General features: G+C 52.7%; 59 protein-coding genes and 1 pseudogene (2 of these 60 running past the window's edge). 30 read left to right on the top strand and 30 right to left on the bottom strand.

The features are described 5' to 3' along the window. Positions 1 to 784 carry the 3' end of a TonB-dependent siderophore receptor gene (locus tag WFP70_RS16030; RefSeq protein WP_160867148.1) on the top strand. It extends 1,508 nt beyond the left edge of the window, so only the last 784 of its 2,292 coding nucleotides appear in the window; the start codon falls outside the window, past its left edge; the stop codon is at positions 782 to 784. Positions 785 to 872: 88 nt separating this feature from the next. Further along, on the top strand, positions 873 to 1,772 hold the full coding sequence (locus WFP70_RS16025) for an alpha/beta hydrolase (RefSeq protein WP_160867147.1): 900 nt from the start codon (positions 873 to 875) through the stop codon (positions 1,770 to 1,772). 40 nt (positions 1,773 to 1,812) lie between these two features. Here WFP70_RS16025 and WFP70_RS16020 read toward each other — a convergent pair whose 3' ends face one another. The 5 genes from WFP70_RS16020 to WFP70_RS16000 all read right to left on the bottom strand — a co-directional run bounded on the left by WFP70_RS16020 (position 1,813) and on the right by WFP70_RS16000 (position 7,008). Then, entirely contained in the window at positions 1,813 to 2,922 is a 1,110-nt protein-coding gene (locus WFP70_RS16020; RefSeq protein WP_337023817.1) for a lactonase family protein, read from the bottom strand. 195 nt (positions 2,923 to 3,117) lie between these two features. Further along, on the bottom strand, positions 3,118 to 4,137 hold the full coding sequence (locus WFP70_RS16015; protein WP_337023816.1) for a C45 family peptidase: 1,020 nt from the start codon (positions 4,135 to 4,137) through the stop codon (positions 3,118 to 3,120). Further along, positions 4,134 to 4,697, bottom strand: a complete 564-nt coding sequence (locus WFP70_RS16010; RefSeq protein ID WP_337023815.1) for a carboxymuconolactone decarboxylase family protein — start codon at positions 4,695 to 4,697, stop codon at positions 4,134 to 4,136. The genes WFP70_RS16015 and WFP70_RS16010 overlap by 4 nt, the downstream gene beginning before the upstream one ends. Further along, positions 4,694 to 6,022, bottom strand: coding sequence for an aspartate aminotransferase family protein (locus tag WFP70_RS16005; RefSeq protein ID WP_337023814.1), 1,329 nt, complete (start codon positions 6,020 to 6,022; stop codon positions 4,694 to 4,696). The genes WFP70_RS16010 and WFP70_RS16005 overlap by 4 nt, the downstream gene beginning before the upstream one ends. 128 nt (positions 6,023 to 6,150) lie before the next feature. Further along, positions 6,151 to 7,008 (bottom strand): MurR/RpiR family transcriptional regulator, encoded by an 858-nt coding sequence (locus WFP70_RS16000; protein WP_337023813.1) that lies wholly within the window; start codon positions 7,006 to 7,008, stop codon positions 6,151 to 6,153. 195 nt (positions 7,009 to 7,203) lie between these two features. Here WFP70_RS16000 and WFP70_RS15995 point away from each other — a divergent pair, with 195 nt between their 5' ends. After that, entirely contained in the window at positions 7,204 to 7,842 is a 639-nt protein-coding gene (locus WFP70_RS15995; protein ID WP_160867142.1) for a LysE family translocator, read from the top strand. On the opposite strand, the gene WFP70_RS15990 is transcribed toward WFP70_RS15995, so the two are convergent. Both WFP70_RS15990 and WFP70_RS15985 read right to left on the bottom strand, forming a co-directional pair. Next, the gene (locus WFP70_RS15990) at positions 7,813 to 8,613 is read right to left on the bottom strand and encodes an AraC family transcriptional regulator (protein WP_337023812.1); all 801 of its coding nucleotides are present in this window, start codon (positions 8,611 to 8,613) and stop codon (positions 7,813 to 7,815) included. The genes WFP70_RS15995 and WFP70_RS15990 overlap by 30 nt on opposite strands. Before the next feature lie 160 nt (positions 8,614 to 8,773). Continuing rightward, positions 8,774 to 9,574 (bottom strand): inositol monophosphatase family protein, encoded by an 801-nt coding sequence (locus tag WFP70_RS15985; protein ID WP_337023811.1) that lies wholly within the window; start codon positions 9,572 to 9,574, stop codon positions 8,774 to 8,776. A gap of 494 nt (positions 9,575 to 10,068) precedes the next feature. On the opposite strand from WFP70_RS15985, the gene WFP70_RS15980 reads away from it, so the two are divergent. Next, positions 10,069 to 11,352 (top strand): histidine-type phosphatase, encoded by a 1,284-nt coding sequence (locus tag WFP70_RS15980; protein WP_442956351.1) that lies wholly within the window; start codon positions 10,069 to 10,071, stop codon positions 11,350 to 11,352. On the opposite strand, the gene WFP70_RS15975 is transcribed toward WFP70_RS15980, so the two are convergent. Further along, the gene (locus WFP70_RS15975) at positions 11,290 to 12,246 is read right to left on the bottom strand and encodes a LysR family transcriptional regulator (protein WP_337023810.1); all 957 of its coding nucleotides are present in this window, start codon (positions 12,244 to 12,246) and stop codon (positions 11,290 to 11,292) included. The two genes, WFP70_RS15980 and WFP70_RS15975, sit on opposite strands and share 63 nt — an antisense overlap. A gap of 132 nt (positions 12,247 to 12,378) precedes the next feature. On the opposite strand from WFP70_RS15975, the gene WFP70_RS15970 reads away from it, so the two are divergent. Further along, the gene (locus WFP70_RS15970) at positions 12,379 to 13,059 is read left to right on the top strand and encodes an SDR family NAD(P)-dependent oxidoreductase (RefSeq protein ID WP_337023809.1); all 681 of its coding nucleotides are present in this window, start codon (positions 12,379 to 12,381) and stop codon (positions 13,057 to 13,059) included. A gap of 97 nt (positions 13,060 to 13,156) precedes the next feature. On the opposite strand, the gene WFP70_RS15965 is transcribed toward WFP70_RS15970, so the two are convergent. Then, positions 13,157 to 14,080 carry a LysR family transcriptional regulator gene (locus WFP70_RS15965; RefSeq protein ID WP_337023808.1) on the bottom strand — a complete coding sequence of 308 codons (924 nt, stop codon included), beginning with the start codon at positions 14,078 to 14,080 and terminating at the stop codon, positions 13,157 to 13,159. Positions 14,081 to 14,182: 102 nt separating this feature from the next. Between WFP70_RS15965 and WFP70_RS15960 the strand changes: the two genes are divergently transcribed. After that, positions 14,183 to 15,004, top strand: a complete 822-nt coding sequence (locus tag WFP70_RS15960; RefSeq protein WP_337023807.1) for an MBL fold metallo-hydrolase — start codon at positions 14,183 to 14,185, stop codon at positions 15,002 to 15,004. Positions 15,005 to 15,008: 4 nt separating this feature from the next. Beyond that, the gene (locus tag WFP70_RS15955) at positions 15,009 to 16,352 is read left to right on the top strand and encodes an amidase (protein ID WP_337023806.1); all 1,344 of its coding nucleotides are present in this window, start codon (positions 15,009 to 15,011) and stop codon (positions 16,350 to 16,352) included. 26 nt (positions 16,353 to 16,378) lie between these two features. Here the strand turns inward: WFP70_RS15955 and WFP70_RS15950 are convergent, their stop codons facing one another. The 4 genes from WFP70_RS15950 to WFP70_RS15935 form a co-directional block, all read right to left on the bottom strand. Continuing rightward, positions 16,379 to 16,786 (bottom strand): DUF2000 family protein, encoded by a 408-nt coding sequence (locus tag WFP70_RS15950; protein WP_045833270.1) that lies wholly within the window; start codon positions 16,784 to 16,786, stop codon positions 16,379 to 16,381. Positions 16,787 to 16,820: 34 nt separating this feature from the next. After that, on the bottom strand, positions 16,821 to 17,678 hold the full coding sequence (locus WFP70_RS15945) for an AraC family transcriptional regulator (protein WP_337023805.1): 858 nt from the start codon (positions 17,676 to 17,678) through the stop codon (positions 16,821 to 16,823). Between the two features lie 28 nt (positions 17,679 to 17,706). Then, positions 17,707 to 18,993 carry an SLC13 family permease gene (locus WFP70_RS15940; RefSeq protein ID WP_337023830.1) on the bottom strand — a complete coding sequence of 429 codons (1,287 nt, stop codon included), beginning with the start codon at positions 18,991 to 18,993 and terminating at the stop codon, positions 17,707 to 17,709. A 102-nt stretch (positions 18,994 to 19,095) separates the two neighbouring features. Beyond that, entirely contained in the window at positions 19,096 to 19,995 is a 900-nt protein-coding gene (locus tag WFP70_RS15935; protein WP_337023804.1) for a LysR substrate-binding domain-containing protein, read from the bottom strand. A gap of 98 nt (positions 19,996 to 20,093) precedes the next feature. Here WFP70_RS15935 and WFP70_RS15930 point away from each other — a divergent pair, with 98 nt between their 5' ends. Then, positions 20,094 to 20,864: a HalD/BesD family halogenase gene (locus WFP70_RS15930; RefSeq protein WP_058960287.1), complete on the top strand. Its 771-nt coding sequence runs from the start codon at positions 20,094 to 20,096 to the stop codon at positions 20,862 to 20,864. On the opposite strand, the gene WFP70_RS15925 is transcribed toward WFP70_RS15930, so the two are convergent. Further along, positions 20,849 to 21,937 carry a DUF2817 domain-containing protein gene (locus WFP70_RS15925; RefSeq protein ID WP_337023803.1) on the bottom strand — a complete coding sequence of 363 codons (1,089 nt, stop codon included), beginning with the start codon at positions 21,935 to 21,937 and terminating at the stop codon, positions 20,849 to 20,851. The two genes, WFP70_RS15930 and WFP70_RS15925, sit on opposite strands and share 16 nt — an antisense overlap. 24 nt (positions 21,938 to 21,961) lie before the next feature. Further along, the gene (locus WFP70_RS15920; RefSeq protein WP_337023802.1) at positions 21,962 to 22,732 is read right to left on the bottom strand and encodes a transporter substrate-binding domain-containing protein; all 771 of its coding nucleotides are present in this window, start codon (positions 22,730 to 22,732) and stop codon (positions 21,962 to 21,964) included. A gap of 251 nt (positions 22,733 to 22,983) precedes the next feature. Between WFP70_RS15920 and WFP70_RS15915 the strand changes: the two genes are divergently transcribed. The 3 genes from WFP70_RS15915 to WFP70_RS15905 are packed head-to-tail and all read left to right on the top strand — an operon-like array spanning position 22,984 to position 25,822. Next, positions 22,984 to 23,745: an alpha/beta hydrolase gene (locus WFP70_RS15915; RefSeq protein WP_337023801.1), complete on the top strand. Its 762-nt coding sequence runs from the start codon at positions 22,984 to 22,986 to the stop codon at positions 23,743 to 23,745. 26 nt (positions 23,746 to 23,771) lie between these two features. Continuing rightward, entirely contained in the window at positions 23,772 to 24,446 is a 675-nt protein-coding gene (locus WFP70_RS15910) for a heavy metal response regulator transcription factor (RefSeq protein ID WP_034830307.1), read from the top strand. After that, positions 24,443 to 25,822, top strand: a complete 1,380-nt coding sequence (locus WFP70_RS15905; protein ID WP_337023800.1) for a heavy metal sensor histidine kinase — start codon at positions 24,443 to 24,445, stop codon at positions 25,820 to 25,822. Before WFP70_RS15910 ends, WFP70_RS15905 begins: the two co-directional genes overlap by 4 nt. 64 nt (positions 25,823 to 25,886) lie before the next feature. Here WFP70_RS15905 and nfsB read toward each other — a convergent pair whose 3' ends face one another. Beyond that, the gene (nfsB, locus tag WFP70_RS15900) at positions 25,887 to 26,540 is read right to left on the bottom strand and encodes an oxygen-insensitive NAD(P)H nitroreductase (RefSeq protein WP_337023799.1); all 654 of its coding nucleotides are present in this window, start codon (positions 26,538 to 26,540) and stop codon (positions 25,887 to 25,889) included. Positions 26,541 to 26,627: 87 nt separating this feature from the next. Next, the gene (locus WFP70_RS15895) at positions 26,628 to 27,629 is read right to left on the bottom strand and encodes a zinc-binding alcohol dehydrogenase family protein (protein WP_337023798.1); all 1,002 of its coding nucleotides are present in this window, start codon (positions 27,627 to 27,629) and stop codon (positions 26,628 to 26,630) included. A gap of 143 nt (positions 27,630 to 27,772) precedes the next feature. Here WFP70_RS15895 and WFP70_RS15890 point away from each other — a divergent pair, with 143 nt between their 5' ends. From WFP70_RS15890 to WFP70_RS15855, 8 genes are all read left to right on the top strand, one after another. Next, positions 27,773 to 28,678 carry a LysR family transcriptional regulator gene (locus WFP70_RS15890; protein ID WP_337023797.1) on the top strand — a complete coding sequence of 302 codons (906 nt, stop codon included), beginning with the start codon at positions 27,773 to 27,775 and terminating at the stop codon, positions 28,676 to 28,678. Positions 28,679 to 28,777: 99 nt separating this feature from the next. Next, on the top strand, positions 28,778 to 29,728 hold the full coding sequence (locus WFP70_RS15885) for an aliphatic sulfonate ABC transporter substrate-binding protein (RefSeq protein ID WP_337023796.1): 951 nt from the start codon (positions 28,778 to 28,780) through the stop codon (positions 29,726 to 29,728). Positions 29,729 to 29,878: 150 nt separating this feature from the next. Then, positions 29,879 to 30,067, top strand: coding sequence for a YjfB family protein (locus tag WFP70_RS15880; protein ID WP_097118832.1), 189 nt, complete (start codon positions 29,879 to 29,881; stop codon positions 30,065 to 30,067). Between the two features lie 103 nt (positions 30,068 to 30,170). Next, entirely contained in the window at positions 30,171 to 31,049 is an 879-nt protein-coding gene (locus WFP70_RS15875; protein WP_337023795.1) for a permease, read from the top strand. 121 nt (positions 31,050 to 31,170) lie between these two features. After that, entirely contained in the window at positions 31,171 to 31,590 is a 420-nt protein-coding gene (locus WFP70_RS15870) for a bleomycin resistance protein (protein ID WP_337023794.1), read from the top strand. A 169-nt stretch (positions 31,591 to 31,759) separates the two neighbouring features. Beyond that, positions 31,760 to 32,020: a hypothetical protein gene (locus tag WFP70_RS15865; protein WP_337023793.1), complete on the top strand. Its 261-nt coding sequence runs from the start codon at positions 31,760 to 31,762 to the stop codon at positions 32,018 to 32,020. A gap of 394 nt (positions 32,021 to 32,414) precedes the next feature. Then, entirely contained in the window at positions 32,415 to 32,717 is a 303-nt protein-coding gene (locus WFP70_RS15860) for a contact-dependent growth inhibition system immunity protein (RefSeq protein ID WP_337023792.1), read from the top strand. Positions 32,718 to 32,983: 266 nt separating this feature from the next. After that, the gene (locus WFP70_RS15855) at positions 32,984 to 33,229 is read left to right on the top strand and encodes a hypothetical protein (RefSeq protein WP_337023791.1); all 246 of its coding nucleotides are present in this window, start codon (positions 32,984 to 32,986) and stop codon (positions 33,227 to 33,229) included. 104 nt (positions 33,230 to 33,333) lie between these two features. On the opposite strand, the gene WFP70_RS15850 is transcribed toward WFP70_RS15855, so the two are convergent. The 3 genes from WFP70_RS15850 to WFP70_RS15840 all read right to left on the bottom strand — a co-directional run bounded on the left by WFP70_RS15850 (position 33,334) and on the right by WFP70_RS15840 (position 35,871). Further along, entirely contained in the window at positions 33,334 to 33,765 is a 432-nt protein-coding gene (locus WFP70_RS15850) for a bifunctional diaminohydroxyphosphoribosylaminopyrimidine deaminase/5-amino-6-(5-phosphoribosylamino)uracil reductase RibD (protein WP_337023790.1), read from the bottom strand. A 75-nt stretch (positions 33,766 to 33,840) separates the two neighbouring features. Beyond that, positions 33,841 to 34,359: a GNAT family N-acetyltransferase gene (locus tag WFP70_RS15845; RefSeq protein ID WP_337023789.1), complete on the bottom strand. Its 519-nt coding sequence runs from the start codon at positions 34,357 to 34,359 to the stop codon at positions 33,841 to 33,843. Positions 34,360 to 34,632: 273 nt separating this feature from the next. Then, positions 34,633 to 35,871, bottom strand: a complete 1,239-nt coding sequence (locus WFP70_RS15840) for a hypothetical protein (RefSeq protein WP_337023788.1) — start codon at positions 35,869 to 35,871, stop codon at positions 34,633 to 34,635. 353 nt (positions 35,872 to 36,224) lie between these two features. Here WFP70_RS15840 and WFP70_RS15835 point away from each other — a divergent pair, with 353 nt between their 5' ends. Further along, on the top strand, positions 36,225 to 36,512 hold the full coding sequence (locus tag WFP70_RS15835; protein WP_337023787.1) for a metallophosphoesterase: 288 nt from the start codon (positions 36,225 to 36,227) through the stop codon (positions 36,510 to 36,512). Between the two features lie 333 nt (positions 36,513 to 36,845). Here WFP70_RS15835 and WFP70_RS15830 read toward each other — a convergent pair whose 3' ends face one another. Next, positions 36,846 to 37,853: a hypothetical protein gene (locus WFP70_RS15830; protein ID WP_337023786.1), complete on the bottom strand. Its 1,008-nt coding sequence runs from the start codon at positions 37,851 to 37,853 to the stop codon at positions 36,846 to 36,848. A 290-nt stretch (positions 37,854 to 38,143) separates the two neighbouring features. After that, complete coding sequence (locus WFP70_RS15825) at positions 38,144 to 39,463, bottom strand: LLM class flavin-dependent oxidoreductase (protein ID WP_337023785.1); 1,320 nt, start codon at positions 39,461 to 39,463, stop codon at positions 38,144 to 38,146. 152 nt (positions 39,464 to 39,615) lie between these two features. Here WFP70_RS15825 and WFP70_RS15820 point away from each other — a divergent pair, with 152 nt between their 5' ends. Then, positions 39,616 to 39,741 carry a helix-turn-helix domain-containing protein gene (locus WFP70_RS15820; protein WP_337023784.1) on the top strand — a complete coding sequence of 42 codons (126 nt, stop codon included), beginning with the start codon at positions 39,616 to 39,618 and terminating at the stop codon, positions 39,739 to 39,741. A 366-nt stretch (positions 39,742 to 40,107) separates the two neighbouring features. On the opposite strand, the gene WFP70_RS15815 is transcribed toward WFP70_RS15820, so the two are convergent. From WFP70_RS15815 to WFP70_RS15805, 3 genes are all read right to left on the bottom strand, one after another. After that, complete coding sequence (locus WFP70_RS15815) at positions 40,108 to 40,296, bottom strand: hypothetical protein (RefSeq protein ID WP_034830320.1); 189 nt, start codon at positions 40,294 to 40,296, stop codon at positions 40,108 to 40,110. Positions 40,297 to 40,415: 119 nt separating this feature from the next. Then, on the bottom strand, positions 40,416 to 41,621 hold the full coding sequence (locus tag WFP70_RS15810) for an MFS transporter (RefSeq protein WP_337023783.1): 1,206 nt from the start codon (positions 41,619 to 41,621) through the stop codon (positions 40,416 to 40,418). A 184-nt stretch (positions 41,622 to 41,805) separates the two neighbouring features. Then, positions 41,806 to 42,582 (bottom strand): SDR family NAD(P)-dependent oxidoreductase, encoded by a 777-nt coding sequence (locus WFP70_RS15805; protein WP_337023782.1) that lies wholly within the window; start codon positions 42,580 to 42,582, stop codon positions 41,806 to 41,808. Positions 42,583 to 42,747: 165 nt separating this feature from the next. On the opposite strand from WFP70_RS15805, the gene WFP70_RS15800 reads away from it, so the two are divergent. From WFP70_RS15800 to WFP70_RS15785, 4 genes are all read left to right on the top strand, one after another. Next, the gene (locus tag WFP70_RS15800; RefSeq protein WP_337023781.1) at positions 42,748 to 43,686 is read left to right on the top strand and encodes a LysR substrate-binding domain-containing protein; all 939 of its coding nucleotides are present in this window, start codon (positions 42,748 to 42,750) and stop codon (positions 43,684 to 43,686) included. Between the two features lie 78 nt (positions 43,687 to 43,764). Further along, positions 43,765 to 44,370: a hypothetical protein gene (locus tag WFP70_RS15795; RefSeq protein ID WP_211728634.1), complete on the top strand. Its 606-nt coding sequence runs from the start codon at positions 43,765 to 43,767 to the stop codon at positions 44,368 to 44,370. Further along, positions 44,367 to 44,711 carry a cupin domain-containing protein gene (locus WFP70_RS15790; protein ID WP_337023780.1) on the top strand — a complete coding sequence of 115 codons (345 nt, stop codon included), beginning with the start codon at positions 44,367 to 44,369 and terminating at the stop codon, positions 44,709 to 44,711. The genes WFP70_RS15795 and WFP70_RS15790 overlap by 4 nt, the downstream gene beginning before the upstream one ends. A gap of 42 nt (positions 44,712 to 44,753) precedes the next feature. Continuing rightward, positions 44,754 to 45,371, top strand: coding sequence for a class I SAM-dependent DNA methyltransferase (locus WFP70_RS15785; protein WP_337023779.1), 618 nt, complete (start codon positions 44,754 to 44,756; stop codon positions 45,369 to 45,371). On the opposite strand, the pseudogene WFP70_RS15780 reads toward WFP70_RS15785, so the two are convergent. The 3 genes and pseudogenes from WFP70_RS15780 to WFP70_RS15770 all read right to left on the bottom strand — a co-directional run. Continuing rightward, positions 45,368 to 45,520, bottom strand: a pseudogene (locus WFP70_RS15780) (transcriptional regulator); the annotation flags it as partial. The gene WFP70_RS15785 and the pseudogene WFP70_RS15780 sit on opposite strands and share 4 nt — an antisense overlap. Beyond that, complete coding sequence (locus WFP70_RS15775; protein WP_337023778.1) at positions 45,520 to 47,421, bottom strand: acyltransferase family protein; 1,902 nt, start codon at positions 47,419 to 47,421, stop codon at positions 45,520 to 45,522. The pseudogene WFP70_RS15780 and the gene WFP70_RS15775, both read right to left, overlap by 1 nt. A 290-nt stretch (positions 47,422 to 47,711) precedes the next feature. Further along, positions 47,712 to 48,614: a lipid kinase gene (locus tag WFP70_RS15770; RefSeq protein WP_337023777.1), complete on the bottom strand. Its 903-nt coding sequence runs from the start codon at positions 48,612 to 48,614 to the stop codon at positions 47,712 to 47,714. Between the two features lie 218 nt (positions 48,615 to 48,832). Between WFP70_RS15770 and WFP70_RS15765 the strand changes: the two genes are divergently transcribed. After that, positions 48,833 to 49,582 carry a YoaK family protein gene (locus tag WFP70_RS15765; RefSeq protein ID WP_097118823.1) on the top strand — a complete coding sequence of 250 codons (750 nt, stop codon included), beginning with the start codon at positions 48,833 to 48,835 and terminating at the stop codon, positions 49,580 to 49,582. A gap of 75 nt (positions 49,583 to 49,657) precedes the next feature. Further along, positions 49,658 to 50,287, top strand: coding sequence for a LysE family translocator (locus WFP70_RS15760; protein ID WP_337023776.1), 630 nt, complete (start codon positions 49,658 to 49,660; stop codon positions 50,285 to 50,287). Between the two features lie 38 nt (positions 50,288 to 50,325). On the opposite strand, the gene WFP70_RS15755 is transcribed toward WFP70_RS15760, so the two are convergent. Together WFP70_RS15755 and WFP70_RS15750 are read right to left on the bottom strand one after the other, a co-directional pair. Continuing rightward, complete coding sequence (locus WFP70_RS15755) at positions 50,326 to 50,784, bottom strand: hypothetical protein (protein WP_337023775.1); 459 nt, start codon at positions 50,782 to 50,784, stop codon at positions 50,326 to 50,328. A gap of 185 nt (positions 50,785 to 50,969) precedes the next feature. Beyond that, positions 50,970 to 53,159 (bottom strand): TonB-dependent siderophore receptor, encoded by a 2,190-nt coding sequence (locus WFP70_RS15750; protein WP_337023774.1) that lies wholly within the window; start codon positions 53,157 to 53,159, stop codon positions 50,970 to 50,972. 276 nt (positions 53,160 to 53,435) lie between these two features. Here WFP70_RS15750 and fes point away from each other — a divergent pair, with 276 nt between their 5' ends. The 3 genes in view from fes to WFP70_RS15735 are tightly spaced (at most 53 nt apart) and all read left to right on the top strand, a layout consistent with a single transcriptional unit that may run on beyond the window. Further along, on the top strand, positions 53,436 to 54,791 hold the full coding sequence (gene fes, locus WFP70_RS15745) for an enterochelin esterase (RefSeq protein ID WP_442956350.1): 1,356 nt from the start codon (positions 53,436 to 53,438) through the stop codon (positions 54,789 to 54,791). Further along, positions 54,784 to 55,005, top strand: coding sequence for an MbtH family protein (locus WFP70_RS15740; protein ID WP_034830344.1), 222 nt, complete (start codon positions 54,784 to 54,786; stop codon positions 55,003 to 55,005). The genes fes and WFP70_RS15740 overlap by 8 nt, the downstream gene beginning before the upstream one ends. Positions 55,006 to 55,058: 53 nt before the next feature. Further along, positions 55,059 to 55,968 carry the 5' end (the start) of an amino acid adenylation domain-containing protein gene (locus WFP70_RS15735; RefSeq protein WP_337023772.1) on the top strand. Its footprint extends 7,475 nt past the window's final position, so only the first 910 of its 8,385 coding nucleotides appear in the window; it begins with the start codon at positions 55,059 to 55,061; its stop codon lies beyond the right edge, outside the window.

Below are 55,968 nucleotides of genomic sequence, written 5' to 3'. Positions count from 1 at the left end.
ACGCGCCTGGAAAGCCCCGAATCTCTATCAAACCAACCCCAACTATCTGCTGTTCAGTAAAGGCCAGGGGTGCTATGCCAGTTCCGGTTACTGCTATTTGCAGGGTAATAGTGATTTAAAAGCTGAAACCAGCGTCAACAAAGAGATTGGCATTGAGTATCACCATGACGATATTCAGGCCGGACTGACCTGGTATCGCAATGACTATCACGACAAAATCGAGGGTGGCTATAGCCCGGTTTATAACAACGGCACGTCGGATGTGTACAAGTGGGAGAACGTGCCAAAAGCCGTGGTTCAGGGGCTCGAGGGCACGCTGAACTTCCCGATCACTGACTCGGTGAAAATGAACAATAACTTCACCTACATCATTGATAACGAAAATAAAACCACCGGCGATTATCTGTCGATCATTCCGAAGTACACCATTAACTCAACGCTGGACTGGCAGGCCACCAATGATCTCTCAGTGCAGGGAACGTTAACCTGGTATGGCCGTCAGAAACCGAAGAAGCTGAACTATAAAGGGGAAGCGACATCGGGCAGCGAAACCCGCCAGGTGGCGCCCTACGCTCTGGTGGGCATGAGTGCGACTTATAACGTGACGAAGTATCTGGATGTCACCGCCGGTATCGATAACCTGTTTGATAAACGCCACTTCCGTGAGGGTAATGCGCAGAGCACCGGCAATGCCACCACCGGCGCCTATCTTTGGGGCGCGGGCGCAAACACTTACAACGAATCAGGACGCACCTACTATATGGAACTGGGGATGCATTTCTGATGTGAACCAGCGGCTATCGGATGTGATGGCCGCTTGATTTTGGGGTGCATCATGATGTGCACCTATCAACCAGAGTATCGGGATTTCAATGCTTTATAGATTTTCAGCAATAAACCGTCCCATTGGCCTACTGCTGTTGTTGCTCAGCAGTGTCACCACCAGCGTTTTTGCACGCCCGAATATGACGCCACTCGGCCCGAATATCGCCGACAAAGGCTCCGCTTATTACCACTTCTCCATCAGTGAATATGACTCGGCTGATGGCCAGCGGCATTACAAAGTTTGGACTGCGGTGCCAGATAAAGCGCCTCCGCCATCTGGCTACCCGTTGATCACGATGCTGGATGGCAATGCGGTAATGGACAGGCTGACCGATCCGCTGCTGCAAAAACTCTCGGCAGGCAACCCTCCGGTTCTGGTGGTGGTCGGGTATCAAACCACTTTGCCGTTTGAGGTAAACGCGCGAACTTACGATTACACCCCGCCTGACAAAGAGCATGGCGATGCAGGATACACTTTTAGTCGCGGTCGCAAGGGCGGCGGCAGCAGCGCATTCCGCACCTTGCTAGAGCAACGTATTTTGCCCGCAGCGGAGAAAGGTGTGCATGTCGATCATCAACAACGCGCGCTGTGGGGCCACTCTTACGGCGGATTGTTTGTACTCGACAGCTATCTCTCTTCTCAGCTGTTTACGCGCTATTTCGCTGCCAGTCCATCGGTCGGCCAGGGATTTAACTCTCTGTTGAGTGAGATGCAGACCCGCAAAGCCAGTAATAAGCAGATCACTTTGATGGAAGGGAATGGCGATCGCCGCAGCGATAGCAACACGGCGGAACCTGAAGTATTGCGCGCGGTGCGCACCACTATCGAAGGTATGGCAGAGAACGGCACAGCCGCACGCTATCAACTTTATCCGGGACTGTCCCACGGACAAATGTTTGGTGCATCAATGGAAGAGGCGCTGCTGGAAATGTCACAGGCAAAATAGCGAGGCGAAGTGGGCGCAAAAAATGCGCCCACCGAACGGCTTAATTAAAGAACTTTATATCAGTGGGCGTGGATATTTTTGCTGCATCGCCCGCTGCTTTCAGCTCACCGCTCTTTTCATCGAAATGGAACAGGGAAATATTGTTGGTGAACACGTTAGTGACATAGAGATATTTTCCACTGCCATCAAATGAGAACGCCCGAGGTTCAATGCCGTTGGCTTTATAACTGACCGGCTTGCCTAACTGGCCATCCGCCTCAATTTTAAACACCAACAGCTTATTATCTGAACCACGATTCGCTGCAATCACATATTTACCGTTCGGACTGAGAATAATTCCGCCGCCGCTACGGTATTCAGCACTGTTATTTTCACTGTTCAGCTTCACGGTATTGCTGCGATCCAGGTGATCGTCTTTCACTGTAAATACCGCGATCTCACCAGCCATTTCGGTGGTGACGTAGGCATGTTTGCCATCTGGTGAGAACACCATATGACGCGGGCCAGAACCTTCGGTAAAGGTCACGTCATGTGCGGTATCCGCTTCCAGAGGCTCAGCCTTATTGGCGTGATAACGATAGGCATGGAGCTTGTCACCGCCGAGATCGGCAGCGTACAGATATTTACCGTCGTGGGTAAAGGTGGTCGAGTGTGCGTGACCGCCATCCTGACGCCCTTTCACCGCGCCCGTGCCGTGGTCGAAAGCAAAGTGCTGCACCTGCTCACCCAGTTTACCGTCATGATGAATCGGGAACACCGAGACGCCCGCGCCGCCTTTCGCCACCGAGTAGTTAGCGACAAACAGGAACTTACCGTCCGGGCTGATGGTGGCGTGCGTCGGCTGTTGCCCATGGCTATCCACCGCATTTAGCACTTTCACCTGACCGCTTTTATCAATGGACAGTGCGGTAACGGCCCCGGCGTTTTCTTCATTGGTGGTATAGGCAAAGCGGCCATCCTGGGATTTTACAATCCATGACGGGCTTTTCATTTTGATCACATCAAGTGGTGTTAAAGTGCCATCCGCATTCACCTTGAGGCGATATAAACCTTCGCTAGGATGATCCGGTTTCTGCTCTAATGGGGCATCTGGAATCGACGTCCAGGTACCCACTAAAGCGATTTGTTGATGTTCCGCAGCATTTGCCATAGCGCTCCCCGCCAGTGAAAAAACAGCTAAGGATAATGCCATGGTTATGTTTGATGCTAAACCGCTGAATGCGGCTTTTTTATTTCTATTCATTTTCGTACCCCACCATAATCGGAATGTTTAACGACTATAGTGGGATTAATTTGAATAGCGCCCGGCCAGGGTGACCGGGTTCACAATATAGCAGATTAGTTTTTAGGAAATCGTGCCTTTAAATTCTGGCTCATCACGATTCAAGGTAAATATCTGCCAGTCAACTTGTTTGGCATGCAGCGTAAATACCGCTGTCGCCAGGGTGTTCTCTTCATCCGGATCGTTCGGCGAAAGGCGATAAATGGGCAGCACCGCATCATGCTGGTCAGAGAGAATCGCTTTTGCTGCATCGCCATCCAGCTGCGTTTGCGTCTCCAGCCACTCAATTAACCGCTGCTGGCGTGATCCGGAGCTGGCAGTGATCACCTGTTCCACGCCATCAAGTTGCGGATGAATCAGGTGATTGGCATGGGCGAACACTGCGGTCAGTGGCGTTACGGAGCAACCCGACCCCGTGGCTTCCACACTAAACAGACGGCTATCGCCCATCTGTCCGAGCGTATGGTGGAACGATCCGGCGCGCGGTGATGTGGTCAGGATTGCGATGGCCTCATCCAGCGTGGCCGCATTCAACGCGGCGCGGGCCAGGATTTGACGCGGCACTCCTTCCGGACGATGCAGTGCACGAATATTATTCACCGTATTCACCACGCCCTTCTCGTTTACGGCAACGGTATGACCGCAAATCGACCCCGGATAAGCAAAGCTGGTGAACGCCATCCCACTATCCGGACGGATGCTGACGATGGCACAGTCATCGCGTAATTGCGGAAAACCATCTTCATTGTGCGCGATAGTTAACACGCCATCAGCACGCTGTCCCGCCACGGTGGTACATCCATCCGAGGTTGAACGTACTAAATCGCCACGGCAGTTCCAGGCAAAAACCTCCTCAATCGGCGCCTGTAATCCTGCGGCCAGCCCTTCAAGCTCCTGCCAGATCAGCGGATAGTGCGCCTGGACCAACGCGCGCATGGCCACCGTTTGGTCGGCGTCTTTCATGGCTGTCACTGTCTGCCAGAGTGCGGTGAGCGTCAGCTTTTGATGCCAGGCTTCACGGCCAAATTCACCCAGTTGCTGACCCATTTCGAAGGCGGAACCATGGATTGCGATTTTTTTCATATTGATGCACTTTGCAAAAGAATGTCTGAAGAATCTGGAGCAGGCGTCTGTGCGCCGTTCATGATCATCGAGAGGAAGCTGTAATAACCGTTAATGCCAATCAGATCCACTACGCCCTCTTCGCCCCATAAATCGATGGCTTGTTGCCAGGTGGTGTCAGTGACTTTTTGCTGTTGATGCAGTTGCTGGCAAAAGTGGTAAATCACCCACTCATCCGGCTTTAAGTCATCCGGCAGGCGCTTCTCATTAATGGCCTGCACGGCGGCGGCGGATATGCCCTTTTCCCGGGCGATGGGCGCATGAATCGCCCACTCCACCGGCTGCGACCAGTGACGAGCCGTCATGAGAATCGCCAGTTCCGATAAGCGCTGACCGAGCGCGCTGCGATAGCGCAGGTACTCTCCCATGCGCTGCGCGTGCGCCATCAATTCCGGGCTGCGCAGTAAAGGCTCAAACGGCGGAAGCAATGCACCGCGCGGCCCGTTAATGATCTCTTCTGCCAGTGGACGTTGCTGATCGTCCCACTCGTGCTCCGCCAGCGGCGGCAAACGATTAATCATAATTTACCGGTCTCTTCACGAATCACGGTCGCCAGCGTATCCACCACAAAATCGAGCTGGCTCGGCGTAATAATAAATGGCGGAGCAATCAGGATGTGGTCGCCATACTGCCCGTCAATGGTGCCGCCCATCGGATACACCATCAGGCCACGAGCCATACAGTTGGCTTTAATGCCAGCATGTAGTTTCAGTGCAGGATCGAACGGGGTTTTGCTCTCTTTATCGCGCACCAGTTCCACACCGGCAAATAAGCCGCGCCCACGCGTGTCGCCCACATGCGGCAATGCGCCCAGCACTTCACGCAAGGCATTTTGCAGATACGCGCCCTGCTGCTTCACCGCATCGAGCAGGTTATCGCGTTCAATCACCTGCTGGACGGCCAGTGCCGCTGAAGCCGCCGTAGCGTGGCAAATATAAGTATGACCGTGCTGGAACAGACCACTGCCCGACTGGAGTGCTGAGACGATCTTTTCGCTGGCCAGCACGGCACCAATCGGCTGATACCCGCCACCCAACCCTTTGGCGATGGTAACCAGATCCGGCACCACATCATCTTGTTCAAACGCGTGCAACGTTCCGGTGCGTCCCATACCGCACATCACCTCATCGGCGATATACAGGATGCCGTATTTATCGCACAGTGCGCGCACGCCTCTCAGATAACCCGGCGTCGGCGGAGTCGCGCCGATGGTGGCACCCACTACCGTTTCAGCGCAGAAACCAATAATGGTTTCCGGACCGGCATCAACAATTGCTTGTTCCAGTTCATTGAGCAGACGCGTGGTGTATTGCTGCTGCGTTTCATCAGCACGACGATCGCGGTATTCATTACAGGCTGACACGCGAATCACGTCGATCAGTAATGGGGCAAACTGGCGACGGCGCCACTCATTGCCGCCGACGGCCAATGCACCAAGTGTGTTGCCGTGATAGCTCTGCTTGCGCGCGATAAATTTGGTACGTGACGCCTGCCCGATTTCAACGAAATATTGACGCGCTAATTTCAGCGCGGTTTCCACGGCTTCCGAACCACCGGAAACGAAATAGGCGTAGTTGAGATCGCCAGGCGCCGTGCGCGTCAACTGTTCAGCGAGTTGCTCAACGGTGTCGCTGGTAAAAAAGCTGGTGTGAGCATAGGCCAGTTGGTCGATTTGACGATGCATCGCGGCTAACACATCAGGATGCGCGTGGCCTAAGCAGGAAACGGCAGCACCACCGCAGGCGTCGAGATACTGCTTTCCTTGTTTATCGAAGATGTACGCCCCTTCGGCTCGAGCAGCCACGGCGGGCGTGCTGCGCAAACTGCGGTGAATAATGTGGCTCATACTGGGTACTGCTCCTGAATACGCTACGGTAATTAAGCGCATCTTGCAGGATTCATTTGGATCACGTCAATGCAATAATGATTCAAATGCATTCTATTTTCTTATGACGGATACAAATGAATCATCCCTCAGGATTTGCCAGGCACCACATATGCCCCAGATTCAATCAGATAGCGTTCGGCATTTTCGATTATATGCACAGCATCACGGCCATGGCGCGCCACCAGCATTGCCAGTAAGCACTCTGCCAGCCCCATGCCAGAGACCACTGAGGGGAAGAACGACGGACTGTCGATAGAGAATAACAGGGTGCAGTCGGCGGCCTGCGCCAGCGGGGAAACCGGTGAATCGGTAATCGCGATGATCTTTGCCCCTGCCTGCTGCGCGGCGTGCAGCACATCCAGTGACTCACGTGAATAAGGCGCAAAGCTGGTCAGCAGCACACAATCCTGGGCGGTGAGTTCACGGGTAAACACTTCGATATTACTGGCCAGGCCATCAATCAACGAGACCTGACGGTTGAAGAGCCGGTAAACATAAAACAGCGACCAGGCGATGGGAAAACTGGCTCGAAAGCCGCAGATATAGACGTTATCAGCCGCATCGAGCAGGGTCACAGCTTGTTCCATTTCCGCCTGATTTTCGTTTTGCGTAAAGGCCAGATTTGCCTGATGCGCGCTAAACACCTCATCATACAGCTGCGGCTGTGTTCCTTTGGCGATCAGTTTCTCGGCCTTGGATACGTATGTATCATTGCGCAGGCCAATGTCATCAATGAAGGCATCTTTCAGTTCGCCCCAGCCGTTGTAGCCCAAACGCTGCGCCAGGCGCAGCAGCGTGGCAGGTTTCACACCGGCTTCAACGGCAAACGCGCGCATCGATTGCACCACCAGCTGATTGGCATTTTGCAGAGAGAACTCAGCCGCGCGCTGCAGTTCTGGTGACAGCTCACTGAACTGGCCGACAATTTTTTCCCGAAGATTCATGGCGTTTGGTGGTTGATGGCAGATGGATGCATATAAACATAATTGCGACGGCGAGAAAACCAGACGCAGAGACGATTCATCCTGAAGCGCATGCCGTGGTGCACCGGGCGCTGTGGCGCAATTCTTTCCAATACAGTGTGATTCGTACCGTGGTTTAATGCCGCTCACAGAAAAAATAAGGACAGGCTCGTTGCTATGCTGCAGTTTTCAAATGGTTTTCTGCTGAGTTTATCGCTGTGCCTTGATATTGGGCTGGCCAATATCGCCATGATTACCCTCGCGATGCAGCGCGGCTATTTTCACGGTTTTTGGTTAGGGATTGGCACCTGCATTGGCGACCTGATTTATGCGCTGCTGGCGCTGGCTGGCATGGCGGTGGTGTTGCAGTTTACGGCGGTACGCTGGGTGTTGTGGATTGGCGGTGGATTATTACTACTGTGGTTCGCAGGTAAAATGTTGATCGCTGCACTGCGTAAAGACGCGGCGTTACCCCCAACGGAGCAACAGCCTTATCGTTCGTTACTGCGAGAGTTCAGTCGTGGCGTGGTGCTGGCGATGTCATCTCCCACGGCGATTTTATGGTTTGCCAGCGTGGGCGGTGCACTGATTGCTCGCATGGGGCACGGCAGCGTCAATGCTACTTCCTCTTTCCTCGGTGGGTTCTTTATCGCGGGAGTGGTCTGGACCTGTGTGTTATGCCTGGTGGGCAGCATGGGCGGTAAGCTGTTGGGGCAGCGCCTGTTAAAATACTCCTATCTCGCCTCGGCGCTGATCTTCTGCTACTTCGCCGCCTATGTGATGGTGTCAGGCTATCGGGAGTTTGTATTGGGGTGAGGCAATTTGCTGGGCGTAATGGTGTGGTGTGGTACCCATTACTTTGCGAAAGGCGTTAATGAAGTGGCTTTGATCGTAAAAACCCAGTTGCAGCGCGGCTTCCTGCGGATGTACCCGACGGCGCAACAGTTCCCGCGCCTGCTGTAGCCGCAATTGCATATGGTATTGCAACGGTGGCAACCCGGTGAGCTGGGTGAAACGACGCACCAGATGATATTTACTCAGCCCGGCACGTTGCGCCAGCGCATCCAGTTGCGGTTTCTCGTGCAAGTGTTCACCAAGAAACTGCTTCACCTGTTCGATAATCTGCACTTCCCCCTGCTCGGCACTCTCTTTATCGTCGAGCAGTTCACCACACAGCCACAGCAGCTGTTGTTCCAGCAGTAACTCATCTCCTGTGCGCGCGGCCTGGTCGAATTCAGTGATCGCCTGAAACAACCGCGCGTCATGGAACACCCCTTCGCGCAAAGCGGGCGCAGCGGTGGTGCCAAACATTTCGGATAAGATCACCTGCGGCAAGTGAATGCTGATAAAACTCACCGGATCATTGCTGAATAAGGAGGACTGAATCGCGCTGGGATTATAAATCGTCACCTGCCCGGCAAACACTTCAGAGACTTTGCCATCGAGCCAAATCTCTTCGCGCCCGCTGAGGTTAGCGCAAATTACATATTCATCATGCAGATGACGTGGAAAGCGGCTGCCAGTGGCGTTCACGCGCGAACATTCAATGCCATTGCGGCTAAACCATTCTGATGAGGAGAGTGACACGCGATGACCCGGTAAATATGGTGATGGGTTATAACAGCATCGCCAGGGTCGAATTGCAATGCTGTTGGGGTGTGAAGGCTGATTCGCATCCTTGCCGATTTTGAAAAAAACGATTGCCGGAAGTCGCTGCTGCAACGGCTTCCGGCAGCGAGGATAAGGCTTAAATTCCCGCAATCCGTTTCAAATCAGCTTCTGCGCCAGGCGCCACCGCCAGCACCTGAGCGCCTTTCAGCAAACGTTCGCCTTCGGTATTGAACGGGTGATACCAGCCGCCCGCCTCTTTCACCAGGCAGTAGCCCGCCAGACAATCCCATGCGTGCATATAAGGTTCGTAATAGCCCACTACGCGGCCAGCGGCTACCCACGCCAGCATCAGTGCGCCAGAGCCGATACGGATGAAGTTGCCCCCGGCTTCCAGCAATGAGGCCAGGATTTTACCCACTTCAGCGGGGCTAACGTGGCTGTTAGCGCCAAAGCCAGTGACATGGTTTTGCAGCGTGCGGGTTGGGTCAACCTGCAGACGACGGCCATTTAACGTCGCGCCTTGCCCCAGCGCCGCCACATAGCACTCCTGATAAGTTGGCGCATAGATCACCCCAATCACCGGCACGCCGTCATGCAGTACCGCGACGGAGACGCACCAGTTTGGCATGCCGTTCAAAAACGGGCTGGTGCCATCAATCGGATCGACTACCCAGGTGTATCCCGATGTGCCTTCCTGCAATCCGTACTCTTCCCCCAGGAAACCGTCGTCGGCAAACTGAGCGCGAATCTGCTGGTCGATCATCTGCTCGACTTCGCGGTCAGCACGAGACACCACATCCTGCAGATCATATTTGGTCTCGACCACCAGCGTGTCGCGATGATGGAAATACTCCAGCGCCTTCTCGCCCCCTGCGCGTGCCACTTTCTCTGCCAAAATCAAACGTGCCAGCAGCGCGTCATTCACGGTGTCACTCATTATCTGTCCTTAAATTATCCGGCAATCAGGGCTAATCCCTGAGGTTTAAAATCAATCGCCACGGCAGAAGCCAGCGGCAAGTGCTGCTCCATCTGCGCAATAGCAATAAAGGCCAAAAATTAGCAGTGAATACTAATGTGTCGAAACGCTCTCAAAGCAATATGTCCCTATTCCATGACAATAATTTTAAATGACAAATCGAAAGTGTTTTTATTTAAACGACGGTGAATTCTTATCTGACATCAGCATTAAAGGCTTAGTTTCAGAGATTTGGCATTAATGCTCAGTGTGAAGAGCTGTAAGAAACCAATGGCTGTCACCGAAATGAACGTATGGAAAACAGTCGGATTAGGTTTTAGATTAAACCGATATGCATCTCTGCAGTTCAAATTTAAACTCATTCTTTGTTCGAGAGACTTCGTATTCCTATAACGACCAAAATTCTTAGACCTCTTCCCTCCTGGATAAGGTTAAGTATCCAGAGGTTTTTGAATATGCATACGCTTCGCAAACAGTATGTCGCAGGCCTGTTGATTGCCGGTACGTTGTGGATGAGCGCCTCACCGGCACACGCTGAAGCGCAGTATCAGCTGGAAAAGGTCGTGGAACTAAGCCGACATGGTATTCGCCCACCCACGTCTGGCAACCGTAAAGAGATTGAAGCAGCGACTCAGCGCCCGTGGACCATCTGGACCACACACGATGGCGAGTTGACCGGGCACGGTTATGCCGCCGTGGTGAACAAGGGGCGCTGGGAAGGCGATCATTATCGTCAGTTGGGTTTATTGACGTCAGGCTGCCCACGGGCACAAGAGGTGTATGTTCGCGCCAGCCCGTTGCAACGCACCCGCGCCACTGCCCAGGCGCTGGTGGATGGTGCATTTCCAGGCTGTGGCGTTACGGTGCATCACGTGGCGGGTGAGGATGATCCCCTGTTCCAGACCGAAGCGTTTCCGGCTACCGATACCGATCCCGCACAACAACTTGCCGCCGTGACCGCTACGACGGGGAATCTGGTCGCACGTCAGCAGGCGCTACAACCTGCCGTTCAGGCATTAAAAAGTGCTGTCTGTCAGCCAGGCAGCGATTGCTCGGTCTTTGACAAACCGTGGCAGATCAAGCAGAGCAAGAGCGGCAAGACCTATGTGCAGGGATTGAGTGTTCTTGCCAGCATGGTGGAGACGTTGCGTCTGGGCTGGAGTGAGAACCTGCCGGCAGATCAACTGGCCTGGGCCAATATCACCCACTCTACACAGATAACCGCTGTATTACCGCTGTTAACCGCTAATTACGACCTCAGTAACGACGTGCTGTATACGGCGAAAAAGCGTGGCTCCATTCTGCTGAATGAAATGATTCAGGGTGTTGAACAGGGTGTCAGCCCCGTTTCAGATGCCGTGCCGGATGCTCGCTGGCTGCTGTTTGTCGCACATGACACTAACATCGCGATGGTGCGCACGTTGATGGGCTTCACCTGGACTTTGCCGGGCTACACGCGCGGCAACATTCCCCCCGGCAGTAGCCTGGTGTTTGAACGCTGGCGCGATAAGCAGAGTGGCGAGCGATGGCTGCATGTTTACTTCCAGGCACAAAGCCTCGATGACCTTCGTCATCTGCAGTCTGTCGATCAAGCGCATCCGCTCTTGCGTGAAGAGTGGCGAACGCCTGACTGTCGGGTCACCGAGGTGGGTACGCTTTGTCCAATGGCATCCACCTTAGCAAAATTCGGTCAGCAACTTGATCCTACCGCCATTACGCCGATCAGTTACGCGCCATAACGCAACCTGTTTCACCACGCCGCGCAACCAGCGATGCGCGGCATCATTCTCCAGTCGAGGATGCCACATTTGTGACACTGTCATTTCCGGCGTGGCAAAGGGCAACTCAACCATCGCTAACGCCTGGCTGTGAGCAATCAATGGGTGATGTGCAACCAGCGAACGGGGCACCAGCGCCACCCAATCCGAATCGACCGCCAGCGCCACAGCGGCAGAGAAAGCCGGCACAACAGCAACAACCTTGCGCTGCAATCCGGCTTGCTCGATGGCGTCTTGGATCGGTCCACCCCGTTCTACGCGACGAGACGCCACAATATGGCCAAATCGGGCCAATTGGGTGATGTCCATCTGCTGTGTCAAAGGATGGTCCGCGCGCACCACGCCGACAAAACGATCGCGAAACAGCGCCTGCAAGCGGATTTCAGGCCCCATATTGCCGAGCACGCCAATCTCTATATCAATGCTGCCATCACGCAATTCACGATCACTTTTCTCCGGCTTTGCCACAAAGACCAACTCGACCTTCGGTGCCTGCGCGGTCACAGCAGCAATCAACGCACAGCCAAACGCTTCGACAAAGCCTTCGTTGGTGCGCAACCTAAAACAGCGATTCAGTTGTGCTAAATCCAGCGTTTCAGCATCAGGGCTGAGCACGGCATGTGCTTCCCGCAACGTACGCTGCGTCCGTTCCCGTATCGCTTCTGCATAAGGGGTCAGCACCATCTGGCGGCCGGCCCGTACCAATAACGCATCGCCCGTGACATTGCGCAGGCGACCCAGCGTGCGGCTCATCGCGGATTCGCTCAGGTTCAACTGGCGTGCCGCGCCCACCACGCTGCCCGTGGTGAGCAGCGCGTCGAGTGCCGTGAGTAAATTCAGATCGGTAGTGTTCATGGACACTATCCTGCTGGATGTCGAGCGGCATAACAAGGCGTTTGATGCAGGTTATCACTGCATAGGCTGCGTGTTCCGCCTACCCTCACTCCGCGCTAGACTTTTCTTATCAACTCAGCTGAGGAACACAGGATGAAAACATTATTGATTGGCGCGTCACGCGGGTTGGGATTCGCACTGGCAGAAACCATGCTACAGCGAGGCTATCAGGTTGTGGCCACCGGGCGAGCCCATTCTACCGATAAACTGTCGCAGTTGGCTGCGCGCTATCCGCAACAGCTGACGGTAGAAACGGTGGATATCACTGAACCCGAGCAGGTTCGCGCTCTGCATCAACGCCTGGCGGGCACGGAGTTTGACATGCTGTTCGTCAATGCCGGGGTGAAAAATGACGATCGGGAAACGATAGCCGATGTTTCAACCGAGGAGTTCACCCGTGTGATGGTGACCAACGCGCTCAGCCCATTACGTGTGATCGAGACATTCAAAGATCGGGTCAGCCCCAGCGGCACGATTGCCGTGATGTCCTCCGGTCAGGGCAGTCTGACCAACAACACCAATGGCAACTACGAGGTGTATCGTGGCAGCAAAGCAGCGCTGAATATGTTTATGCGCAGCTTTGCCGCACGCCATCAGGATGCGCGCACCTTGCTGTTAATGGCGCCAGGCTGGGTGCAGACCGATATGGGCGGGCCGGAAGCTCGCCTGACCATCGATGAAAGCATCCCCAATCTGCTCAACACCATGGAGGCGTATGCGGGCCGCACCGGGCTGCATTATCTCGATTACCTCGGCCGCGTCGTGCCGTGGTGAAGTCAAAGGGATGCGCCGGACGCTGCAGCCCGGAGCCTGAAGTCTGAAGTCTGAAGCCTGAAGCCTGAAGCCTGAAGCCTGAAGCCTGAACGCCAGACTATATCTTCCGCTGCAGCAGATTGCGCAATGTCTCCCGCAACCAGCGGTTTGCCGGGTCGTCTTGCTGCGCGTTGTGCCACAACAAAGACAGTTCATAATCCGGCATTTCAACCGGCACGGGCGCTGCTTTTAAGCCATAGCGTTGGCACCACGCGGGAGCCAGCCCCTGCGGTACAGTGGCGAACAGCGGCAACTGCTGGAGTAGCAGCGGTAAGCTGGAAAAGTGCGGCGTGACATAGCGTACACGTCTGGATTTTCCCTGGCGCTGCAGAGCATGGTCAAGGGCACTTTCGCTGGCGCCGCGATAAGACACCAGCGCATGCTGATGACCGACAAACTGAGCCAGAGTAAGGCGTTCCAGTGCAATTTGCTGGCGGCTCCACACAGTGCGAAAACCCGCCGGGCCGATTTTCTCGCGGGTTAAGTCACGACTAACTTCATTCCCAACGGTGATTACCACATCTGCCTGCTGCTGCTCCATTAACGGAATCGCCTGCCAGGGATCGGCAGCGACGACATGAATATCTACACCGGGCGCGGCAGTGGCAAGTTCCGCTAACAAATCAGGCATCAACCAATGTTCCAGCCAATCGCTGATGCCAATGCGAAAACGGCGGTTATCACGCTGTGGATCAAATGCATCGGGCGTGAAGATCACCCGATGCAGCCCCTGCATTAGCGGTGCGAACTGTTGCACTAATTGCTCGGCACGCGGCGTCGGTGTCATGCCGTATGACGTGCGGATAAACAGCGCATCATCGAACATCTCACGCAGCCTTTTCAGGGCGGCACTCACCGCTGGCTGGCCGAGGTATAGGCGATTGGCGGCCTGCGTCACGCTACGCACTTCGTACATCACCATCAACACCACCAGCAGATTGAGATCGATACGTGAGAAATCATTTTCATTGATGCTTTTCATGATTTTAATCGATTTAAATAATGTTATGCGCCTCAGTATAGTGACTTTCAACTTACTGTCACGGACGCTGTTGAACGCGTCCTCTATCAAGTGGAGCACAGCATGAACATTCAGGTAGGCGAGTGCCGGGTTGAAAAAATCACTGAACAGCGCGCCTCTTTTTCGTTTGGTGCGTTGTTTAAGGCACATCGTTCTGAGATGAGTGACGCCTTTGCCGAACAGCCTGCAGAGGTCTCGATTCACAGTTGGCTGGTGCGTACCGCTGATCACACTATTCTGATTGATACCGCAACCGGCAATGGGCGCAACCGCGATAACAAACCGCTATTCCATCAGCTGAATACGCCTTATGCCGACAATCTGGCACGGTCGGGCGTTGATCCTGCTGAAGTGACATTGGTATTGATGACGCATATCCATACCGATCACGTTGGCTGGAACACCCACTGGGTTGACGGCCAGTGGCAGCCGATGTTCCCCAATGCCCGTTATGTCTGCTCAGCGATTGAATTGCAGCACTGCCAGGACGATCCCGCCAGTCAGGAACTGTATCGCGACAGTATTCTGCCGCTGATCGAACGCGGCCAGTTGCAGACCATCGACGTGCAGGATTCCCCGCTGTTCGCCGGCGTGCTGCGCTATATTTCCACACCGGGTCACAGCATCGATCACGCGTCGATTGTGCTGGAAAGCCAGGGCGAGTATGCGATTTTCCCGGGTGATGTGATGCACCATCCTGTGCAGTTTCAACACCCGCACTGGAACTCGCTGTTCTGTGAAGATCTTCCGCTCGCCATGGCATCGCGACAACGCGTTATAGACTGGTGCCAGCAACATCAGGCAATCTGGTTCAGTTCCCATTTTCACAGCAGCTCTTTGGGCCGTGTTGCGCCTGATGGGCAATGGACTCCACTTGAGGATTGACCGGATGCAATACGCTGATTATCTCACCGCGTCGCTGAGCGACTTATCCCTGGCACTGCAACGCGGTGATGTTACCGCGCGCCAGCTGACCGACTTCGCACTGCAGCGCATAAGTGAGGCAGACCAGCCGCGCTACAACGCCATCACCTGGCTGTTTGCGGATGACGCGCGTGCGGCAGCAGAACTGAGTGATACACGCCGTCAACGCGGTGAGGCGTTGGGTCAGCTGGACGGCATCCCGGTGCTGATTAAAGACAATATTGAAGTGCGCGGCTGGCCCACCAGCGCAGGTTCGGTGATGTTGCGCGACGTCATCGCTGATAACGATGCTCCGCTGGTCACCACACTGCGCAATCAAGGCGCGATTTTGATCGGCAAAACTGCGATGCATGAACTGGCAGCGGGCATTACTGGCGCCTCATCGCTGAGCGGCTTTACTCACAATGCCTGGCTGCAAGGACGTTCACCGGGCGGATCGAGCAGCGGCTCTGCAGTTGCCGTTGCCGCCGGTTATGTGCCGCTCGCCATTGGCAGCGACACAGCAGGTTCGGTGCGTATACCCGCCGCGTTTAATGGCCTGTTCGGCTTACGCATGACGCGCGGTGCACTTAGCACCTCCGGTATAGTGCCGCTGTCACCGACGCAGAACATCCCCGGCCCACTGGTGCGCAATGCTGCCGATCTGCGCATCGCCAGCGAAGTGCTCAGCGGCAAGACGTTTGCTACGGAGGGAGAAGTATTACGGGTCGGCATCTGGCAGGAGGGATTTGCCGCTGATGAAGATGAGATTAACCAGGCGGTGCAGGCTGCCGTGGCTGGGTTCGCGCCTGCTACGCTGAGTTGGCCCGAGCTGGAGACGTTGGCGGCAGAGGCCAATATTATCGGCTATGAATTTGCTGAAGCGCTGGCGAAGTATTTAGCCGATAAGCCACAGGCGCAGTTCCATACCCTGCCGGATATCGCTGCATCCGGGCTGTATCATCCTCAGCTCGAAACTGTGTTTAAGACCCGCGCGGTACATCCTGGCACGGCCAGCGAAGGTTATGCACGGGTGCAGCAGCGCCAGCATGATCTTTACCAGCAGTTGGTGGCGATGTTCGACCAGCACAACATTAACCTGCTGGCCTACCCGGTGGTGCGCCGTGCGCCAGTCAAACACGGCGAGATGCAGGAAGGCAGCAATGCGCTGGTTTCCGCGGTGACTGGTGCGCCAGCCATTTCGATTCCCGCAGGCCTCAGTCAAGATGGGTTGCCGATTGGCGTCGAATTGCTGGCGCTGCGTGGCCGGGAAGACTTGTTGCTGCGCGCAGCTGAAGCCATCGAGCTGCGCATATCGCTGAATAAATGAAAGCGTCGCCGCAGGGGCGACCGCGTTTATCCGTGCAGTGACAGCCCTTTAATCGCCTTATCCACCGCTTTCTTTGGCCCACGAATCGCGATGCCGACCAGATTCAGGTTGTCGGCATCTTCAGCCATGAATACCTCGCGGTTGGCGGCATCATGTCCGGTGGCGAACATCGCTTCCACATACGGGATCACCGTCAACTCCCGTTCCAAACCCTGGCGATGCGCCCGTTGTAATCCCGTGACATCACCCGCAAACACCAGCATCGGCTGGCCTGCCATATTGCCGTATTGACGCCCCTTCGCATCCACGTAAGGTTCGCCCATCATGTCAGGCGCGGCAGAAGCAATGCCGGTGGCGAGAAAGGCCACCACATTCAGGCGCTGCCAGGTGGCTAAATCATCACGAACAATCAGGGCGATTTTGGTATCAAACATCTGTCACTACTCTCCGATGGGGTCTAAAACAGCATCATCTAAGAGTCGCGGGGGTGGGATATAGAACGTTTGTGCACTGTCGTTGATAGTAGGCCGGTGTCATGCGGTAGGCGCGTTGGAACCAACGCCCTAAATGGCTCTGATCGGCAAAACCAACCTGAGCGGCAACCTGCACCGGCTCAATGCCCTGCGCCAGCAGCACACGTGCGCTGCGCAACCTCAGTCGTACCAGGTAAGCATGCGGCGACTGGCCGAACGCCTGCTTAAACTGGCGCGTTAGCTTAAAACGATCGATGCCCGCCAGCCGTGACAGCTCATCCAGCCCTATATCCTGCGCCATAAAATCGTGCAGATAGTCGCGTAATAGCTGCATGTGCTGCATCGCTGCGCCTGATTGCGCATTGGGTTTGGTTTCAAGATGGCGGGAAAGCATCGTCATCAGATGATCGAGGCTTTGGTCGCGCGCCAGTCGCCCTTCACTGTGATGCACTGAAAACCACGCCTGCTGGATGGCACTGGCCAGCAGCGCATCATCATTTAACGTGTGGCGAAACGCACCTTCGATGTTGGATACATCGCCCAGACCGCGGCGCTGCATCATCTCTGCCACCCAGCGCTGCGGCAGATAAAGCATGGTGTAGGTGAAACCCTCTTCGTTAGGCGCGTGGCCGTCATGCACCGCGCCCGGCTCAATCAAAATGGCGCGACCCGGCGTGCTGGTGTGCAAAGCACGATGACAATTAAAACGCTGTAAGCCTTGCTGTGTCACGCCCACCAATAATTCGTCGTGATCGTGCGGATCGTAGGCGTGTCCGCGAAAATGCGCGTTGACGCTTTCGATACCGGTTTCGTCATCGCGACGAAAATCGACCCAATCATTATTGGCTGACATAACGGCGTGCTCAGGCAGTGAGGGAAAGTCAGGCATAGCCTAGCAGCCTGAACCAGAGATAATCCAGTGGTAACAGCAGCAGCACGCTGAAGATAAACACCAGCACGCACAGTTGCAGGCCCGCTTTGGCAGGCACATTACCCAGCCCCATCGCCACCACCACTGGCGAAGCCTGATAAGGCAACAGCGGCGTCGCGTAGGCAAACACCTGCATCATGACGACGCTCATCAGAGAAAAGCCGGATGCGTTTGCCAGCTCTTGCGCGATCGGCGTCACCATCGCTGGCACGCCGTTCGCAGTCAGCACAAAGTTGAGCAGCGAGACCAGCGAGTTAAGCACCGCGAAATTACCAAACGAAGCGTGATCCTGCAGAGGCAGCACGCTGAGCAGCAAATTGGCAATCAGTCGGCCAAGTCCTGAATCCACCACCACTGTCGCCACCCCGAGAATACCGGCGATATAGATACAGGTGCGGAAATTAACCCCGCTGGCGAAATCATCTCCTGAAAGAAAGCCTATGCGCGGCAGCAGACAAATACAGGCCGCCGCCAGCCCAACCCATGCGGCAGGCAAGCCGTGCAGGCTATCGGTCATCCACAGCAACAGAGTGATAGCCAACAGGCCCATCAACCGCCATTCGCTGCGGCTGAGCGGCTCAAGTTGATCGCGATGGCGCACGGGCTGAGGTTGCGCGCGGAACAGGAACAGAATAGCGGCTGCGAGTATCATTCCCTTGCCGATCCCCACTACCGGCATATGCAGCAGCCACCAGGGCAGCCACTGGAGATGGATCTGATAAGCGTTTTCCGCAGCGCCGCTCAGCACCAGATTGGGCACGTTAGCCGGTAAGATGCTGGCGGAGAGCTGGAATGTGCCAAAACCCACCGCCAGCGCCAGACCGATGTTGCCACGGCTCCCGGCTTTAATTCCGGCCCGCTCACCTAGCGCCAGCACAACAGGCATTAGCAGTGCGATGCGCCCCATATTGGAAGGCATCACCAATGCCAGCAGATAGGTCAGCACCAGGGTGCCAACGACCATGCGCGGCCAGCTCTGACTGAGTGGCACCACCAGATAGTTAGCCCAGCGCTGTGCAAGCCCGACTTTGCGGATCGCCGCACCGAGCACAAAACCGCTCAATACCAGCCAGAAGGCTGAAGAGGCAAATCCGCTGAAGATGGTGCTGGTCGGGGCGATGTTAAGCAGCGTGGCGGCGGCAAAAAACAGCAGCGCGGTGAGATATTCCGGCAGGCGTGCACTTGCCCACAGCAAAATGGTGATGGCTATGACCAACGTGCTAAGCCAGAAATGCATATCTAAAGTCACTGACTGAACTCCCTGTCTACGATCCGTCACACAAAGCGGATAAGCATAGTGCAATCCACGATGTGCAATGCTGAGTCAGTTAACAGTTTGTTAAATTGCCAGCTGTCCGAGCCAGTTTATTAATGCTTCACTGCCCGGCTGGCTGCGCGAACGCTGCGGCCAGGCAAGAAAATAGGGTTTACTTAATGGCAGGCTTAACGCATCAACCATAACCAAATCCCCTCGCGCCAGCTCAGCGGCAATCAGTCTTTTCTGCCCTAACAGCAAACCCGCCCCTGCCACCGCAGCATCTATCGCCAGGGAGGTGAGATTGAAGCTTAACGCGGGTTGAGGCGCAGGTTCCGCCATCCTTTTCGCCTGATACCAGCTGCGCCAGTCGGGCAAAAAGCGCCCTTCATTACCCCAGTCGAGATGAATCAACGGAGCCTGTTGCAACACGCTTTCCAGCGGAAAATGCTTGAGCAGCGCGGGACTCGCCACCGGCACCACTTCATCCAAAAACAGCCGCTGCTTATCAAGCTGAGGATAGCGATCTTCACCAAAGCAGATAACAAAGTCTGCTGGGGTGGCATTAAAATCCACCTGCGCATGAGTGCCGTGCAGCGATAAATCAATATCAGGACAGTGAATGCGCCACTGCGCAATATTAGGCAGCAACCACTTCGAGGCCAGTGCGGGCAATGAATAGAGCGTGAGCTTGGGCATCGTTGCCACATGGCGCAGGTTTTGCTGCCCGAGATGCAGAATGTCAAAAGCTTCCGTCACATAGCGCAAATACTCTTTACCGGTTTCAGTGAGCATTACCCCGCTCTGCGTGCGCACAAACAGCGCGCTACCCAACTGTTCCTCTAGCTGCCGGATCTGCTGACTCACCGCCGCAGGCGTCAGTGCCAGTTGCGCGGCGGCTTTTGCCAGACTGCCCAATTCCGCCGCCACCTTAAATGACTGGATAACGCTGATTTTCGGTAAACGCGGTGACTGTGCGGGCATTAAAGTTTCCTTAGCAGGGCATTAAATTTTTATCGTTACGCACTAACATATCAGTGAGTTACTGTGATAACACACCTGTCACAATGAGAACTGTTGCTATGTCTGCATTGATTCGTTTCGATTTGCATCCACTGGCCGACGCCGACTGGCGACGTGAATGCCGTGAACAGCTCAACCAGCATGGCGCGCTGGTCCTGCGTCAGTTTTTACAACCCGACGCGCTGCAAAGCATCATTGCCGAAGGAAACGCTCAGCGCCACCTGGCCTATCACACCCTCAGCAAGCATAACGTCTATCTGATGAAGAAAGACGAGGCGTATGACGCTGACCATCCGCGCAATCGTGATGTGATCAGTACCAAAGGCTGTATTACCGACGACGTGATCGCCGCCGAATCGCCGCTGCGCCAGCTGTACAACGACGAACTGTTTAAAAGTTTCCTGTGCGACGTGCTGGGTGAAACCGCGCTCTATCCTTATGCCGATCCGCTCTCGTCCATCAATCTGCATTACGCGCCCGATGGTCAGGAACTCGGCTGGCACTTCGATAACTCCTCCTTCGCCATCACCCTGCTGGTACAGAAACCCCGCGCCGGCGGCATATTCCAGTATGTGAAGGATTTGCGCGATGCCGATGCGGGAGAGATGAATTTCGAAGGCGTTGCCGCGGTGCTGGATCAGCGCCAGCCGGTCGATGCGCTGGCGATTGAAGCGGGTGACTTAGTGCTGTTCCGTGGTCGCAACTCAATGCATCGTGTGACGCCAACCGAAGGCGACATCACACGCATGCTGGCAGTGCTGGCGTACAACACACAGCCTGGCATCGCTCTGTCGGAAACGGCGCGCATGACTTTTTATGGTCGGTTGTGATCGGCGTTCAACAAACCTTGCCAGCCGCGTACAAATATCTGCTGGGTCCGAAAAGCCACCAGATCGCGCCAGTCGCGGTCTGCTGGCCAGAAACCTTCCACCAGCTCATGCTTTAAGGCGCGCCCTGACTCACTGGTCGGTTCACCTTGCAGATGCAACCAATGATCGTCACGCACGCGACGATGCATCTCTTCGCCGGGATACGTTCCGCACTCCACAACCAGTGGCAAAATTTGCGTCTGCGGCAGCGATTCCAGCAGGAACTGCGACAGATAACCCGTTGCGGTCGCGGTCACTCCGGTGACACTGTCACGATCTACACCGGTAAACAGTAACGTTAACCACTCGCCATACAGTGATTTTCCCCACTGATGCGCAGCGACCTGCTGCTCAGCAATAGAGAGCAACATTGGATGCCCCCAGGCTCCGGCCCCAGTGTGCAGATCGAAACTCAGGATGGTTTTTGCCTGCGATAAATGGTCGGTGATAATGGTTTGCATGGTGCGATAAGACCAGCTCGGTTGCTGTCCACCGTAGAAGAAGCCGTCAGCGAATTGGTATTGCCCGGCTTCCACCACCCGTTTCACCGCCAGCCAGCCTGCGCCGTTAAGGGTTTCAGCTAATAGCGCATCAGCTTGTGTCCGATCGCCGTGGTAAATCCCGTGCCATGACGGGTATTGCGGATTGGCGGGGGCTGGCTGAGTAAAATCGATAAAATTGCGATTAAGATCGATGTTGTCTTCGTTGACGCGCCGCAAATGGGCTGCTCCCCAGGGATTCAACAGGTGCAGCAGCACAATCGCGGTGTCATCGGGCAAATCAGTCAGACTGAAGCGATTGAGCCACTCAATCTGACTGTCCGATCCGTAGTAGCCCTCCACCCCATGCGTGCCCGAGATGATCATCATCAATTTGCTTGCACCGGGATCGCCAATGACGGCGACATCGGTATAAAGCGTTTCACCTTGTGGGCCCGGCAGCGGATGCGGATATGAAGTCAAAGCGCCGTGCTGGCGCTCGACTGCCGCAACAAAACGGGCACGTTGGGACGAGTAATGCGGCAAATCTGACATGCTGTTTCCTGTAAATAAGGGCGCTTACGGATAAACCTTAAACTTGAAGTATTTTTTCGCCAGCTGATCGTAAGTGCCATTGTTGTGCAGTTCGGCCAGCGCATCATTGATCAGTTTCAGATGCACGGTATCGCCCTTACGCAGGCCAATTCCCACACCGTTGCCCAGCAGCTCTTTATCCACCAGCGTGGCTTTGATGACGTAATCTTTGCCTTCCGGCGTATTCAGGAAACCCTGATCCGCAGACACCGCATTCGCCAGAGTGCCATCCAGTCGCCCCGCGACCAGATCGGGATAGATCTCCATCTGGTTTGGATAGGAAACCACATTGACACCCTGTGCCGCCCATTTTGCTTTGGCGTAGGTTTCCTGAATGGTGCCCTGCGCCACGCCGATGTTCTTACCGCGCAGCGTGCTGATAGCTTCGGTCAGGGTGCTGCTTTTTGGCGTCAGCAACGCACTCGGCGTGATATACAGCATGTTGCTGAAATCCACCTGCTCACGGCGTTTCTCCGTCATCGACATCGCCGACAGAATCGCATCAAACTTTTTAGCCTGCAGTGCCGGAATACTGCCATCAAAGCCGATCTGCACCCACTGGCATTTTACTTTTGCCTGCGCACAAATGGCGTTGCCCAAATCGATATCAAATCCTTTAAGTGAGCCATCACTGGCCTTAGATTCAAACGGTGGAAAAGTGGGATCAACGCCAAAACGCAACGTCTGCTCAGCAAACGATAAGGTGCTGAAAGCGCCCAGTGAAAGCAGTAACGCGAAGGACAAACTCTTTTTCATTGTTATCTCCAGCAGGCAGGTAAATTCATATTGGCATCCAGAGTTAATAACATGAGGGAAACATTACCACCATTAAAATAATGGATTTATGTAGAGTGAATTCTTATATTGATTAATAGGTTAGAGGAATTTCACACCCCATTAAAAATTACTTAATACCCCCTGTCATTCTTTTGTCATAACTCGCTCACCCTGCTGTCAGCGCCGCTTTCATATCCTGTGCCCGAACCTTCCTTATCTGGAGCACAAACATGAAACTGAAAAAACTGACGTTAGCAGCGGGCATTTTATTGGCGATGGTAGGCGGCGCGGCGCAAGCCAAAGCGCAGCCGGTGAAGAATATTGTGTTAGTACACGGTGCATTTGTGGGTGGTGCAGGATGGCGTCCGGTGTATGACCGCCTGACGCACGATGGCTATAAAGTGACGCTGGTGCAGGAGCCGCTGACCGGTTTCCCGGAAGATGTCACGGCGACACGCCGCATCATCGATCAGCAGAATGGACCGGTGATTCTGGTCGGCCACAGTTATGGTGGCGCGATCATCACCGAAGCGGGAAATGACAGCAAGGTGGTGGGCCTGGTGTATATCGCCGCACACGCGCTGGATAACGGCGAAACCGAAGCCATCAACGGTAAAAAATTCCCCAACAGCGCGCATCCGTTTGCCAAATCGACTGATGGCTATCTGACCATCGCGCCAGAAAATTATCACAGCGATTTCGCCGCCGACTTACCGGCTGCACAGGCGGATTTTGAAGCGCATGCGCAGATGCCAACCAACGCCGCTGTGTTCACCGCCAACATTCCAGACCCGGCGTGGAAGACCAAGCCTAGCTGGTACATGGTGGCGAAAGCTGACAAAATCATTAACCCTGATTTGGAGCGGATGTACGCCAAACGCGCGCACAGCCACACGGTTGAAGTCGCGGGCGCCAGCCATTCGGTGTATGAATCTCATCCTGATGATGTGGCGAAACTGATTGAACAGGCCGCTCAGCAGGCGCAGCCCTAATCCACTTGTCCCGCCCGGAGATGCGCATGAAAATTTTGGTGATTGAAGATGAAGCCAAAGCGCGCGATTACATGCGCAAAGGATTAACCGAAGCGGGATTTATCGTGGATGTGGCCGAGAATGGGCAAGATGGTTTGTTCTATGCGCAGGAGCACCATTACGATCTGATCTTACTTGATGTGATGATGCCCGGCATGAGCGGCTGGGAAGTCATGGCCGCGCTGGATAAACAGATCCAGACGCCGGTAATTTTCCTCACGGCTAAAGGCACGTTGGAAGATCGCATCAAAGGATTGGAACTGGGCGCGGATGATTACCTGGTGAAGCCCTTCTCGTTTGCCGAACTTCTGGCACGCGTTCGCACGCAGTTGCGGCGCGGCGGTCAGCAAAAACTTCCCGATGTGCTGACCCTGGCCGACCTGCAACTCGATATCCTTAAACGTCGTGTGGAGCGCGCGGGACAACGCATCGACCTCACCAATAAAGAGTTCAACCTGCTGCATCTGTTTATGCTGCATCCCGGCGAGGTGCTGACGCGCACGGTGATCGCCTCCCGCGTATGGGACATGAATTTTGATAGCGATACCAACGTGGTGGACGTGGCGGTGAAACGCCTGCGCCAGAAGATCGATGGCCCCTTTGCTCAACCGTTGATTCATACCGTGCACGGCGTCGGATATCGTTGCGAAGCTGAAACATGAAAAAACTTTCGCTCGCCACCCGCTTGTCACTACTGCTCAGCATCACGGTGATCGTGATTTTTGCCCTGAGCGGCTTTGCCCTGTATCAGTCGCTGGCGAAGCAGATCGGTGTACGCGATGACGCCGCCCTGCTGACGCGAATTGACCAGATTCGTACGCTGCTGCGCGATGAAGATGCCATCACGCTGATCCAGCAGAAACCGCGCCTTTTTGCCAATATGCTGGGCAACACGGAATCTTTGCTGGTGCTGCGCTTTCCTGGCCAGCCGCCGCTGATTGTGGTCAATCCCGGCGCACGACCAATGCCCGACATCACGCCGGTGCCCGCCGATCAGCCACTCAATCTGGCCTCTGTGCATCACCAGCAGGCAGAGGACGGCACGCCTTTTATTTCCGCGGCTGCATTAGCGCCGACGCGCGATGGTAATGGGCAAATTGAGATCATCACCGGCCGCCTGATGAGCGATCGTACCCAAACTCTCAACAGCTATCGCGATCAGATCATTGTCTCGACCGCACTGGCTGCGCTGCTGGTCGCGGCACTCAGTATCTGGCTGGTGCGTCGCGGCTTGTTGCCATTACGTCGGCTGGCAGCGGAAACTGATGCCATAGACGTGCGGCGTTTATCGCACCGTATCCAGTTCAGCGATGCCCCGACAGAACTGCAACCGTTGGTCGCTGCCTTCAACCAGATGCTCAGTCGTCTGGAAATGGGCTATCAACAGCTCAGCCAGGTTTCCGCCGATATGGCGCACGACCTGCGCACGCCGATTGGCACCTTGATCGGTCAGACCGAGGTGGCGCTGAGCCAGCCGCGCAGCGTGGGTGATTACCAGGCACTGCTGGGCTCCAACTACGAGGAACTGGAGAGACTGGCGAAAATGATCGATAACATGCTGTTCCTCGCCAAAGCGGAAGACGCCAGTCAGGCAATGGATTGGCAGATAATCGATTTGGCACAGCTCGGCGAGAAATTACAGGACTATTTTGATGGCATGGCCGAAGAGCACGCCATGCAGTTGGAGATGCGCATGCAGGGAGAATTGCGCGCCGATCCGCAGCTGCTGCAACGCGCACTGGCGAATCTGATGGCGAATGCCTTGCGCTATGGCGAGCGGGATACCACCATTCGCGTGTTAAGTGCGGTGCGCGATCAGGGAATCGAGTTGGTGGTGGAGAATCAAGGCGCGGCGTTGAGTGCGGAACAGCAGTCACGCATGTTTGATCGCTTCTGGCGTGCCGATGCATCTCGACATCAAAGCAGTAGCGGATTGGGTTTGTCGATTGTGCGCAGCATCATGCGTTTGCATCACGGTAGCTGTGCGGTGAGCAGTGAGAATGGGGTGAACCGGTTTAGTTTGCTGTTTCCGCGATGAAACGTGTCGCGGCGCGATTCATCGCGCGGGGTTAAAACCATGCAAAAAATTGCGCCGCAACCGCTTAAATGAAGGTGAAAATATCTTCACGCGGCAAACGTGATTTTGGCAATGCCGCGTTGAAATCTTCGTCGCTGCGATAGCCCAGCGACACCAGTACCACGCTGGTAAAGCCTTTCTCACGCAGGCCTAACGCCTGATCCAGCGCACGCTGATCAAAACCTTCCATCGGCGTCGCATCAATCCCTAACATCGCGGCACCTAACAGCAGACCACCGAGCGCCAGGTAAACCTGTTTCTCCATCCACTGCGGGATATCACGCTGCTCGTAACGGTGCATATCGACATAGCCACGACGGCTCTTATCCTGACCGGCTTTGCCTTCTGGTTTGGCAAAACGCCCATCCTGCTCTTCCTGCGCCAGCACGTTTTGCAGATGCGCGTCATCCAGATCGGTGCGCATGCACAGCGCGATCACATGGGAAGCATTCAGTACTTTTGGGCCGTTATAAACAAAGGCGCCGGTGGTGGATTGCGCGATCTGCTCACGACCTTCTGGCGTGGAAGCCACCACAAAATGCCACGGCTGAGAGTTGACGGAAGACGGGCTGTTAAGCAGCACGTTCAGCAGCGTTTCGATCTCTTCCTGCGGCAAACTTTTACCACTGGCGAAGGCTTTCACAGTGTGGCGACGAGCCACTGCGTCATTAAGTGTCATGGCAATCTCCTGAATCGATTATTTTAAAAGTGCCGTTACCTTAACCGCCGCGTTGACGCAGCGGTTAACGAATTGTGTTTCAAAGGGTTAAAAGCCGCTGAGCACGATCTTGCCGCGTGCACGCCCGCTTTCGATCAGCGCATGGGCTTTGCGCAGATTGGCCGCATTGATGGTGCCGTGATGTTCACCCGCCGTGGTTTGCAGCGTCTGGTCATCAATCAGCTGGCTGACGCGCTCTAAAATATCGTGCTGACGCTGCATATCGCGGGTCTGGAACAGTGAGCGGGTGAACATCAGCTCCCAGTGCAGCGAGATGGCTTTGCGCTTCAGCGGCACCACGTCCAGCGTTTCCGGATCATCGATCAGCGCCAGCTTGCCCTGTGGGGCCAGCACATCCACCAGCTGGGGGTAATAGCTGTCGGTGTGCGTCAATGAAGCCACATAGCGCACCTGAGGATGGCCAATGGCCGCCAGCTGTTCGCCGAGTGGCTGCTGATGATTAACCACATGATGCGCGCCCAGTGAGCGCACCCAATCCGCGGTTTCGGGGCGCGATGCAGTACCAATCACCGTGAGGTTAGTCAGCTTACGCGCCAGCTGCGTCAGAATTGACCCAACACCGCCGCCTGCTCCAATTATCAGCAATGCGGCATTGTCATCCGCCTGCACTTCCAGACGATCAAACAGCAATTCCCATGCGGTGAGTGATGTCAGCGGCAACGCGGCGGCATCGGCATCATTCAGCGTGCGGGGTTTATGGCCGGCAATGCGTTCATCCACCAGACCATACTCGGCATAACTGCCCGCGCGGGTGATATCGCCGGCGTAAAACACCTCATCCCCCGGCTGGAACAGCGTGACCGCCTCACCCACCGCTTCCACTACACCAACCGCATCCCAACCTAAAATGCGCGGTTTATCGGTGGGCGCGCCGTTACGCACTTTGGTATCTACCGGATTGACGGCAATCGCGTGGATCTTTACCAGCAGGTCACGCGCGCCAGGCTGCGGTTTGGCGACATCCAGCTCGTACAGCGCATTTTCATCGGAAATCGGTAAACCGTTTTGGCTATATATAATCGCTTTCATCAAGCCGTTCCTCAATTCATCAGGGTGTTAGGTAAGTTGGATTCAGCATAGCGGCCTGCACGCTGAGGAAAAATGCCGATTGCACAGCAACACCTTCACTCTTAGAGTGAAAATCCCCGCCTGTTTTGACGATGAGTAAGAAAATGATCCGACTGGAAGATGTCACGCTGTTTGTGCGTTCGGCAGCACTGGGCAGCTTTTCCCGCGCGGCCCGTGAAGTGAATTTATTGCCCGGGCAAGTGAGCGCCGCCATTCAGCGACTGGAGCGAGAACTGGATCGTCGCCTGTTTGCGCGATCCACACGTAGCCTGCGCTTAACCGCCGAAGGGGAAAAGTATCTGCCGTACGCACAGGAGATGCTGGCCCTGATGCAAGCGGGCGCTGATAGCCTGCAAAGTCACGAAGACGCACTGAGCGGCGAGCTTAAAATCGCGATGCCCTCGGATATTGGCCGCAATATCCTCTTGCCGCTGATTACCGAATTTTGCTGTGAGCACCCGGCCTTATCGGTTCGGTTATCATTGTCCGATCAAATCAGTGATGTGTTCCGCGATCCGGTAGATATCGCCATTCGCTACGGCAAACTCGAAGACAGCAGTTACGTGGCGTTGCCGCTGGCCGAGGACAATCGCCGTATCATGGTGGCATCTCCAGCTTATCTCGACCAACATGGACGCCCGCAAAAGCTGGAGGATTTGGCCCAGCATCACTGCCTGCCGTTTGTGATGGGCGGCCATGTCTATGACAAGTGGACGTTCCCGCAGGAAGGTATGCGCCGCCAAATCACGGTGAAAAGTCGCCTGCTGTGTGATGACGCCGAAGTGGCGCGTCGTTGGGCTATCAATGGCATGGGCATCGCGTATAAATCCTGGATTGACGTCTGTGAAGACATTAGGCAGCGCCGCCTGGAACGGGTGCTGCCTGAGATCCCCGGCGAAAGCACGCCGCTGCATTTAATCTGCCCGCATCGTAAACAGTTTTCCCCCGCAATTCGGGCGCTACATGGCGTATTGCGGGTGCATTTGCGTGCGATGACCGCGCAACTTTGATAGCTGTAAATGTGCAGAGCTTATGCGAACTTGCGGTTTTGATTGCCTCGTGAGCGGCTTTATCATTTTAAAAAATTGATAACACCTTCAGGGACTCACATGCGCAACATCACAAAGACAATACTTGCTTCACTGCTTTTCTCCTCACTGCTTGCCAGCGCCAATGCCGAAGAGACACTTCGCATTGGCTATCAAAAATCCTCCACCTTGCTAACGCTGATAAAGCAGCGTGGCGATCTGGATAAGGCGCTCGCCGAGCGCGGCATTAAAGTGACATGGCACGAGTTCACCAGCGGCTTGCCGCTGCTGGAGGCGCTGAATCTCAACAACGTTGACCTTTCTGCTGACGTGGCCGATACCGTGCCGGTGTTCGCGCAAGCGGCAGGCGCCGACCTCACGTATTACGCGCGTGAAACACCCTCGCCTGAAGCTCAGGCTATTCTGGTGCCCGCCAACTCCAGCATCAAATCGCTGCAGGATTTAAAAGGTAAAAAGATTGCCGTCACTAAAGCCGCAGGCAGCCATTATCTGCTGATCGCCGCGTTACAAAAGGCGGGACTGAAATTCAGTGATGTCACACCTGCATGGCTGACGCCTGCCGATGGGCGCGCCGCGCTGGAACACGGCAGCGTCGATGCGTGGGTGACCTGGGAACCCTTTGTCACCAGTTCGAAAGTCGAGCAGCACACGCGCGTGCTGGTGAGCGGCAAAGGTCTCGCCAGTTATCAGCGCTACTATTTGGTGTCGACGCCTTATGCGCAAAAGCATCCTGAGGTGCTGGGCATTGTGTATAAGACGCTGGATCAGGAAGCACAATGGCTGAAAGCACATCCAACGGATGCAGCAAAGCTTCTCTCCCCGCTGTGGGGTAATTTGCCGCTCGCCACGGTGGAACAAGCGAACCAGCAACGCAGCTATCAGATCGAGCCAGTGAACAAGAGCGATTTGGCTGAGCAGCAAAAGATTGCAGATGCGTTTTATCAGGCGAAGCTGCTGCCGAAAGCGATTGATGCGCGAGATGTGGGCACCTGGCAGCCGCAGGCGAAATAGTCGCCCTGCCAGAGAATGAGTTGATTAAGCAGGTTGGCATCGGGCATGTCCGTAAATCGCATTGAAGCTTTGCCCGCGAATGCCGATAGCCGTATCAGGCTTTCTCAAAGCCGTTTCCGCCCCCCATTAGTCGTTTTAAAGGAGAGCAAGATGGATGTATCACAGATTACTTCACTGGCTATCGGTCTGGATAATATGGACCTCAGCAGTAAAGTGAGCACCCTGGTACTGAAAAAGACCCTGGATAATCAGCAGTCAATGGCAGCAGGAATTCTTGATTCGATTCCGCAACTGCCTGCCAATCCGGCAGTTGGCCGCAACATCAATACCACCGCATAAACTCGCGTTGCATCGTTGCACTCACTGAACGACCTCTGATAGCGTGTATTTTTAACCACTCCCTACTTCAGGGAGTGGTCGACACGCTAATCAGGGACGTTTCGTGACGATTTTCTTTCCGCTTATCTATCTGTTTGCCGGATGGTTGCTGGGCAAAACCGACTGGGATTGCAAAACGGCTGCGTCATGGATATTGACGCGCATCGCTATTCCCATCGTGATCATTTTTAATATATCGACCCGCTTTCACAGCATGAGCACCATTATTACTGCCACCGCGATATGCATGATGTTGCTATTGCTGGCTGGCCGCTATGTTTTTGCTGACCCAATAAAAAACCTCTGTTTCAGCTATCTGAATATCGGCTGGCTGGGTCTACCCGTCGCCAGCGTGCTATTCGGCAATGATGCTGCGACCATTATCATTGCCGCCTACGTCGGCAGCTCAATTGTCGGAAACTCGCTGGGCGCAGGCATGCTCTCCTGCGAGAAATTTAATCCAATCACGTTGATGCGCACCCCGCCCGTCATCGCACTGATAATTGGCGCAGCATTGATTCCATTCAGTGATCAGGTGACTCAATACTTCGATAGCCTGTATCAAATTGCCAAATTCGTGATGAGCTTTCTTGGCATGGCCGTGTTGGGCATTTGGCTTTCAAAGACGACAATATCGATGCGCGATTTTCGACTCGAACTGCGTCCGTTTATCACTCGCTCAATAGTTTTCGCTGTGCTGATTTCGTTGCTGCTGCTAATAGCCAATCAGTTCAACGCGCCACTTATTACACAAAATCCGGCAACGCTGTATCTCTTTTGTCTGCTTCCTCCTGCAGCCAATATTATCGTGCTGGAGACGCATTACCTGGGCACTGGAAATTCAGCGCGGGCGATTTCATGCGGGACTTGTATCAGCATCGTGGCGATAGCGCTTTATTCGGGTGCTGTTTTGGGTGGCAGAGCGTTAGGGATATGGGGTTGAGAGGATGTTTGAACGGGTTAACGTGATGCTCTTTAGACACTCATTTATCGTTTGTCGCGACATGAGCAAACAGGTTGCGCGGCATTAACTTTAGGTCGTGCTATTTAAAAGGACATAAGTAATGACCGTTCAGCATGAGCCCTACTGGAACCGGATGGTGCCCGAACTGACCGTAACGGACTTCACTGCCTCACTGCATTTTTACACTGATGTATTGGGATTCGAGATTATGGTCAGACGAAGCGATCCCGAATTTGCTTACATCAACCTCGGCGAAGCACAGTTGATGCTTGAGCAGTTTCACGCCGAAGGCTGGAATACCGCAGAACTCGTCAAACCGCTCGGGCGCGGCGTGAATTTCCAGATTGAGGTGGATGATATTGCGTGTGTGCTGGCGCGGGTGAGGAAACATGGCGTGCCGCTGTATCGGGATTTGCGTGAAAACACCTATCAGATTGGAGAAACCACGGCTTGCCAGAGAGAGTTCCTCGTCCAGGATCCGGATGGCTATCTTTTACGTTTTTGCCAGTTTGTTGAGTGAGGGGATTGTGGATGTTGGGGGTGGTTTTTTGAGTGATGGCTTCCTGGGGCTGGAGCTGCTTTGAGCGAAAAGCGGATATCGTTTTTTGAACACGATGGCTGTCATGATAAATTATGATGAAAATTCATCCAATTAATTGAAATTGGAGAAAGTAATAAAGGGATAGGAGATGTTTACCCCAGAATTTATTAATGAAGATCAAGGAGAGTTTCTACTTGTGGCCAGCCACAGTTTGGCATCTCCGGAATCAATAAAACTCAGTATTGAGTACAATATTGCCAGAATTTCCTACGGACTATCACAGGTTCCATCGCACATACAAACTTGCCGGATCGTCTATGATATCAGGGGACAAGCAATCTCTGACCTGGTCTTAGCCCAGATTAAACAAGCATATGAGAAGTTGGCCATTGTGGAGTTTAAATGCTAATGGGGCTTCAGTTAGTTGTAAAAGCAGATAGAAAAATCGTTTGGTTCACTGACGTCAGAATGTGAAGTATTCGCTGTCACTGAAGGCCTTTTCGGCATTTCAATTCCAGAGCGAACACTATTAACAGTGGGTGAAGATGTTGTTCTACACAAACTTAAACACCTCAAGCACTTTGACCTTTGGCAGGGGGCCTGGCAAGAGCCAAAGCGGCGTTGGCTCTGGTGAGTTTCAGTTTTGAGCGATCTGCAGACGTTCAAGTTTTATACACGCTTACATCACGATGAATTAATCGACAGGTAGAATGTCAGCTGTTATAAATTTCGTATAACGTTGAAATATGAATACTGAAACCGTACCCTTATCTCATTATTATTGCTTACCCGATGGTCTTACTATGAAAGATATCAACGTATCAGAACTGGACAGTTTGATCGCAATTTATTTTGGCCAGGATTATGATTTGTTCGGTAGCGGTGAAAGCGTGGAAGCTCAAATTGATGCATGGATTGATGACACATCACCCTCGTTACGACAATGCTTAATAGGCGAAATTGAAGCATTTATCAAGGAATGCAACGACCTCGAAAGTGATTTTAATAGCCGTTATAGCGCGGAATTCTCAACAGAATTATGGGGTATGACCTCAGTAGATTTTATCCGCGTATTGAGGAGAAAGGTTTTCGACTCACTTTCTTAATGTGTATACCAGGGAATCATAGCGATCAATAACAGGTCTATTTAAGACAAAATATTGTCAATTCAGTTGAGCCGCTGAGTTGGACCGGCTGTAACTTTTGAAGATCTGTTTCTGGCACGGAGCAAACCTGCAGCTGGGCGAGGTCTACAGTGAGTGAGGAATGGAAGAATAAGGGTTTGATTATTTTCTTGGCATGCTTTGCAGAGAAAATTACCATGTGGCATAATTTTTGATACCCCAACCATACCTCAGGGTTTGTTTAAGATATGCGAAAATTACAAAAATTAATTGCAGCCGAATATACCAGCCCTTCACCCCAATCCAAACTATCTTCAACAGCTATACCTCGTATTGCATCAAAATGTCGAAAGGATGAAATTGCAGATGCACATATCCTCATAAAGCAACTCAAGTCTGAGTTGGCAACTGTTCCTGATTGGGATGGAGATACGCAGGATGACATCTGGAGGGCCATCGAACTGTTCAGAGAAATTTTGGCGAAAGTAAGATGATAAATGGCCCTGATGTCCGCTGTTGGCACACAACAGCCAATGTCTGCTGTGAGCGAACTGCAGACATTGTTAACAGCATTCTGTATTAACCAAAGGTGAGCAGGTCATGACCTCAATAAATAGGGTGATAAAAAGTCTTCAACTTCTTGTTTGCCAAGGCCTAACGTGAAACTGATACCTGCATTCTTTAGAATACTCAGCCCTTCCCCCCTATTTCTAGGGTGCGGATCTTCTAAAGCCACATAGACATGTCTTGGCTTCAACTCTGCAAGTGTTAAAGCACAGGATGGGGTTCTTCCCTGGAAGGAGCAGGGTTCAAGCGTGACAAAGATTTCACATTCCCGAATTGGAACCTTTAGTCTAGAAATTGCGTCTATCTCAGCGTGACTATGGCCTGGGGATTGCGTAAACCCCTTCGAGACCACATATCCTTTATGAACAATCACGCACCCTACCGGTGGGTTAGGCCTGCATTCCGGTAATGCCTGGCGGGAGTGTTCAAGCGCCAACAACATGAATTTCAGTTCTTCACTCATCCACTTTCCGTCTTTTGTGTAAGTCACATACCGCCAGTTTTTAAGGATTCTGAAATTAATGTCCATAAAAAACCACTAGCGTATTAGCATCCGTACCTGCTTACCATGGTAGTTAACATACCCCTGAAACTTGAAACCAAAACGCTCAGCGAGATAATTTGAGCGTCTATTTTCTTCGTCAATAATACAACACACTGAAGAGGAAAATGTCTTATCGGCCCAAAGCAAAATTGCTGTCAGTGCTTCAGACGCATAACCCTTTCCTCTAACTTCGGGAATCAACGCCCATCCAGCTTCAGGGTATTTTAACGCAGGGGTGATATCGCGATGGGCATCTTGAAAACCAAATGCTCCAATATAACGATTTGTTGTTTTTTCAATAACCGCCCAGTAGCCATAACTCAATGCATGCCAGTGCCCGATATAGCGTAGTAAGCGTGACCAAACGATTTCTGCCGTTGGATTCTCACCGCCATTAATTTTAGCCATCTCAGGAGTAGCCCAGCTCGCCATAAGCTCCGGAAAATCGCCGAGCGAAAATTGCCTTAAAATTAGTCGTGCAGTTTCAAGTTGAGGCGCTTGCTGAGCAGTCATCACTTATCCCAATCGTAGCTATTTAATGCAGCTGCTTTACCACCATGCATGATTCATCTCTCCCGAGCAACTAAAACGACGTCCGCTCGTGGCACCGAGCATACCTGCAGATAGGCGAGGTCCGTTGTGAGCGAAAAGGAGACGCAAAAGCCTCCTACCTAAGTTATGGATACGTCACCGGGATGGGTACTGGCTTTTAAGTTTTCAGGGCTTTTAGCAAGCCCCTAGATTGTGAATTAAAACTAACTATTGAAATGTTAAATGCAAGTCAGATCATTCATCATCAGTTATTGGAATCAAAGTGAGTTGCATATAGCGCACTGCTTCTCGTTGTAAATCATCCCAAGAGTTAGTTGAATGATGTTTTATATCAGCAAGAGCATTCTGACAGCCCTGTGTATTACAGTTATCCTTCTTACTCTCATTGAAGACTTTTTTTCCGTCATGAAAATAAACCACTTCATCTGCTGACATACTTTTTTCATTGTTAGTGGATAGATAATAAATTGAACCAGAGTATTTAACTAATTTTTCATTATAGAGATACCAGCTTTCAGTTCGTATCGGTAGTCGCTTTCCTTCGGGATACGCCGCATCAAAACGGATACGCATCCTAAATAACTTAAAAGGTCCAAATGCCTGTAAGGCAGCATAAACCCCTTCATCATTTCGCTGATACCATCGAGCCATCTCTTTATTGACAGGATGGATCGCCCCCGATTTTTGGGTAATACCTTTAGTTGTAGAGTAGTCTATATTAGCTCGAGCAGCCGCTATTCTCGCAGGTGGTAAATGTTCAGTAAGAACCGTCGATTTCTCATTGGTATTTATATTAACTAGTGGGCAACGCTGATGCATAATATTGGTTAGACGCATATTTGTTAAATTTGTACCAACAAGTGTTACAACCGGAATGGTGGTATCAGGATAGCCATAGGGGGTAGTGACAAAGAGACACCCTTGATGTTCGTTAACAGGACTTTGTGTTCTTCTTTTATCCTGGCTGACAAGATACCTAAATGATGATGAGCCTCTGAATTCACGGGAAAAATTCAGGTCTTTTTCAGGCAAATTCTTTATTGCCGCAAGATATCCGGGTTGTTGGTATAGTGATGGATATAGTTGTACGTATAATTCAGCAAGCACATAGTCACCATCCAGCGATACCGGCATATCAACCCCTAAAATAGATCGGTTATCAGCTTCTGGTAAAAGTGTATAACTGCGAGTTTCATCTTTTGATGTATATTTGTATCCCGGATCAAGGAACGTAGTGACCCCACTCATTGTTGAAAACCAATGAAACTTGCGAGTAGTATGTCTGTATGTTGCCGTAACAGTAGCCCCCTTTGTCAGACTTTCCAGTACAGACCTGTTTTCTTCATCAGAAAGCACAGGTGAATAAAGATCACTAACCCCAAAAATGAAATGTATTTTTTTATTTTCAACTGCAAGGCAACTTGATGCTGGCAATATAAAAAAAATCAATATTGCTGATATTATCTTCTTCATTCTATTATCCCTTTACGCGCTTCATGTCCTACTAAAACCTTATCACAAACAGATGAAACTGCAACACTCGAGGATAACTCCCGATTAATACGCTAGCAAAAATCAGAGTCAGTTCACACAATGAAATATGCATCTATCGATGCAAATTATTTAGCCTTTCATTTAACGTCACGCTATTTTCCATTTCCGCCTCGGCACAGAGCGGGCTTGTTCGTTCGAATGGTCCGCTGCGAGCGAGGAGATGAGTATTCGCATCCATACTAGTATTATCTCTAAGCAGTAGGAGTTGAACTTAGCGATTCATTGTGATCCTGTTCTTCACAAAATAATTATTTGAGGTCTTTCTGCTGGTAATGCAGGTTTCAGATATTCACGCCTCACCCGATAATGATCATCTACTTCCGTTTGACCAAGTACTAAATTGGCTTATGCATCTGAAACCGGATGTACTGGTGCTTACAGGTGATCTAACAGATGGGCATTGGCAGGAAGCTTATAAACAGATAGCTGACTGCCTAAATAAGCAAAGTTACCCTTCATTGATACTGCCGTGTAATTCAGACGACCGAGGTTTGCGGGCATACCAGCCTACATTTGTGGCTCCGTCTGCGCGGCTGATCCTATCTGGTTTGGAACAGTAAATGTCCCCTATTCAAATGCCCCACCAGCATTGATGATACACAGCTATGTCGATAACTCTATTACTAGTGACTACGTTGGGGTTTAACTAGCATTCAGAAAACGTATATATCTCATCGAGAACGACCTGATCGCCAGTGATTAACGCATAATGTTGCGAGGGAACAATATCCGCTGTTGGCACCGAGCAGACCTGCAGATAGGCGAGGTCCGTTGTGAGCGAGGAGCGGTAGTTAGCAATTGTTCTCACAGCCGCTGGCGGGTGCACCCATGGTAAAATAATAGGTGTTATCACGTAATTGGCCAAAGGCACTCCGGTGTATGTGCGTGATTGGTCAGTTTCGTTTTTCTAAGTCGGCTAATGCATATCTTCCGCGTTCTGCTACTGATAGTGATATATCCGCAGCCAATATATTTGCCAGCTTAAATGCTTCATCACCGATATTATCCAATTCTTTTATGAGCATTTCGCCAGCTATACGCCGAACCATTGGCGAGCGGTCGGTTGTTGCCATCCTCAAAATATTAATAAAGGGGCGTGTTGTAGATATTACTCGCTCTTTTAAAATAGGAATGCGGCGCTGTATGCCATGTACTTTGTCAACCCACTGCCATGTCAGCCCTTCAGCCCAAACGAATTTACTTTCAAACTGACAAAGATACGCTTTGGCTCGCAGGGAGGGTTGAATAGATTTTTCTGAAATCTCAGCTAAAAATTTATCCAAAGCTGTTGTGCGTCCTGCCTGCACAAATATAGTAGCGACAGGCCCTGATGAGGATGTTATAAGCCGTTTTTTTAAAGCATTCGCTACTTTCTCCATTAAAATCACTTTCATGAGCACCTCTTTCTCGATGTCTTTCATTCTTCCCCAGGAATCCCAGTAAGGAAGAGTTATAAATAAGGCATCAACAATAAACTCAGGATCAGATTTTTCAGCAACTAATGGCAAAGCATCACGGGCTGCAGCTCTTACCTGCGGAACCCAGTCATTTAGCTTCCGAACAACTAAAGCTAATAAAAAACTATTTGGCGCCCCACCTGATAGTGTCCTCAGCGCTCTTTCGCGTCTGAAACCATCAGCGTTGCATATGTCCATCCATCTAAGTGATCCTACTTGCTGGAAATCATTATCACTTTCCTTCTGACTATACTGTCGGAGGGAATAGAAAATCTGGGCTCGAATTAATCGTTCCCAATCATCGAGGCCTTTTAAGGATAGCTTTGAGGTGGCAGTGATAAATTTTGATATATCAGGTCTTATTCTTTGATATAGGATATCAAAGGTGAGCGATTTTTTAATAGATTCAGTGAGCTCTTGCTGAAGGCTATCCTGCGGTGACATGAGCCAGCTTCCTTTGTAAAAATTTCTATGCTTGTACTCCTTCTAAAGTGATAAAGAGTTAAAGTCAATAATCATTTGTTTAATGGTTTTGTATTTATATATGGTTCCCCGACGACTGCACAGGAAGGCTCAGTTTTGTGCTCCAGACCATGCGTCCCCTCCTGGCACAGAGCAGACATCCACTACAGCCGATGTCCGCAGTGCTAGCTCTGCGAACATTGCTAACAGCATTCAGTGTGAATAAATCGGGACCAGGTCAGCACTGTTAGCTTTATACCCTCTGTTATCAGTCAATATTTAGTCAGTCCAAGGTGGTCCCGCAGATGGGTTCCTTCATATTCGGTACGAAAGATGCCTCGTCGTTGCAGTTCCGGCACTAGAAGTCCAGTTAATGCCTCTACCCCTGTTGGGAAATGAGTGGGCACGGCAAGGAATCCATCGCAGGCATCGGCATCAAGCCAGGCTTGCATCTGAGCGGCAACCGTGGCCGGGGAACCGATGGCTTTAAGGTAGCTACCTTCCGCGAAGTAGCGGGCAGTTTCAAGGACGGAGAGCTTTTTATCACGGGAAATAGCCATAATCGCGTCCCGGTGCGATTTTCCCGCGTTTGATTCAGGCAGTTCTGGTACAAGTTCATTAAGGTCAAACTGGCGAAAATCGACCCCACCCGCCAGGGGTTTCAGATTACTTAGGGCAATGTCATCTGGAATCAGGGCTAACATTTGATCGGCCAGTTCTCTGGCCTTCTGGTCTGTTTCGGCAATGATGGGAGTAAGCCCCACCATGATTTTGATTGAATCGGGTGAGCGCCCGAATTCCTGAGCGCGCCGACGAATGTCATCACGAAATGCGCGCCCGCCTTCGATGGTGGATTGCAGTGTAAATACCACATCAGCTGTTCGTGCCGCCAGCGCCCGACCGGGCTCTGATGCACCGGCCTGAAAAATAACAGGTCGCCCTTGTGGGCTGCGCCCCATCGGAAGTGGACCACGAACCTTAAAATGCGTCCCCTGGTGCTGAAGAAAATGCATCTTATCAACATCGAAGTAAACACCGCTCTGCTTATCCCGCGTGATTGCATCCTCATCCCATGATTCCCAGAGGCCATTAACAACGTCCACGAACTCCTCCGCTCTTCCATAGCGGTCTGCATGCCCAACATGGGCATCCAGGCCATAGTTTTGCGCTTCATCTTCGTTAAACGAAGTGACTAAATTCCATCCCGCGCGCCCCTTGCTAATAAAATCAAGCGTTGAGAACCGACGCGCAATGTTGAACGGTTCATTAAATGTCGTCGTGGCTGTGGCAGCCAGACCCAATCGTGAGGTATGGGCTGCGAGAAGCGGCAGCACCATCGTAGGATCAAAGTGGATTGAACGCGGATTGGCCGCACCGTATTTGTCACCTGCCAGGATGTCATTACTGCGACGCACGGCGGCCTGGTCTTCGAAAAAAATGGCATCCAGTTTTGCTGCTTCTGCAAGTTGTGCGGCGTGCACCAGATGGTCGATGTCCAGATCTATTTCAGGAATGGCGTCCGGCAATCTCCAGGCTCCGAGGTGATATCCCGGGAATAGGAACAAGGCTAAATGAAGCTTCTTTTGTGTCATAAACTCACCTCTTATTAGTACTGTGCGAAAGCGCGATCTCATCGCCTGGATGATTAGCCTGTGCATTGCCATGACAGTATGGGTAATTTAAGGTGTACTAATCCATCAGCATAAATGCACGACCCTGTTGCATAAAACTATACAGTGTCGATATGCGTTCGTTTTCCCGCTTTGCAGCCTACTTTATGGAGGTTGCGCGCCATGGAAGTCTTCGAAAAGCAGCGGAAAGGCTGCACGTTTCCGCGTCAGCCATTAATCGGCAGATCCTCCAGGCGTAAGAAGACTTGGGTATACCATTGTTTGAGCGACTGCCGGGTGGCATGCGTATGACAGTGGCAGGTGAACTTCTCTACACTGGCCTACTCCGCGGGCACCTGAATTCAACCTGACAAAATAACGATTTGATGAGATTAAGGGGCTGAGGCGTGGAACAGTCAGTATCGGCGGGTTCAGGCTTTAACGGAGGGGCAACTCTGTGACGAGATTTCTGCCAATGCTCAGGAGCATAGCTGGCTGGATCTCCAGCTGAATGTTTAAAGCAGCGCCGTAATCACACAGCAGGTGCGGGATTCCGAAATTGATTTTGGACTTATACTCGCCCCGGAAAGCGTTCTCGGACTTGAAGTTTTAGCCCTTGCTGAACATCATTTAGCTAGCCTGATAACAAACGAGCCATCTTCTTTTTTGATTTTGGCTCCTCGCTCTGCCCAGCGATCCGCAAGCTCAAAAAACTCATCGGCACTGATATTGAAATCCAGCACAACCTCCCTGAACTCACCACTTTTCAACAACTCGTTCGCTTTTTTTAAGGACTTTGCGGTTGCGCTTTTCATCGATTTTCTTCTCCGAAATTTGAGTGGGCGATTCTTGTTCAAGGCAGGATATCCCTGGTTGCTTCTTTAGTCGCAAAAAAATGCGCCGCCCGGCGCATTTTCATCCATAGGATGCCCCCCTACAGAGTCCCCTTCCCCTGCGTGTGAGCATTCCATCCTTTAATGATGCTCATAAAGGCAAGACCTACCGGGATAAGTGATCCCCACAAGACAGCATTCCAGCCATAAAGGTTTAGCAGTGCGCCGGAAGAAAATGACCCGACCAACATCACACCGAATACCACAAAGTCGTTCAGGGACTGAACCTGCGTTTTTTCTTCTGCCCGGTGGTACTCAACAATTTTTGCTGATGCGCCAGTGAAGCCAAAATTCCAGCCGATGCCCAGCAGAATTAATGAAAGCCAGTAATGAAAAATGTCTGTTCCGCTTAGGCCTGCAGCAACCGATGCAACGGTAATCACTAATCCAGCGGCCGTCACTCGCATGGAGCCGAAACGGTTAATCAGCCTGCCCGTAAAGAATCCTGGCCCGTACATGGCAATAACATGCCATTGAATGCCCAGATTCGAAGCCTGCTGAGAGATAGCGTGCATGTGCATGGAAAGCGGTGCGGCAGTCATCAGAAAATTCATAACCATATAGGTTACCGCACCGCAGAACACGGTCAGAGTAAAACCAGGCTGACGCACAATGTCGCGCAGAGGACGCCCTTTTGATTGTATTGCTACAGGAGGCTCAGCAGGTGTAACGCCTTTCAGGATAACCGCGGCAATAGCAGCTACACACGACTGGGCAAGAAAGGTCATGGCGAACGGATGAAGCGGCCAGAGATTCATCGTCGTTGTCACCAGCATCGGACCGATGACGCCTGCCAGAACACCGCCTCCCATGACCAGAGACAAAGCACGCGCGCGTCGTTCCGGATCAACGCCGTCTGTTGCTGCAAAACGAAAACTTAGCGCAACGGCGGCGTAAGCCCCGCCGAGAAATCCAGCGAGACAAAATAGCAGGAAGGAGCTGATCACAACGGCCAGAGCTGCCATGAGACCGGTCAACACCCCTGCACCGGTTCCCACCATAAAGACGGTTTTACGGCCCCTTTTTTTAGCCAATGCGCCGAGAGGCAGGATGCATGCAGCCATCCCCAGGACAAACATGGTGACCGGCATTGTGGCGAGCGTTGGGCTGGGCGCAATATCATTACCCACGATGGCGCCAGTGGCATAGAACACCACGGCATTCGCGCCGGCAAGCGCCTGGCACGCGGACAAACGGAAAATGTTATTTTTTTGCTCTGCGACGGAAAGTGTGTGTTCTGCGATCATCTGATCGAGCATCCTTAGTGATTGTAAGCACGAACCCATAACGTGCTTTTCCTTACGCCTCGTTTGCCTGTTCAAACGGCATCGCCTCGATGATGGCAGGAACCACAAAGAGGCGACTGAAACATAATGATGTTCTGCCTGCGCCGGAGTGCTTACAAACCCGAACGGATGAACGGCATCGCCATCATGCGTTACGTCCTGCCATCACGCCACCATCAATGTCCCAAATTGCGCCGGTCACCCAGCCAGTCTTGTCTGAAAGCAGAAAAGCCACGGTCTCAGCAATGTCTGCCTGCGTGCCCACACGGCCAATCGGATGGAAGCTGTCAAAGCTGTTCATTACATCTTTCACGTCGTCTTTTGGGATAAAACCTTCGTAGATCGGTGTATGCACAACCGCCGGAGAGACGGCATTCACGCGGATGCCCTTGTCGCCCAGTTCAATCGCCAGATTTTTGGTCATCGCGTGCAGTCCCGCTTTTGCCATTGAATAGGCAGAGGAAGGCGTAGCACCGATTGCCTGCTGTGCCCACATAGAACCAATGTTGACTATTGAACCTTTAATATCGGCCGCAACCATATTGCGCACCACATCGCGGGTGATAAAGAAGGTGGCGCGGTTGATGCTCATGTACATGTCATAGTCAGACGCTTCATGTTCGATAAACGGTTTTGGGAAGAATACCCCTGCGGCATTCACCAGCAGACTGATGTCTTTATGTTCCGCATTGATGGTTTTAACCACTTTCTGCAGTCCCTCCTCTTTAGTCAGGTCGGCCACAATCACAGATACCTTGCTGTCCGCAACCAATGCCTGACGAGCCTGTTCAGCTTTATCCTGACGGCTACCCACCAGCACAACACGGCCTCCGTTTTCTAAAATCAGTTTCGCCGTTTCGAAACCCATGCCGCTGGTACCGCCGACCACTAACAGTTTTTTTCCGGCAAAAGATGTGTTCATTACTAACCTCATAAATCGTTGATTATCATGAATGAAGAGTAGAGCGCTTCATTGTGTGAACGCAGAGTGCCATCACGGCTTCAGGTTGACGAATGAGAAGAAGTTGTGTCACAAGAAAGAAAATCTTTTTCGTTAACTCTGTTAGCGTTGATCAGGAATATTTCTATGCGATCGCTAAACCGGCTGAAATGGCTGCATGCTTTTGAGGCAACCGCGCGGCACGGAAGCTTTACCGGCGCAGCGCAAGAGCTGGGGGTCACGTCAGCAGCGGTTGGTCAACTCGTCCGATCGCTCGAAGATTGGGTTGGGCACCCGCTGCTTCACCGCACACGCAGCGGCAAAGCGCGTCTGACACTGGTTGATGAAGCTCAGGAAGCCCTTGAGGACATCACTCAGGGATTGGACAAGCTCGAAACCGGCCTGTCTAAACTGCGTGGCCGCCGTGCGCGCTCAGCCATTGTTGTCACTGCGTCACAGGTTTTGATGATGAACTGGCTGATGGAGCGCCTGAACCGGTTCTCTGAAGTGCATGAAAATACAGATTTGCGCCTCAACGTGACGGACAAGCTGATGGATGTGTCACACGGTGAAGCGGATATCGGCATTCGTTGTGGGCTGGGAGACTGGCCTGGCGTGAACAAAACATGGCTGATGGATGAAGAAGCGGTATTAGTATGCAGTCCACGGCTTTCCCCGCCGCGAAAAATGGCCTGTGGTGAATGGCTCGCCACGCAAAAGTTGATTCATGATGACACGCCACATCCCGGTGCAGACTTTCCTTCATGGGAGGATGTTCTTAAGGCGGTAAATGCACCTGAAGCACTTGAGAGTGGGCTGCATATCAACTCCACTGCAGCAGTGATTTTATCAGCGCTGAGCGGTCGGGGTGTTGCCATTGTTCGCCATGCGCTGGTTAAACAACTTATTGAAACCGGGCAACTCGTGCAGCTTCACCCTGAGCAACGCTGGCCGCTGAAATGGGCTTATTATCTGGTGACACCGCAACATCAGACTATGCGAAGTAAAGTCAGAATGTTCCATGACTGGCTTATTGGGGATGTGAAGAGTGATGATGAGTCAATCGCATGTGAAGACAATCAATAAGTGATGTATTTCGCAGGCAACCTGACTATGTTAGTGAACATATGCCGAATGCATTAACACCCCAAAACGAGGTTAAGGATGATTTCACTGGGTTTTGTGTCAAAGAAAATGCTGACTAGTTGGGGTGACGTTCCGCCCTACCTGCCTGATTTCCAGTTCCACGAAAAACACAGTGCGGTAATCCAAACCACCAGCCCGGAAAAGATCATGCCGCTTATCAAGGCCTTCGATCTTGAGCAGGATGCGGTGATCCGGGCATTGATGTCGATTCGACAGTTGCCGCGTAAACTGCAAAGAAAGGCCCCTGTATCCCAGGATGATCAATTCGGTCTGCAAACCTTCACGCTTCTTCACGCCTCTGCTTTAGAACTATGCTATGGCTTAAGAGGCGAGTTTTGGCGTGCCGACTTTGGCCTGGAAAAGATTTCAGACGCTGAAGAGTATCAGCAGCCCGCGCGGCCGGGTGCTGCAAAGCTGTTGCTGCGCTATCAAGTTAATATCATTAATGGCAGCCAGTCCGAACTTATTACGGAAACGTTCATCCACTGCCCCGACAAAGCCTCTCATTTTAAGATGGCAGCTTATTGGCTGGCGATCAGAGCGGGAAGTGGTTTGATTCGGCGCAGAACGTTGAGCGCCGTTAAGCGTGAGTTAGAAAAATATTCAGATAAGGAAACGAGATGATTTCGCCAGAGAATGCTGAGCATTATGTCTGGGGTGATAACTGCGACGGTTGGTATTTAGTCAATCGTCAGGACATGTTGATTATTCATGAGAAAATGCCTCCTGGCACCTGTGAAACACGTCACTTTCACTCCGTATCCAGACAATTCTTTTTCGTTCTGCAGGGCGTCCTGACGATGGAACTGGAAGGTGAGAAACACGACATCATGGCCCAGCAGGGACTGGAAATCGCCCCAGGTGCAAAGCATCAGGCCAGAAACGACAGTGAATCTCCAGTGGAATTTCTTGTTATCTCCCATCCAACGCCACGAGGGGATCGTACTGATCTTTCAGCATGCTGAGTTTCAACGATAATGAACCCTCAACCCCAATGAAGGCAGGCCATGAATCACGAAAAAGAAGCTGACCATATTATTGACCTGTATCGGGAAGGTGCCGAAGTCTGGGATAACCATCGCATTAAGCACTTTATCGAGCAGCACTGGTTGGCGCGTTTTCTGGATCTGATTCCCGCAGGCGGTGAGATCCTGGATGTGGGCTGCGGCGCGGGTATTCCTATTGCGCAGCACTTTTTGCAGCAGCAATTCAAGGTCACGGGGGTGGATGCTTCCGAGCCGATGATTGCCCGCTGTCGGGAAAGGTTCCCACAGACGCAATGGCATATTGCCGACATGCGCACGCTGGCACTCGCGAAGGCTTTCAACGGCATCATCGCATGGGACAGCTTCTTCCACCTGACGCGCGATCATCAACGCGCGATGTTTCCACGTTTTGCTCAGCATGCCCAGAACGGCGCGGCATTGATGTTCACCAGCGGGCACGGCGACGGCGAAGCAATGGGCACTTTCCTTGAACGCCCACTCTATCATGCCAGTCTGGATCACGATGAATTCCGCCAACTGCTGTCGGATAACAGTTTCAGCGTGGTTAATCAGGTCACCGAAGATGCCACCTGCGGTGGCAGGACGGTGTGGCTGGCTCAGAAAAACAAAACTGCTTAAAGCGCAAAATCGACGTGCTGGCCGCCAGGCATATTTACGCCAATCGTTAATTGCCCGCCCAGCGCCTCAACATAACGCTTTAAAGTGGCAATTTTCAGATCTTCGCCGCGCGCTTCAATTGCTGCAACCGACGGTTGAGCGATTCCCATCACCGCCCCTCAATCATCCCCCACATCCCTGCAAACACCCCGCTCAGACTTTTGTTTCCCACTTCCGAAAGGTGGTTATCGTCGCGATACAGCGGCACATTCTCCCTGGCTCCGTAGCAGTAACGGCTGTCACACAATCCCTGCGTGGCATCCAGCAAGGTGATGTTAGGTGAGAGCGCCACGATCTTGTTGAGCATTGCCAGCGCGTCCTGATGACGTGATTGATACTCGGCACGAGATTGCTGAATGGTCAGCACTTTGCCGCGCATCGCATCGCGTGACATGCGATAAATCACGTCATAACCGAATTCCGGCACCGGCGTCATGATAAAAACACGATGATGGCTGGCGAGTTGTTTCACTGCGGCGCCAAAATGCTGTTGGTAGGCGGCGATGGAACTGCCGTCCTGCCTGAAGCTATAGGTCGGTGCGCTGCTGCCGCTTCCATACTCGCCGTGCAGATAAAACGACATGCGATTGATGATCAATACCGATGCGTTGGGATATTTGCGTTCAATATCAGCCATTGCCGCTTTTACAAAGCCACCGCAATCAGGGCTGGCGCGGCGTTGAATATCCGGCACTGAAGGACAGCCAGACTGTGCGATGAACACCACGCCACCCTGCGTTCCCGCGCTGGCCACAATCGAGGACAACATGGCGGCGGCGTGGCTATCACCCAGCACCACCAGATTCACCCTTCTGGCATCGCCAAATACGCACTGTGGTGATGTGAGGCCGCTAAGTACAAAGCAATTTTTAGCCAGCGCAAAGCGTTGCTGTGAATAATGATCGATTGAGGCCACCACGGCGGGCGCGCGCGAAGGGATTCCCGCCCTCGCAACGATCGTCACACCGAACAACATCACCACAGCAGCCTGTCCCAGCGCGATATAGGTTTTCCGGCTGAACCAGCTTTGCCTGTTCTCAACCCAGACGTAAGAAGCCCAACCGGCAGCCAGTGACAATAGGATCAGTAATACCTGGCTGACGAACGTGACCGGCCAGTCCGCCAGATGCCAGAACACCCACAAGGGCCAGTGCCATAGATATATCGAATAAGACGTTTTGCCGATGTGCTGCATCACGCGATGATTTAACCACCGACTGTTCTGTACCCCCGCATGAAGGATCAGCGCGGTGAACATCACCGGTATCAACGTCATGATGCCGGGCCACGCGATATTCTCATCAAATATCAGCGCACACAAAATCAGCGCCAGAATACTCAGTGGTGGAACCCAGCCCTGCCCGCTCAGTCGTGTTTTAGGTGCCAGATAAACTAATCCGCCAACCAGCATTTCCCACGCGCGGGTGGGCAACAAATAATAGGTGGCGGTGAGATGATAATCAGCAGCAACCATCGCCAGCACCAGGCCAAACGACAACAGCGCCGCTATGCTCATCACCCAGGCAAATTGCTGGCGCAGGAAACGCGCGGTGAACATCAACGCCAAAGGTAATAACAAATAAAACTGCCACTCAACGCTCAACGACCAGGTATGCAGCAGCCATTTATATACCGATCCGGTATCAAAATAACCGCCCTGTTTGAAATAGACCACATTGGATATAAAGCTGAGGCTGGAGACCGCATGCTCCGCCATGCGTTGATACTCGTCTGGCGGCATCAGGAAATAACCCATCAACATTAATATTGCGCACAGCACCATTAATGGCGGGATAATTCGCCTGCAGCGCGCGGCATAGAAAGCCATCAGTGAAAATTTCTGATGATTAAGTCGCGAGAGAATAATTCCCGTCATTAAATAACCAGAAATAACAAAGAACACATCCACACCGAGGAATCCTCCGCTCACCTGGGGAAAACCAAAGTGGTAGAGGATGACTAACATAACCGCATAGGCACGCAGCCCGTTTATGTCAGAGCGGAAATTCATTGGGATGATCCCTGAAAGAGGTTTTCAGGATAATGTAAAGATTGTGATAAGGCGCGGCAATCGATGAAAGGTCTGTCATTTCATCGCCATCATACGAGAAATGGAACTGTGCACCCGATGATTTATCTCAAGGTGATCGAATGACACCTCGAATTATCATCAGGTTGTCAGAGGTAAAAAGAGGAACACCTTAACGAACTGATTATTGACTTAAATGAAATGAGTTCAGGATATTCAGAATAGTGGCACACTCTCATCAGCCGATATTAACGTTCCAGCATAGTGAATTGTTAAGGTTTATCTGGTGCTAATACCGCAATTGCCCCCTCAATTAAACGATAGTGCGCAGGCGTGCGGCCAATAATTTCCCCATCAGCATTAATGTCATGCGGACGCCGGGTGTGCAGGCTAAATTGGGTGCCGCTCAACGTACGCACACTGCCCCAGCGACCATGCGTGCCACGGCGCAGCGAGGGAAACAGCGCCTGAATTTGCCACCAGTGACGCACTTCCAGGCTATACGCATCCAGACGACCATCATCGGGTGCTGCGTCCTTCTCTATCGTCATCCCGCCGCCGTAAAAACGGCCGTTGCCCACCGAAAACTGCACCGTTTTAATCGCTTCCTGCTGGCCATCATAATGCAGCATGGCGCTGAACGGACGGCTTTGCCGCAGCAGGCGTAAAGCCGCAAGCGCATAACCCGCTGTGCCCCACTTTTTCTTGGCTGCTGCGGTGAGATTTCGCGCCAGACTGGCGGAGAAGCCTACGCTGGACACGTTCAAAAACAGATGGCCGTTGACTTCACCCAGATCGATACGCCGCGTGTGCCCTGTGACGATGATGTTGATTGCTGCATCCACATTAAAAGGAATGCCTAATGTACGGGCAAAGTCATTGGCCGTGCCGAGCGGTAAAATGCCCAGCGGCAAGCGGGATTGCATCAGCCCTGGTGCCGCTGCATTCAGCGTGCCATCGCCGCCGCCGACAATCACCACATCCACCTGATGCTGATGCGCCAGAATCAATTCACTGTAACTGCGTTCATCATCTTCGTGCGGGGTAATCAGGGAATAGCCTGCTGCCGATAATTGCTGATGTGCCAGATCCGCCCACTGCGCACCACGTCGTGCCCGACGATTGACCAGCAGTAGCGCGCGCCGCTGCTCAGGTTCAGCACCAGAATGGGTCATTTCGATATTTCCCTGAAATTAAATGCATCAGGCCAAAGTAAACAGAGATAACGCAACTGGCAATCTTCCTTAGATATCTTTACACCCATAATAAGATTTATCTATATCTGAAAGTTATTAAGATCCCCTTAAGATTTTTGTGCTTCACTTATTCACTGGCGAACACCAGATTTGACGCATTGCGTTATCACAATACTCTCAATGAGCAAGGGTGAATTATGCTGATAAAACTGAAGCGCACCAGAACACACGTTGAAGATCGTAATCTCGCCCTGTGCCTGGCCACATCAGCGGGATTATTGAACGCCATGGCGTTAGCCGCTTTTGGCTTTTTCCCCTCGCATATGTCCGGCAACATCGCACAAATCTCCAGCGATTTGAATGAGATGGATATACGTAATCTTAAAGTCTTCATTGCCATGATTGGTGCCTTTGTCACCGGTGCGGTGGTGGCAAGGATTTCGGTGGTGCTTGGCGTAATTAATGGGCTACGTACCATATTTAGCTGCATTCTATTGGTTGAAGGCGTTTTATTAATATTGACGTCGCTGTTCGAGATCTATTATTTCTCATCGAATAATAACGCAGAAATATTATTACTACTGGCATTTTTAATGGGTGTGCACAATTCCACCTCGACGCAACTTTCGAACGGCCGCGTACGATCGACCCATATTACCGGCACACTAACCGATGCAGGTATCTCTATCGGTTCGGTATTTGTTGCATTATTACGCCGCGATCCCTCCAAAAACATCCGTGCCTTTAAACAGCAGCTGAATACCCATCTGGTGACCATTTTCTCCTTCCTGACCGGTGGCATTGTCGGCCTGCTGATCTTCAATGCGTTAGGCTTCGGATCGCTGATTGGCCCCGGATTGATTCTGGTGGTGATTGCCACGCTTTCGATTATTTTCACGCTTTATAAAGTGAAGCGTCGCGGTTACGCCAAAGCAATTCCTTCTTAAGACGGAATTAGCAGTAGTCACTCTGCGATGCAGGCGATATAACAAAAGCAGGACAATCTCATCGCAGAGGACGACATGGCGCTTTCACACGAATTAATTTTAATCTACACCACCTATTTTGTTGCCACCGCCAGCCCTGGCCCGAGCAATATGGCGATCATGGGCACGGCGATGAAGAAAGGACGCGGTGCCGCACTGGCGCTGGCAAGTGGTGTGATCAGCGGTTCGATGATGTGGGCGCTGCTGGCAGCCTGCGGCGTGTTAACCGTACTGGCAACCTTTGCTCAGCTCTTGATTGTGCTGAAAATCGGCGGTGGATTATATTTACTGTGGCTGGCCTTTAAGGCGGGAAAATCCGCGTTACGCCGTCCCGATGCGAATGAATTCAGCGCCAACGGCGATAAAGTCGCCTTTGCCAGGCTGTTTCGTCAGGGGATTTTGATGCACGTCGGTAATCCCAAGGCGATTCTCACCTGGGTGGCGATCATGTCGGTAGCACTGAAACCGGATGCAGCGGCCTCAACTTTGCCGATGATCATCGCCGGATGTGCCACGATCTGCGTGCTGGTGTTTTGCGGCTATGCGCTGTTATTCTCAACTGCGGTGTTGGCGGCATTTTATCGCCGTATCCGCCGTGGGCTGGATGCGCTGCTGGCCTGCTGCTTCGCCGTTGCGGGATTGAAACTGGTGTTTAGCCGGAATTAAACGGGGGCGGTGCTGGCAAGCGCAGCACCGCTTGCAAATCAGGAGTTGTTTGGCGCAGCGGCCTGCGTTTCGCTAAAGGTCGGCTTCTGACGCGTCACCGAATAGACCACGTTTTTCGGGCCTTTGGTGTCGGTGGTCACATCCACCGACGCGATGGTCACCCTGCCAAATCCGAACAGCGTCTGCACGTAACCACCGATCTGGTGTTTACCTTCAGCAACGCGAATCTCTTTATTCTCGCCTTTCTGCAACAGCCCGGCATCCTGACCATCTACCGTCACGTAAACGGATGAGCCGTCATCAGTGCGGGTGACCAAATGCGATACGTTAATCACCGTAGGGCCACTTTCAAACTGCGAAGGAATGTTGTCATTCTCGATGGGGGCAGCGGCTGGAGCGTCAGCTTGCGCGGTAGCGTTGCTGTCTGCGGCGTGGCGTGCACAACCGGTAAGCATGAGTGCGGCCGTCAGAGCGGCCAAAGTGAAACGCGAAAACATCGTGACGAAAAACCTTTTGCTAAATGAGAAGCGATTATTTTAGCGTGCCTCGCGGAGTGATGACAGTCACACAAATCCAGTATTTTCCGAAAACCTGTCTCCAGGTGTTTCATCTGCAGGAACACAGCACGGAATGCAAATGGGTAAAACCAGGGCACCCGCAAGGACGCCCTGCCTTATCACGCTTACCAGCTGTAGCTGACAGACGCCACAATCGAACGACCGCTGCCGTAGAAGCATGCGCTGGTGTTGCTGCATGAGGCAACATAGTGCTTGTCGGCCACGTTGTTGACGTTCAACTGCAGCGTGGTGCCACGCAGTGAGTTAGCCGCTTCGCCCAGCTCATATTTCGCCATCACGTCATACAGCGTGTAGTGCGGAACCTTGTCCTGACCGATGGAATCCGCCCAGGCGGTGCCGGTGTAACGCACACCGCTGCCGAGCGTCAGACCGTTCAGCGCACCACTCAGGAAGCTGTAGCTGCCCCAGGCAGATGCGGCATGGCGCGGAATGCTGGAAGGCGTTTTGCCAACCTGCGCAGCGGTGTTGCTCTCTTTGGTTTCCGCATCGGTAAAGGTATAAGCCGCCATCACCTTAATTTCAGGGGTAATTTGCGCGTGCGCTTCCGTCTCGATACCTTTGGACTTCACCTTACCGATCTGCTCGTTGTAACCCAGTTCGCTGTTGTAAGAGGTGATGTTTTTCTGCGTGATATCAAACGCGGAAACGGTGAACACCGCATCCCAACCCACTGGCTGATATTTGATACCGATTTCCGTCTGCTCACCGGTGGTCGGTGCGAACGGATCGCTGCCCGGCGCACCGGTACTCAGGTTCGGTTCGAACGAGGTGCTGTAGCTGACATACGGCGACAGGCCATTATCAAACGCATACAACAGACCGGCACGGCCGGTGAACTTGCTGTCATTTTGCTGAGTGGTGGTGTTCTCAATGCGGTCCTGCGTGCGCACTTCTGACCAATCCTGGCGACCGGACAGCAGCAGATTCCATTGATTCCATTCCAGCTGATCCTGCAAATACACGCCAACCTGATCGAGCTTTTTGCGCGTGCTGGTGTTCAACGCCAGATCGCTCTCATTGATCGTCACGCTGGTCGGATTCGCCCAGTCGAGAATGTACTGATCACCGCTGTCGCGCCACAGTTTGTTATCGACATCGCTCCATTTGTAATCCAGCCCGCCCAGCACGGTATGCGCAACGTTGCCAGTATCGAACGTTGCTTTCACCTGGTTATCAATGCCCAGTTCTTTGGACTTGATTTTGTCATGCTGCGGACGGCGGTTGATCTGATGGTCACTGCCATCCACATCGAAGGTATAGACCAGGTATTTGTACGACTCATCCATGTTGCTGTAACGCATATTCTGCGTGAAGCTGATGTTGTCGTTAAAGTTATGCTCGAAGATGTAGCCAACAGAAGTCTGCTCGCGTTTCGCTTCGTTAAAGCTCGGATCGCTGACGTTGAAATCGTAAGGAATGTAGCCCGCGCTGGTGTTAAACAGCGTGCCGTTGGCAGGCAGGAAGTTACGATATCCGGCCTTTGGCTCGTTTTGATACATCGTCAGCAAGGTGAAACTGGTGTCCGCGTTTGGCAGCCAGGTCAGCGCGGGGGCAATCGCCATGCGCTGCTGTTTGTTATCTTTCACGAACTCATGTTTGGTGCTGGCGATACCGTTGAGACGATAAAACAGCGTGTTGTCGTCATTCAGTTTGCCGCCGAAATCAAACGCCGCTTCGCCCAGATGCTGATTACCAGTGCTGAGCTGAACTTTATGAATGCTCTGCGCGGTTGGGCGCTTGCTGGTCATCGCGATGATACCGCCGGGGTTCACCTGGCCGTACAACACCGATGCCGGGCCATGAATCATCTCCACACGCTCCAGCAACCATGGGTCGATCTGCCCTGCCGCGCCAGCCTGGCCGGATAAGCCATAGCTCAAGCCATCGAGGAATTTCGGTGCATAGCGGAAACCACGCGCGATGATTTCATCGTTACGGTTCGAGTTGCCACGGTAGTTGGTCAGCACGCCGCTGGTGTAGCTCAGAGCATCCGCTACCGACGGCGCTGCCTGATCGTCCATCTGCTCACGCGTAATCACCGAAATCGATTGCGGGGTTTTACGCAGTGGGGTCGAGGTTTTCGTTCCAGCAGCGCTCTCTTTCGCCACATAGCCTAGCAGCGGAGACGTCACGCTTTCACGCGTATCTGCATTCACGGTGATGGTCTCTTCTGCCGCGACGCTGAAAGTGGCAGGCGCCACCAGCAGAATTGAGGCCAGTGACAGGTGAAGACGGGAGAATCTGAACGGAAGTGCCACAGCAGGTATTGCTAAATTTTTTGCTTTAACGGACATAGTTGCCATCTCTATTTCAAACTGCCTTGTCGATGAAATAATCCGTCCATTCCCCTTCACCCAACGGCGAAAGCTGTAACGGATTGAAATATAACTTCCTCTGATAAAACTCGGCCCTGAATCCCCCTTAAAAGCCTATTTCAGAATAATCATCTGAAAAATAGGGGATTTATTCGGCGCAAAAATAATATTGCAAATGTAAATCGTTATCAATAGCATTTGCATTACGTTTGTTAATGTAAAGTCTTTGAAGAAAATGTGGAGAGAGATTGCAGGATGTTTCTCAGTGACGCAGAACAAATGACGCAAATCTGGTTGCCCACTGGAACAGTTACCCAGTGGTTACAGCAGGACGATCTCGGCAGCCATCGCTGGTGGGAACAGCTTCATCAGGCGGGTACGCCGGTGATTGAGCATGAGGCAGATGGCGAAACGCGCATGCATTTCTTCTGGCGCGATCCAGAAGGCCGTTCCGAGTTATCGTCTACCAAAAAGGTTTATATCGATATAAACGGCGTCACCGATCATCACAGCCAGGCGCCTGAATCCCTTGTTCGCGTCGGCAACAGTGATGTCTGGCATTGGTCGACGCAGATCGAATCTGACTGGCGTGGCAGCTATAGCTTGATCCCGGTGACCGCTGAGCATTTGCCCCCGCTGTTCTGCGGCAGTGACGAAACCTGCCGGGTGCTGCAACGCAAATGGTGGATTTCGCTGATGCCACTGGCGATCCCCGACATGCTTAATCCTTCGCCCCCGTTTCTTAGCAGCCGCCGTTTTGCGCTGAGTAATGCGCATATGCCCGACGCGCCGGATCAATCTGCCTGGCAACAGTTGGATGCCGGATTGGCCGACACCTGGCCAGATGGCCTGCAAACTTTGCAGTGGCACAGCGATCTGCTCAACGTCACGCGTCACGTCTGGCTTTACACCACCGGACAGACTGCGCAACCGGATCAGCGCCCGCTGGCGATTCTGCTGGATGGGCAGAATTGGGTATACGGACAGCCGATTTTCAGCGCCCTCGATCAGAGCACCGCAGCAGGTGAACTGCCGCCTGCCTGCTGGTTATTTATCGACGTGATCGATAGTCAGCATCGCGAGGTTGAGCTGCCCTGCAATGAAACCTTCTGGCAGGCGGTGCAACAGGAACTGTTGCCGCTGGCGCGCCAGCATGCTGCGTTTAGCAATGATGCCAGCCGCACGCTGGTGGCCGGTCAAAGTTACGGTGGCCTCGCTGCGCTGTACGCCGGTCTGCATTGGCCGCAGCGTTTTGGCCGCATCCTCACGCAATCCGGCTCGTTCTGGTGGCCGCACCTGCAATACATCCGTGATTACGCTAACCGTGAACGGCACGCTCCGGGTCTGCTGTTGCAGCGCTTACAGGACAACGCCCTGCCCGCTGGCAAGTTGAAGATTTTTCAGGAAGTCGGCGATCGCGAGCAGGACATGTTGTTCGTGAATCAACAAATACGTCCCGCGCTGGAAGCCGCTGGACATGAACTGTTTTTCCGCTGCTACGCCGGAGGGCACGACGCGCTGTGCTGGCGCGGCGGCTTGATCGACGGCTGCCGCTGGCTGCTGGCCGATCTTCTCTCTGACCCAACCTCAAAAGGTAACCCCCATGTCTGAACAACAAAATCCGTTTGATAACGACGCGCTCGATTTTCTGGTGCTGATCAACGCGCGTCAGCAATACAGCCTGTGGCCCGCATTTGCTCAGGTGCCTGCGGGCTGGCAAAACGTGGCGGGTCCGCTGCCGCGTGCCGCAGCGATTGAGTACATCGAAACACACTGGCAGGACATGCGACCAGCGACGCAACAGACGTCGTCCAGCGCACATTAATTTTTCGCTTTTTAACTTTTCCTTTTTCGATTTTTTTAGACGGGAACATTCCTTTGGCATCGTTAATCACGCATTCACCTGCGTATCCTTTGGTGGCGGCTCAGCCCGGCATCTGGATCGCTGACGCTATTGCGCAGCAGCGCAATCAATTTACCGTGGCGCACTACAGCGTGCTGCACGGCGACATCAACCGCGCCGCCCTGGACAGCGCCATCCGCCAGACGATGGCGGAAGCCGATACGGTGCAGGCACGCTTTGGCCTCGATGAAAACGGGAATCCCGCGCAATGGTTTGGCGCGCAGGCTCTGGTGCTGCCGGAGTGGCATGACTTCAGCCAGCGCGCGGACGCCACCGGTCAGGCGCATAAACTGATGCAGGCCGATCTGCGCGCCGAACTGGCGGCCGACGGTGATAAACCGCTGTATCGCCACGTGTTAATGCGCGTGGGTGATGGCAGCTGGTGGTGGTATCAGCGTTATCACCATCTGCTGGTTGATGGCTTCAGTTTCGAAGCACTGACGCAGCGCGTGGCGGCCATCTATGCCGAACTGTGCCGTAGCGAGGAACCCTCACTTTCACCCTTCACGCCGTTTAGCGAGGTGATTGATGAGTATCAGCAGTGGCAGGCATCCCCGGCGTTTGCCCGTTCCGCCAGCCACTGGCAGACCTATGCGGCTGACCTGCCCGAAACTTTAACCCTCTCCAGTGAAAGCGTAACGGATGCTGGCGATCGTCCGATCAGCTGCCACGTCGCGCTACCGGAGTTGAAAACGTTGCGCCAGCACGTGGCGTTCCAGGATTGCAGCGAAGGCGATATTGTCAGTGCCCTTCTGGTGGCTTATCTGGCGCGCATTAGCGACAACTCGCGCTTAGCGATTGGCTTTCCGTTTATGCGCCGCATGGGCTCAGCGGCACTGACGACGTTGGGGCCGGTGGTCAACGTGCTGCCGCTGATCTTCGACA

This window comes from Pantoea sp. USMM079, from assembly GCF_037153115.1.
Lineage (GTDB): Bacteria > Pseudomonadota > Gammaproteobacteria > Enterobacterales > Enterobacteriaceae > Pantoea > Pantoea communis.
Note: the sequence above shows the minus strand (reverse complement) of the source record. Positions and strands in the feature narration are given on the sequence as shown.

Coding starts and splice junctions, on each gene's coding strand:
- WFP70_RS16025 (WP_160867147.1), top strand. CDS start 873: ATGCTTTATAGATTTTCAGCAATAAACCGTCCCATTGGCCTACTGCTG.
- WFP70_RS16020 (WP_337023817.1), bottom strand. CDS start 2,922: ATGGCAAATGCTGCGGAACATCAACAAATCGCTTTAGTGGGTACCTGG.
- WFP70_RS16015 (WP_337023816.1), bottom strand. CDS start 4,137: ATGAAAAAAATCGCAATCCATGGTTCCGCCTTCGAAATGGGTCAGCAA.
- WFP70_RS16010 (WP_337023815.1), bottom strand. CDS start 4,697: ATGATTAATCGTTTGCCGCCGCTGGCGGAGCACGAGTGGGACGATCAG.
- WFP70_RS16005 (WP_337023814.1), bottom strand. CDS start 6,022: ATGAGCCACATTATTCACCGCAGTTTGCGCAGCACGCCCGCCGTGGCT.
- WFP70_RS16000 (WP_337023813.1), bottom strand. CDS start 7,008: ATGAATCTTCGGGAAAAAATTGTCGGCCAGTTCAGTGAGCTGTCACCA.
- WFP70_RS15995 (WP_160867142.1), top strand. CDS start 7,204: ATGCTGCAGTTTTCAAATGGTTTTCTGCTGAGTTTATCGCTGTGCCTT.
- WFP70_RS15985 (WP_337023811.1), bottom strand. CDS start 9,574: ATGAGTGACACCGTGAATGACGCGCTGCTGGCACGTTTGATTTTGGCA.
- WFP70_RS15980 (WP_442956351.1), top strand. CDS start 10,069: ATGCATACGCTTCGCAAACAGTATGTCGCAGGCCTGTTGATTGCCGGT.
- WFP70_RS15975 (WP_337023810.1), bottom strand. CDS start 12,246: ATGAACACTACCGATCTGAATTTACTCACGGCACTCGACGCGCTGCTC.
- WFP70_RS15970 (WP_337023809.1), top strand. CDS start 12,379: ATGAAAACATTATTGATTGGCGCGTCACGCGGGTTGGGATTCGCACTG.
- WFP70_RS15965 (WP_337023808.1), bottom strand. CDS start 14,080: ATGAAAAGCATCAATGAAAATGATTTCTCACGTATCGATCTCAATCTG.
- WFP70_RS15960 (WP_337023807.1), top strand. CDS start 14,183: ATGAACATTCAGGTAGGCGAGTGCCGGGTTGAAAAAATCACTGAACAG.
- WFP70_RS15955 (WP_337023806.1), top strand. CDS start 15,009: ATGCAATACGCTGATTATCTCACCGCGTCGCTGAGCGACTTATCCCTG.
- WFP70_RS15950 (WP_045833270.1), bottom strand. CDS start 16,786: ATGTTTGATACCAAAATCGCCCTGATTGTTCGTGATGATTTAGCCACC.
- WFP70_RS15945 (WP_337023805.1), bottom strand. CDS start 17,678: ATGTCAGCCAATAATGATTGGGTCGATTTTCGTCGCGATGACGAAACC.
- WFP70_RS15940 (WP_337023830.1), bottom strand. CDS start 18,993: ATGCATTTCTGGCTTAGCACGTTGGTCATAGCCATCACCATTTTGCTG.
- WFP70_RS15935 (WP_337023804.1), bottom strand. CDS start 19,995: ATGCCCGCACAGTCACCGCGTTTACCGAAAATCAGCGTTATCCAGTCA.
- WFP70_RS15930 (WP_058960287.1), top strand. CDS start 20,094: ATGTCTGCATTGATTCGTTTCGATTTGCATCCACTGGCCGACGCCGAC.
- WFP70_RS15925 (WP_337023803.1), bottom strand. CDS start 21,937: ATGTCAGATTTGCCGCATTACTCGTCCCAACGTGCCCGTTTTGTTGCG.
- WFP70_RS15920 (WP_337023802.1), bottom strand. CDS start 22,732: ATGAAAAAGAGTTTGTCCTTCGCGTTACTGCTTTCACTGGGCGCTTTC.
- WFP70_RS15915 (WP_337023801.1), top strand. CDS start 22,984: ATGAAACTGAAAAAACTGACGTTAGCAGCGGGCATTTTATTGGCGATG.
- WFP70_RS15910 (WP_034830307.1), top strand. CDS start 23,772: ATGAAAATTTTGGTGATTGAAGATGAAGCCAAAGCGCGCGATTACATG.
- WFP70_RS15905 (WP_337023800.1), top strand. CDS start 24,443: ATGAAAAAACTTTCGCTCGCCACCCGCTTGTCACTACTGCTCAGCATC.
- nfsB (WP_337023799.1), bottom strand. CDS start 26,540: ATGACACTTAATGACGCAGTGGCTCGTCGCCACACTGTGAAAGCCTTC.
- WFP70_RS15895 (WP_337023798.1), bottom strand. CDS start 27,629: ATGAAAGCGATTATATATAGCCAAAACGGTTTACCGATTTCCGATGAA.
- WFP70_RS15890 (WP_337023797.1), top strand. CDS start 27,773: ATGATCCGACTGGAAGATGTCACGCTGTTTGTGCGTTCGGCAGCACTG.
- WFP70_RS15885 (WP_337023796.1), top strand. CDS start 28,778: ATGCGCAACATCACAAAGACAATACTTGCTTCACTGCTTTTCTCCTCA.
- WFP70_RS15880 (WP_097118832.1), top strand. CDS start 29,879: ATGGATGTATCACAGATTACTTCACTGGCTATCGGTCTGGATAATATG.
- WFP70_RS15870 (WP_337023794.1), top strand. CDS start 31,171: ATGACCGTTCAGCATGAGCCCTACTGGAACCGGATGGTGCCCGAACTG.
- WFP70_RS15865 (WP_337023793.1), top strand. CDS start 31,760: ATGTTTACCCCAGAATTTATTAATGAAGATCAAGGAGAGTTTCTACTT.
- WFP70_RS15860 (WP_337023792.1), top strand. CDS start 32,415: ATGAAAGATATCAACGTATCAGAACTGGACAGTTTGATCGCAATTTAT.
- WFP70_RS15855 (WP_337023791.1), top strand. CDS start 32,984: ATGCGAAAATTACAAAAATTAATTGCAGCCGAATATACCAGCCCTTCA.
- WFP70_RS15850 (WP_337023790.1), bottom strand. CDS start 33,765: ATGAGTGAAGAACTGAAATTCATGTTGTTGGCGCTTGAACACTCCCGC.
- WFP70_RS15845 (WP_337023789.1), bottom strand. CDS start 34,359: ATGACTGCTCAGCAAGCGCCTCAACTTGAAACTGCACGACTAATTTTA.
- WFP70_RS15840 (WP_337023788.1), bottom strand. CDS start 35,871: ATGAAGAAGATAATATCAGCAATATTGATTTTTTTTATATTGCCAGCA.
- WFP70_RS15835 (WP_337023787.1), top strand. CDS start 36,225: ATGCAGGTTTCAGATATTCACGCCTCACCCGATAATGATCATCTACTT.
- WFP70_RS15830 (WP_337023786.1), bottom strand. CDS start 37,853: ATGTCACCGCAGGATAGCCTTCAGCAAGAGCTCACTGAATCTATTAAA.
- WFP70_RS15825 (WP_337023785.1), bottom strand. CDS start 39,463: ATGACACAAAAGAAGCTTCATTTAGCCTTGTTCCTATTCCCGGGATAT.
- WFP70_RS15820 (WP_337023784.1), top strand. CDS start 39,616: ATGCGTTCGTTTTCCCGCTTTGCAGCCTACTTTATGGAGGTTGCGCGC.
- WFP70_RS15815 (WP_034830320.1), bottom strand. CDS start 40,296: ATGAAAAGCGCAACCGCAAAGTCCTTAAAAAAAGCGAACGAGTTGTTG.
- WFP70_RS15810 (WP_337023783.1), bottom strand. CDS start 41,621: ATGATCGCAGAACACACACTTTCCGTCGCAGAGCAAAAAAATAACATT.
- WFP70_RS15805 (WP_337023782.1), bottom strand. CDS start 42,582: ATGAACACATCTTTTGCCGGAAAAAAACTGTTAGTGGTCGGCGGTACC.
- WFP70_RS15800 (WP_337023781.1), top strand. CDS start 42,748: ATGCGATCGCTAAACCGGCTGAAATGGCTGCATGCTTTTGAGGCAACC.
- WFP70_RS15795 (WP_211728634.1), top strand. CDS start 43,765: ATGATTTCACTGGGTTTTGTGTCAAAGAAAATGCTGACTAGTTGGGGT.
- WFP70_RS15790 (WP_337023780.1), top strand. CDS start 44,367: ATGATTTCGCCAGAGAATGCTGAGCATTATGTCTGGGGTGATAACTGC.
- WFP70_RS15785 (WP_337023779.1), top strand. CDS start 44,754: ATGAATCACGAAAAAGAAGCTGACCATATTATTGACCTGTATCGGGAA.
- WFP70_RS15775 (WP_337023778.1), bottom strand. CDS start 47,421: ATGAATTTCCGCTCTGACATAAACGGGCTGCGTGCCTATGCGGTTATG.
- WFP70_RS15770 (WP_337023777.1), bottom strand. CDS start 48,614: ATGACCCATTCTGGTGCTGAACCTGAGCAGCGGCGCGCGCTACTGCTG.
- WFP70_RS15765 (WP_097118823.1), top strand. CDS start 48,833: ATGCTGATAAAACTGAAGCGCACCAGAACACACGTTGAAGATCGTAAT.
- WFP70_RS15760 (WP_337023776.1), top strand. CDS start 49,658: ATGGCGCTTTCACACGAATTAATTTTAATCTACACCACCTATTTTGTT.
- WFP70_RS15755 (WP_337023775.1), bottom strand. CDS start 50,784: ATGTTTTCGCGTTTCACTTTGGCCGCTCTGACGGCCGCACTCATGCTT.
- WFP70_RS15750 (WP_337023774.1), bottom strand. CDS start 53,159: ATGTCCGTTAAAGCAAAAAATTTAGCAATACCTGCTGTGGCACTTCCG.
- fes (WP_442956350.1), top strand. CDS start 53,436: ATGTTTCTCAGTGACGCAGAACAAATGACGCAAATCTGGTTGCCCACT.
- WFP70_RS15740 (WP_034830344.1), top strand. CDS start 54,784: ATGTCTGAACAACAAAATCCGTTTGATAACGACGCGCTCGATTTTCTG.